Annotated in this window: 44 protein-coding genes; 22 read left to right on the forward strand and 22 right to left on the reverse strand. The window is 65.6% G+C overall.

Translation table 11 applies throughout. The features are described 5' to 3' along the window. Positions 1–293: 293 nt before the first annotated feature. From kduI to QP045_RS09775, 9 genes are all read left to right on the forward strand, one after another. A complete protein-coding gene (gene kduI / locus QP045_RS09735; protein ID WP_422514786.1) occupies positions 294–1,136 on the forward strand; it encodes a 5-dehydro-4-deoxy-D-glucuronate isomerase in 843 nt (280 codons plus the stop codon). 136 nt (positions 1,137–1,272) lie between these two features. Next, positions 1,273–2,028 (forward strand): 2-dehydro-3-deoxy-D-gluconate 5-dehydrogenase KduD, encoded by a 756-nt coding sequence (gene kduD, locus QP045_RS09740; RefSeq protein ID WP_422514787.1) that lies wholly within the window; start codon positions 1,273–1,275, stop codon positions 2,026–2,028. Beyond that, positions 2,028–3,041 (forward strand): PfkB family carbohydrate kinase, encoded by a 1,014-nt coding sequence (locus QP045_RS09745; RefSeq protein WP_422514788.1) that lies wholly within the window; start codon positions 2,028–2,030, stop codon positions 3,039–3,041. Before kduD ends, QP045_RS09745 begins: the two co-directional genes overlap by 1 nt. Beyond that, complete coding sequence (locus tag QP045_RS09750) at positions 3,028–4,602, forward strand: carboxylesterase/lipase family protein (protein WP_422514789.1); 1,575 nt, start codon at positions 3,028–3,030, stop codon at positions 4,600–4,602. Before QP045_RS09745 ends, QP045_RS09750 begins: the two co-directional genes overlap by 14 nt. A gap of 226 nt (positions 4,603–4,828) precedes the next feature. After that, on the forward strand, positions 4,829–7,816 hold the full coding sequence (locus QP045_RS09755; RefSeq protein ID WP_422514790.1) for a TonB-dependent receptor: 2,988 nt from the start codon (positions 4,829–4,831) through the stop codon (positions 7,814–7,816). 101 nt (positions 7,817–7,917) lie between these two features. Further along, a complete protein-coding gene (locus QP045_RS09760) occupies positions 7,918–8,868 on the forward strand; it encodes an alpha/beta hydrolase (RefSeq protein ID WP_422514791.1) in 951 nt (316 codons plus the stop codon). A 52-nt stretch (positions 8,869–8,920) separates the two neighbouring features. Beyond that, positions 8,921–9,727, forward strand: a complete 807-nt coding sequence (locus QP045_RS09765; RefSeq protein WP_422514792.1) for a 2-keto-4-pentenoate hydratase — start codon at positions 8,921–8,923, stop codon at positions 9,725–9,727. A gap of 224 nt (positions 9,728–9,951) precedes the next feature. Next, on the forward strand, positions 9,952–13,800 hold the full coding sequence (locus QP045_RS09770) for a LamG-like jellyroll fold domain-containing protein (RefSeq protein ID WP_422514793.1): 3,849 nt from the start codon (positions 9,952–9,954) through the stop codon (positions 13,798–13,800). Beyond that, positions 13,797–14,990 (forward strand): DUF885 family protein, encoded by a 1,194-nt coding sequence (locus QP045_RS09775; protein ID WP_422514794.1) that lies wholly within the window; start codon positions 13,797–13,799, stop codon positions 14,988–14,990. The genes QP045_RS09770 and QP045_RS09775 overlap by 4 nt, the downstream gene beginning before the upstream one ends. Positions 14,991–15,112: 122 nt before the next feature. On the opposite strand, the gene QP045_RS09780 is transcribed toward QP045_RS09775, so the two are convergent. The 3 genes from QP045_RS09780 to QP045_RS09790 all read right to left on the reverse strand — a co-directional run bounded on the left by QP045_RS09780 (position 15,113) and on the right by QP045_RS09790 (position 18,894). Further along, the gene (locus QP045_RS09780) at positions 15,113–16,720 is read right to left on the reverse strand and encodes a family 43 glycosylhydrolase (RefSeq protein WP_422514795.1); all 1,608 of its coding nucleotides are present in this window, start codon (positions 16,718–16,720) and stop codon (positions 15,113–15,115) included. A 61-nt stretch (positions 16,721–16,781) separates the two neighbouring features. After that, positions 16,782–18,068 carry an MFS transporter gene (locus QP045_RS09785; protein WP_422514796.1) on the reverse strand — a complete coding sequence of 429 codons (1,287 nt, stop codon included), beginning with the start codon at positions 18,066–18,068 and terminating at the stop codon, positions 16,782–16,784. 25 nt (positions 18,069–18,093) lie between these two features. Beyond that, positions 18,094–18,894, reverse strand: a complete 801-nt coding sequence (locus QP045_RS09790) for a 2-keto-4-pentenoate hydratase (RefSeq protein WP_422514797.1) — start codon at positions 18,892–18,894, stop codon at positions 18,094–18,096. A gap of 197 nt (positions 18,895–19,091) precedes the next feature. Here QP045_RS09790 and QP045_RS09795 point away from each other — a divergent pair, with 197 nt between their 5' ends. Beyond that, complete coding sequence (locus tag QP045_RS09795) at positions 19,092–20,060, forward strand: crotonase/enoyl-CoA hydratase family protein (protein ID WP_422514798.1); 969 nt, start codon at positions 19,092–19,094, stop codon at positions 20,058–20,060. On the opposite strand, the gene QP045_RS09800 is transcribed toward QP045_RS09795, so the two are convergent. The 4 genes from QP045_RS09800 to QP045_RS09815 all read right to left on the reverse strand — a co-directional run bounded on the left by QP045_RS09800 (position 20,057) and on the right by QP045_RS09815 (position 25,080). Beyond that, entirely contained in the window at positions 20,057–21,955 is a 1,899-nt protein-coding gene (locus QP045_RS09800) for a putative bifunctional diguanylate cyclase/phosphodiesterase (protein WP_422514799.1), read from the reverse strand. The two genes, QP045_RS09795 and QP045_RS09800, sit on opposite strands and share 4 nt — an antisense overlap. A gap of 192 nt (positions 21,956–22,147) precedes the next feature. After that, entirely contained in the window at positions 22,148–23,755 is a 1,608-nt protein-coding gene (locus QP045_RS09805) for an ABC transporter permease (protein WP_422514800.1), read from the reverse strand. Continuing rightward, a complete protein-coding gene (locus QP045_RS09810) occupies positions 23,752–24,618 on the reverse strand; it encodes an ABC transporter ATP-binding protein (RefSeq protein WP_422514801.1) in 867 nt (288 codons plus the stop codon). The genes QP045_RS09805 and QP045_RS09810 overlap by 4 nt, the downstream gene beginning before the upstream one ends. A gap of 21 nt (positions 24,619–24,639) precedes the next feature. After that, entirely contained in the window at positions 24,640–25,080 is a 441-nt protein-coding gene (locus tag QP045_RS09815) for a DUF3617 domain-containing protein (RefSeq protein ID WP_422514802.1), read from the reverse strand. Between the two features lie 191 nt (positions 25,081–25,271). On the opposite strand from QP045_RS09815, the gene QP045_RS09820 reads away from it, so the two are divergent. Further along, a complete protein-coding gene (locus QP045_RS09820; protein WP_422514803.1) occupies positions 25,272–25,955 on the forward strand; it encodes a TlpA disulfide reductase family protein in 684 nt (227 codons plus the stop codon). A gap of 221 nt (positions 25,956–26,176) precedes the next feature. On the opposite strand, the gene QP045_RS09825 is transcribed toward QP045_RS09820, so the two are convergent. The 9 genes from QP045_RS09825 to QP045_RS09865 all read right to left on the reverse strand — a co-directional run bounded on the left by QP045_RS09825 (position 26,177) and on the right by QP045_RS09865 (position 38,480). Continuing rightward, positions 26,177–27,349: an acetyl-CoA C-acyltransferase gene (locus QP045_RS09825; protein ID WP_422514804.1), complete on the reverse strand. Its 1,173-nt coding sequence runs from the start codon at positions 27,347–27,349 to the stop codon at positions 26,177–26,179. Continuing rightward, on the reverse strand, positions 27,349–28,242 hold the full coding sequence (locus QP045_RS09830; RefSeq protein ID WP_422514805.1) for an SDR family NAD(P)-dependent oxidoreductase: 894 nt from the start codon (positions 28,240–28,242) through the stop codon (positions 27,349–27,351). The genes QP045_RS09825 and QP045_RS09830 overlap by 1 nt, the downstream gene beginning before the upstream one ends. A 100-nt stretch (positions 28,243–28,342) precedes the next feature. Then, positions 28,343–29,911, reverse strand: a complete 1,569-nt coding sequence (locus QP045_RS09835; protein WP_422514806.1) for a long-chain-fatty-acid--CoA ligase — start codon at positions 29,909–29,911, stop codon at positions 28,343–28,345. 11 nt (positions 29,912–29,922) lie between these two features. Beyond that, positions 29,923–31,557 carry a carboxylesterase/lipase family protein gene (locus tag QP045_RS09840; RefSeq protein WP_422514807.1) on the reverse strand — a complete coding sequence of 545 codons (1,635 nt, stop codon included), beginning with the start codon at positions 31,555–31,557 and terminating at the stop codon, positions 29,923–29,925. Continuing rightward, the gene (locus QP045_RS09845; protein ID WP_422514808.1) at positions 31,557–32,897 is read right to left on the reverse strand and encodes a spinster family MFS transporter; all 1,341 of its coding nucleotides are present in this window, start codon (positions 32,895–32,897) and stop codon (positions 31,557–31,559) included. The genes QP045_RS09840 and QP045_RS09845 overlap by 1 nt, the downstream gene beginning before the upstream one ends. A gap of 3 nt (positions 32,898–32,900) precedes the next feature. After that, entirely contained in the window at positions 32,901–35,162 is a 2,262-nt protein-coding gene (locus QP045_RS09850) for a TonB-dependent receptor (protein WP_422514809.1), read from the reverse strand. 244 nt (positions 35,163–35,406) lie between these two features. Next, positions 35,407–36,063, reverse strand: a complete 657-nt coding sequence (locus QP045_RS09855; protein WP_422514810.1) for a TetR/AcrR family transcriptional regulator — start codon at positions 36,061–36,063, stop codon at positions 35,407–35,409. A gap of 216 nt (positions 36,064–36,279) precedes the next feature. Beyond that, entirely contained in the window at positions 36,280–37,710 is a 1,431-nt protein-coding gene (cls, locus tag QP045_RS09860; protein ID WP_422514811.1) for a cardiolipin synthase, read from the reverse strand. A 95-nt stretch (positions 37,711–37,805) separates the two neighbouring features. Next, a complete protein-coding gene (locus QP045_RS09865) occupies positions 37,806–38,480 on the reverse strand; it encodes a type 1 glutamine amidotransferase domain-containing protein (RefSeq protein ID WP_422514812.1) in 675 nt (224 codons plus the stop codon). 233 nt (positions 38,481–38,713) lie between these two features. Between QP045_RS09865 and QP045_RS09870 the strand changes: the two genes are divergently transcribed. Further along, complete coding sequence (locus QP045_RS09870) at positions 38,714–39,475, forward strand: 3-keto-disaccharide hydrolase (protein WP_422514813.1); 762 nt, start codon at positions 38,714–38,716, stop codon at positions 39,473–39,475. 42 nt (positions 39,476–39,517) lie between these two features. Here the strand turns inward: QP045_RS09870 and QP045_RS09875 are convergent, their stop codons facing one another. Then, positions 39,518–39,988 (reverse strand): Lrp/AsnC family transcriptional regulator, encoded by a 471-nt coding sequence (locus tag QP045_RS09875; RefSeq protein WP_422514814.1) that lies wholly within the window; start codon positions 39,986–39,988, stop codon positions 39,518–39,520. Positions 39,989–40,082: 94 nt separating this feature from the next. Between QP045_RS09875 and phhA the strand changes: the two genes are divergently transcribed. Genes phhA through maiA form a run of 5 tightly spaced genes read left to right on the forward strand, consistent with a single transcriptional unit; the run spans position 40,083 to position 45,333 of the window. Next, positions 40,083–40,946, forward strand: coding sequence for a phenylalanine 4-monooxygenase (gene phhA / locus QP045_RS09880; RefSeq protein ID WP_422514815.1), 864 nt, complete (start codon positions 40,083–40,085; stop codon positions 40,944–40,946). Between the two features lie 45 nt (positions 40,947–40,991). Next, the gene (gene hppD / locus QP045_RS09885) at positions 40,992–42,050 is read left to right on the forward strand and encodes a 4-hydroxyphenylpyruvate dioxygenase (RefSeq protein WP_422514816.1); all 1,059 of its coding nucleotides are present in this window, start codon (positions 40,992–40,994) and stop codon (positions 42,048–42,050) included. An 18-nt stretch (positions 42,051–42,068) separates the two neighbouring features. Continuing rightward, complete coding sequence (hmgA, locus tag QP045_RS09890) at positions 42,069–43,388, forward strand: homogentisate 1,2-dioxygenase (protein WP_422514817.1); 1,320 nt, start codon at positions 42,069–42,071, stop codon at positions 43,386–43,388. Further along, the gene (gene fahA / locus QP045_RS09895; protein ID WP_422514818.1) at positions 43,385–44,695 is read left to right on the forward strand and encodes a fumarylacetoacetase; all 1,311 of its coding nucleotides are present in this window, start codon (positions 43,385–43,387) and stop codon (positions 44,693–44,695) included. The genes hmgA and fahA overlap by 4 nt, the downstream gene beginning before the upstream one ends. After that, positions 44,692–45,333 carry a maleylacetoacetate isomerase gene (maiA, locus tag QP045_RS09900; protein WP_422514819.1) on the forward strand — a complete coding sequence of 214 codons (642 nt, stop codon included), beginning with the start codon at positions 44,692–44,694 and terminating at the stop codon, positions 45,331–45,333. The genes fahA and maiA overlap by 4 nt, the downstream gene beginning before the upstream one ends. A 135-nt stretch (positions 45,334–45,468) precedes the next feature. On the opposite strand, the gene mntR is transcribed toward maiA, so the two are convergent. Beyond that, positions 45,469–45,909, reverse strand: coding sequence for a manganese-binding transcriptional regulator MntR (gene mntR, locus QP045_RS09905; RefSeq protein ID WP_422514820.1), 441 nt, complete (start codon positions 45,907–45,909; stop codon positions 45,469–45,471). 341 nt (positions 45,910–46,250) lie between these two features. On the opposite strand from mntR, the gene QP045_RS09910 reads away from it, so the two are divergent. Both QP045_RS09910 and QP045_RS09915 read left to right on the forward strand, forming a co-directional pair. Then, complete coding sequence (locus QP045_RS09910; protein WP_422514821.1) at positions 46,251–48,302, forward strand: TonB-dependent receptor plug domain-containing protein; 2,052 nt, start codon at positions 46,251–46,253, stop codon at positions 48,300–48,302. Beyond that, entirely contained in the window at positions 48,289–48,762 is a 474-nt protein-coding gene (locus QP045_RS09915; protein ID WP_422514822.1) for a thioredoxin-like domain-containing protein, read from the forward strand. Before QP045_RS09910 ends, QP045_RS09915 begins: the two co-directional genes overlap by 14 nt. Positions 48,763–48,790: 28 nt before the next feature. Here the strand turns inward: QP045_RS09915 and QP045_RS09920 are convergent, their stop codons facing one another. Both QP045_RS09920 and QP045_RS09925 read right to left on the reverse strand, forming a co-directional pair. After that, positions 48,791–49,975 carry an alginate export family protein gene (locus QP045_RS09920; RefSeq protein ID WP_422514917.1) on the reverse strand — a complete coding sequence of 395 codons (1,185 nt, stop codon included), beginning with the start codon at positions 49,973–49,975 and terminating at the stop codon, positions 48,791–48,793. Positions 49,976–50,400: 425 nt separating this feature from the next. Further along, positions 50,401–50,982 carry a TetR/AcrR family transcriptional regulator gene (locus QP045_RS09925; RefSeq protein WP_422514823.1) on the reverse strand — a complete coding sequence of 194 codons (582 nt, stop codon included), beginning with the start codon at positions 50,980–50,982 and terminating at the stop codon, positions 50,401–50,403. A gap of 159 nt (positions 50,983–51,141) precedes the next feature. Between QP045_RS09925 and QP045_RS09930 the strand changes: the two genes are divergently transcribed. From QP045_RS09930 to QP045_RS09940, 3 genes are all read left to right on the forward strand, one after another. Then, entirely contained in the window at positions 51,142–51,732 is a 591-nt protein-coding gene (locus QP045_RS09930) for a DUF308 domain-containing protein (protein WP_422514824.1), read from the forward strand. Between the two features lie 88 nt (positions 51,733–51,820). Beyond that, complete coding sequence (locus tag QP045_RS09935; RefSeq protein WP_422514825.1) at positions 51,821–53,197, forward strand: FAD-containing oxidoreductase; 1,377 nt, start codon at positions 51,821–51,823, stop codon at positions 53,195–53,197. 66 nt (positions 53,198–53,263) lie between these two features. Continuing rightward, positions 53,264–54,910 carry an alpha/beta hydrolase gene (locus QP045_RS09940; protein ID WP_422514826.1) on the forward strand — a complete coding sequence of 549 codons (1,647 nt, stop codon included), beginning with the start codon at positions 53,264–53,266 and terminating at the stop codon, positions 54,908–54,910. On the opposite strand, the gene QP045_RS09945 is transcribed toward QP045_RS09940, so the two are convergent. Then, on the reverse strand, positions 54,897–55,943 hold the full coding sequence (locus QP045_RS09945; protein ID WP_422514827.1) for a glycosyltransferase family 2 protein: 1,047 nt from the start codon (positions 55,941–55,943) through the stop codon (positions 54,897–54,899). The genes QP045_RS09940 and QP045_RS09945 overlap by 14 nt on opposite strands. Positions 55,944–56,024: 81 nt before the next feature. Next, positions 56,025–57,524, reverse strand: a complete 1,500-nt coding sequence (locus QP045_RS09950; RefSeq protein WP_422514828.1) for an ArnT family glycosyltransferase — start codon at positions 57,522–57,524, stop codon at positions 56,025–56,027. Between the last annotated feature and the right edge of the window lie 147 nt (positions 57,525–57,671).

A 57,671-nucleotide genomic window follows, 5' to 3' on the forward strand; every position in this document is an offset into this window, starting at 1 on the left:
CTTCCTGCTGATCCTCGTTTCACCCGCCCCGCCCCCGGACCCGCTCCACCTTGCGCCCGCAGCTGACACCGCTTACCAAGCGGTGATTGCCCGCGAAGAGGCGAAAGGAGGAAGGGTGCGTTGGTCAGCCACAATGGTTTGTAATCGTCGGACGCATCCCAGCCGACTGCTGCTCGGTCGCAGCCCCGTTGCAGCGCTGCCGCGCCCGGGATACCCCTGTTCCTGTACATCGCGGGCGCCGTCCCACCTTCCCGTCGCGCATAGCGCGGCCTGACGTTCCAAGAGGAGCCACCATGTTCGAACGCACCTATTACGCCACTCACCCTGACATGATGGAGTGCGTCTCCAATGAGGAACTGCGCGACCGCTATCTGATCCAGGGCCTGTTCCGCGAGGGCGAATGCGTGCTCAACTACACCCATGCCGACCGCTTCGTGATCGGCGGCGTGGCCCCGGGTGCCCAGCCGGTGAAGCTTCCGGACCAGGTCGAGCCCGCGTCCGCCGCCGGCCATCCCTTCCTGGAACGCCGCGAACTGGCGATCGTCAACATCGGCAAGACGGAAGGCACCGTCACCGTGGATGGCGAAACCTTCACGCTCGGCAACAAAGACTGCCTCTATGTTACTATGGGCGCTAAGGAAGTCGTCTTCGCCGGCCAGGGCGCGCGCTATTATCTCGCGTCGTGCCCCGCGCACAAGGAGTTCAAGACCCGCAAGCTCGGCATTGCCGATGCCAAGGCGCTGGAGCGCGGCAGCCTGGAGGAATCCAACGAGCGTACCATCTACCAGCTCGTCATCCCCGGCGTGTGCGACAGTGCGCAGCTGGTAATGGGCCTGACGGTGCTCAAGCCCGGCAGCGTGTGGAACACCATGCCCCCGCACATCCATGAGCGCCGCAGCGAGATCTACTGCTACTTCGAGCTCGACAATCCCGACAGCGATCGCGTCATGCACTTCATGGGCGAGGGTGAAGCGATGCGGCACATCGTCGCCGCCAACGAGGAAGTCGTGATCTCCCCGCCGTGGTCGATCCACATGGGTGCCGGCACCAAGGCCTATGCCTTCATCTGGGCGATGGCGGGTGAGAACCAGGATTATACCGACATGAACGTGCTGGACATCTGCCAGCTGGCATAACGCCGACTGCCCCTTCCAATCGGAAAGGGGCCTTGGGCGGGTGGCGGTTCGCAAGCGCCAGCCCGCCCCACGTCAGAACGCGGGCCTATGGCTTCCGCCCCCATTCTCCCTCCGCCACGGAGAAGAGGACTCGAGCATGACCAATCCCTTCGATCTTTCCGGCAAGGTGGCAGTCGTCACCGGCGCCAACACCGGCATCGGCCAGGCGATCGCCCTCGCCCTTGCTGCCGCCGGCGCGGACATCGCCGCTGTCGGCCGCACGCCCGCCGAAGAGACGGTCGCCAAGGCGCGCGCACTCGGCCGAAAGGCAGAGATCGTGTCGGCAGACCTCTCGACCATCGAGCCTGTCGCCCGCGTGGTGGAGGAAACGGTGGCGAAGCTCGGCGGGCTCGACATCCTCGTCAACAATGCCGGCATCATCCGCCGTGCCGACGCAGTCGACTTTACCGAGGAAGACTGGGACGCGGTGGTCGACACCAATCTCAAGTCGGTGTTCTTCCTCTGCCAGGCGGCCGGGCGCCACATGATCGCCAACGGCGGCGGCAAGATCATCAACATCGCCTCGATGCTGACCTTCCAGGGCGGCATCCGCGTGCCCAGCTACACCGCATCCAAGTCGGGCATCGGCGGCCTCACCAAGCTGCTCGCCAACGAGTGGGCGACGAAGGGCGTCAACGTGAACGCGATCGCACCTGGCTATATCGCCACCAACAACACCGCAGCCCTGCAGGCCGACGAGGTCCGCAACAAATCGATCGTCGATCGCATTCCGGCGGGCCGCTGGGGCGATCCTTCGGACCTGGGCGGCGCTGCCGTGTTCCTCGCCAGCCGGGCCGCCGACTATGTCCAGGGCCACATCCTCGCCGTCGACGGCGGATGGCTGGCGCGCTGATGGCCACGCAACGCCTGCTCGCCTTTGGCGAAATCATGTACCGCATGTCCCCCCCGGGGCGTGAACTGCTTCTCCAGACGCCCAAGCTCGACCTTTGGGTCGCGGGTGCCGAGGCCAATGTGGCCACCGCACTTGCTCGCCTTGGCCACGATGTCGCCTTTGCGAGCCGCCTGCCGGACAACGACCTGGGCCGCGCCGCGATCAGCACCCTGCGCGGGCACGGCGTCGACACACGCGGCATTCAGCTCGGCGGCGACCGCATGGGGTTGTATTTCGTGACCTCTGGCGCGGGCATGCGTGCCACCGAAGTCATCTACGATCGCGCCCATTCCGCCTTTGCGGAGGCACCGGCCGACGCCTGGGACTGGGACACGCTGCTCGACGGCGTCGACCGTCTTCACCTGTCGGGCATCACGCCCGCGCTTGGGCCGGTCCCCGCCGAGAGTGCGCTGGCCGCCGTCCGCGCTGCTACCGCCCGCAACGTAGCGGTCTCGTTCGACGGCAATTATCGCGCGAAGCTCTGGGAACGCTGGGATTCCGACCCGCGCTCCATCCTCACAGAGCTGGTTTCCCATGCGGATCTGATGTTCGGCAACCACCTCGACATCGCGCTGCTGCTCGACCGCACCTTCTCCAGCAATGCCGAGGAACGCAGGCGCGAGGCTGCCGAGGCCGCCTTTGCCGCCTTCCCCAAGCTCCAGATGATCGCCTCCACTGCCCGCCACGTCGAGCATGTCGATCTTCACCGGCTGTCGGCGCGTATCGACGCCCGCGACCGCGCTGCCCAGACGGAAGAGATGGAGCTCGCCGGGATCGTCGACCGGATCGGCGGCGGTGACGCCTTTGCCGCGGGCGTGCTCCACGCGCTCCGGCGCGGGGAGGATCTCGACGCGGCTGCGCACACGGGCCTTGCGCTGACGGCGCTCAAGCACTCGCTGCCGGGGGACGCCAGCATCTTCCGCCAGGCAGACCTCGACGCCTATCTGGCTGGCGGACTCGATGTCCGCCGCTGAGGGCTGGACGCGCCGAAGCACCCTTCAAGGCGTTGCAGCAAGCGGTGCCGCCTTATGGGCGGCGAGCGCGGCAGATGCGGCTCCTGCCGGCATAGTTCGCGCGCCCGCCGGTGACTTCATCGGCACGCGCGAGGGCGGCGTCCACGCCTTCCGCGGCATCCGCTACGGTCGCGCCGAGCGGTTCCGTGCAGCCGTGCCCGTCGCCCAGCCCGGCACCCGCATCGCCGCGCAGCAATTTGGCCCGATCTGCCCGCAGAAGGCGGAGGGAGACGAGCCACGATCCGAAGACTGCCTGTTCCTGAACGTCTGGACCGCAGAGCCGCGTGCGACCGCCAGAAAGCCGGTGATGCTCTACATCCACGGCGGCGCCTATTCGAACGGCAGCGTCACCGACCCGTTGACTGACGGCCAGCGTCTTGCTGCACGCGGCGACGTGGTGGTGGTGACCGTCAACCATCGCTTGAACGCCTTTGGCTATCTCTATCTGGCGCGCCTCGACCCGCGCTTCGCCGACAGCGGCAACCTCGGTCAGCTCGACCTGATCCTCGCCCTGCAATGGGTGCGCGACAACATCGCTGCGTTTGGAGGCGATCCGAACTGCGTCATGGTGTTCGGTCAATCCGGCGGCGGCGCGAAGATCGCGACCATGATGGCAATGCCAGCAGCCAAGGGCCTGTTCCACCGGGCCGCGACGATGAGCGGTCAGCAGGTCACCGCGTCAGGCCCGCTCAACGCCACGGCTCGGACGCGCGCCTATTTGCAGCGGCTCGGCGTCGGTGAGGGCGAGCTCGACACGCTGCTGACGTTGCCGACGGAACGGCTCGTCGCGGCGCTCGATGCGACCGACCCGATCTTGGGCGGCGGTGTCTATTTCGGCCCCGTGCTCGACATGAAGTGGCTGACGCGTCATCCGTTCTGGCCGGACGCCCATCCCCAGGGGCTCGCCATTCCGATGCTGCTCGGCAATACCCACGACGAGACGCGCGCCTTCCTGAGCCCCGACAGCCCCAAGGTGCAGGGGCTCACTTGGGACAATGTCGCCGATCGCATCGCACCCGAGTTGCGCATCGACATCCTGCCAGAGTGGGTCGTCGCCCAATATCGCGAGCGTTTCCCGGACTGGACGCCCACTCAGGTCTTCTACGACGCCACCACCTGCGGGCGCAGCTGGCGCGGCCAGGTGATCGAAGCCGAGGAGCGCGCGCGCGCCGGTGCCCCGGGCTGGGTCTACCAGCTCGACTTCGGCTCGCGCACCGATCCTCGACGGGGCGCCTTTCACACCATGGACATTCCGCTGGTGTTCGGTACGCTCGATGCCAGGGGCTCGCAGACCGGCAATGGCGCAGACGCCCGCGCGGCGTCGGCGGCGATGCAGGACAGCTTCGCCGCCTTCACCAGAACCGGCGATCCCAACCATGCAGGACTGCCACAATGGCCCCGCTACGAACTTGCCACCCGCAGTACGATGATCTTCGACACGCGCCCGCGTGTTGAGAACGATCCCCGCCGCTGGCAGCGGGAGCTCTTTGCACGCGTTCCGTACATCCAGCCCGGTACTTGAAATACCGCATGTGACGAGTTGTTGACACCGGTTCCGATCGGCCTCATGCATATGACACCGGTTACTAGAACAGAACAGGCCGGTTGAACGACGCGGTAACGGAGCGTCGGATCGAGAGGATGTCGGACTGCGGGCGTGTCGCCCGCCCTCCCGATTCGTGCGACGTGCAGCGCGTCAGGAAATCGTTGTCGGCGCCGTGCGTCGGCCGTGAGGGGAGAGATTTCGCATGACCACGTCTCGTCGTTCGTGCCGCGGATCGTTGCGCCTGGCTGGCGCTTCGCTCGGCGCGATGTCCGCTGCGCTGCTGTTGCCGGCAGCTGCATTCGCGCAGGCTGCCGAGGTGCCCGGGGCGGTGGCACCTGGAACGCCAGCGCAGCAGGATCCCTCCCCCGCTCAGACGGCGGTTGTGCCGGCCGATGAGCTCACACCCGACGCATCGGCCCAGGTCGCGCCTCCCGAAGCCGACGCCGGTGGTGACATCGTGGTTACGGGCTTTCGCCAGTCGCTGGGCGCCGCAATCGCGCTGAAGCGCAACACCGTCTCTTCGGTCGACGCGATCGTTGCCGAGGACATCGCCAAATTCCCCGACCAGAACCTCGCGGAATCTCTGCAGCGCATTCCCGGCATCTCGATCCAGCGCGACGCCGGCGAAGGCCGCGCGATCACCGTCCGCGGACTAGGGGCGCAGTTCACGCGCGTCCGGGTAAACGGGCTAGAGACGGTTGCGACCTCGACCGATGGTGCCAGTTCCAACCGCGATCGCGCCTTCGACTTCAACGTGTTCGCGTCGGAGCTGTTCAATTCGATCGTCGTCCACAAGACGGCAGAGGCTTCGCTCGACGAAGGTTCGCTCGGCGCCGTGGTGGACCTCAACACGGGCAATCCGCTGGCCGGCAAGAGCGGGGTGACCTTCGTCGCCTCCGGCCAGGCCTCGTACAACGACCTGTCCAAGAACTGGGGCCCGCGCCTCGCGGGCCTGCTCTCGTACAAGAACGATGCCGGCACCTTTGGCGTCGCCGTGTCGGGCGCGTACCAGAGCACCAACAACTTCGAACTCGGCAACAACACCGTGCGCTGGGCGCAGGGCGTATTCGACTCCGTCGACGGAACCGCCTGTTTCTCGCAGCCCAATCGCGGCGGGACCTATGTCGGGACCCCGGGTGGGGTTTGCGACCAGGTTGCGCTCGCCTTCCACCCGCGCATTCCACGCTACGGCTCGGTCCGCCACGACCGCGAGCGCCTGGGCCTGACCGGCAGCGTCCAGTGGGCGCCCACCGACGCCACCAAGGTGTCGATCGATGCGCTCTATTCGCGCTTCAAGGAGACGCGGGAGGAGAAGTGGGGCGAGGTGCTGCTACGCTCCAACGAGCGGCAGATGAATGTTCGCGACTATACGATCGACGGCAACAACAACCTGATCGCCGCCACGATCGACGATGCCTGGGTGCGCACCGAGCATTACATCCGTGATTCCCAGACCGAGTTCTACCAGATCGGCGGCAGCTGGGATCAGGACGTAAGCGACAGTTTCCGCTTCACCCTGCTGGGCGGCTATTCCAAGTCGAACGCCACTATTCCGGTCGAAACCACCTTCGTGTTCGACGATCGCGATGCGCAGGGCTTCCGCTACGACTATACCAACATGAAGCGGCCGGTGATCAGCTTCGGCACCAGTGTTACCGATGCGGCCAATTTCCAGCTCGCCGAAGTCCGCGACCGTCCGTCCAAGACCGTCAACGATTTCCGCACCGCCCAGCTGAGGACCGAATGGGATGTCGCCGACGGGCTGAAGATCAAGTCCGGCGCCATGTACCGCCGCTTCTCGTTCGACACGCAGGGGTTCTCGCGTGACGCGGTGGTCTGCCCGAATGCAGGTGGCCGCGACGTGGTGCTCGGCACCCTCACCTGCACGCCCAACACGAACATCGGCCCGACCGCAGTCTACGGCTTCCCTGCGGGCAACCTCGGCGAGATATTCAACCTGGGCAAGGCCGGGCAGCCTGGCGGCACCACGACCCAGTTCCTGATCCCCAACATCGCCGCGGCGGCGGACTTCACAGGCCTCTACGGACGTACGGCCAGCGTGCTGGTCGGCGATACCCGCAGCGTGTCGGAAGAAGTGACGGGCGGCTATGTCGAGTTTGACATGGAGGGCGACCTGTTCGGCCTGCGGTACGCGGCAAACGCCGGCATGCGCTATGCCCACACTGCCCAGAAGTCGACCGGTCTGACTTCGGCCACCGTCTCGGGCGTCACCACCAACACGCCTGTCACCGTCGAACGCAGCTATGACGACTGGCTGCCGGCGGTGAACGTGGCGCTGTTCCCGATGGAGGACCTTGTGCTGCGCGGTGCCGTGTCGAAGGTCATCACCCGGCCGTCGCTGGGCAGCCTGACGCCAGGCGGGTCGGTCGACGGGTTCAACTATCGGGTCAATTTCGGCAATCCGCAGCTCGATCCGTTCCGCGCAACCTCGTTCGACCTCGCTGCAGAATGGTATTTCGCGCCGCAATCGCTGTTCTCGGTCGCGCTGTTCAAGAAGAACATCGCCAGCTTCCCGGTCTCCGGCACCCGCAGCGGCACGTTCGCGTCCACCGGCCTGCCGCTGGGGGTGATCCCGGCAAGCTCGCCGGCCGCCCAAGCTCCGGAGGGACAGCTGTGGCAGATCAGCGGCCCGGTGAACGGCGAGGGCGCGTCCCTGAAGGGCATGGAAATCTCGCTGCAGGCAAGCTTCACCTTCCTGCCGGGCTTCCTCAAGAACTTCGGCTTCCTCGCCAACGCCACCTTTGTCGACTCCAGCGCCAGCTATTCGCAGGGCGGGCCGGCTACAACGGTGGTGCGCCCGGGCGGAACGCTCGGTGCCCTGCCGAACACTGTCCGCGATGCAACGCTCTACGGCCTGTCGAAGCGCGCCTACAACGGCACGCTCTACTATGAAGATGCCAAATTCTCGGCACGTGGCTCGATCAGCTATCGCAGCCCGTACATCGATGGCGCCTCGGCGACTGGCAACTTGTTCGAGGGCTATGACGAGACGATCAACGTCGACGCATCGTTGCGCTACAAGCTGACCGATAACTTCGAACTGTCGCTGGAGGGTACGAACCTTACCGACGAATATCGGGATCGCTGGGTCGATATCGATGCTCGCCGCAACTATGAGTCCAACCACTTCGGGCGGACGTTCCTCATCGGCGGCCGCTTCAAGATGTAGACCGTCGCGGGCGCCCCGCCCCTCACCGCGGGGCGCCTCCTTCTTCTTCCCGGGAATTCTCCTTGATTGATCGGCGACAGACACTGGCGGCTCTTGGTTCGGTGGTAGCCGCGGCCGCCGCAGGTTCCGCGCGGGGCCAGGCACCATCCCCACCGGCGCGGGGAACACTACCCGACCCCACCGAGATCATCGAACTATGGCCAAATGGCGCGCCCGGCGCCCCCACGTCGCTCCCGGTCGAGCGGATTGAGGAACGCAGCAAGGATCCGGGTCGTTCGGATCGCGCGGTCAGCGGCACCCACCGCCCCCGCCTGGTCGTGTTCCGCCCGCGCGAGCCAAATGGATCTGCCCTCCTGGTTGCGGCGGGCGGGGGATATGTCCGCGTCGTCCTCGACAAGGAGGGGTTCGAGATCGGCCGCTGGCTCGCGGAGCGGGGGTGGACCGTGTTCGTCCTCTTCTACCGCCTCCCAGGCGACGGTTGGGCTGCCGGCCCCGACACTCCGCTCCAGGACAGCCAACGGGCCATGCGCCTCATCCGCTCGCACGCGCAGCGCTACGGCATCCGCCCTGATCGCGTCGCCGCGATGGGTTTTTCCGCCGGCGGCCATGTCTGCGGCGATCTCGCCACGCGCTACGATGCGCGCGTCTACACGCCCGTGGATGCGGCGGATCAGCTGAGCGCCCGCCCCGACATTGCTGCCCCCATTTACCCCGTACAGTCGATGCGCCTGCCCGTCGCCCATGGCGGCTCGCGCAAGCAGCTGTTGGGTTCCAACCCCACGCCTGAGCTGGAGGCCGCGCACAGTCCCGAGGACAATGTGCGCGCCTCCACCCCGCCGTGCTTTCTGGTCCACGCCGAGGACGACGCGACGGTGCCGGTGGAAAACAGCCTCGCCCTGCGAGCCGCGCTGAAGCGGGCCGGGGTGCCTGTCGAGACCCACTTGTTTGCCGAGGGCGGCCACGGCTTCGGCATTCGCGGCGCGGCTGGCAAGCCTGCGGCGATCTGGCCCGAATTATTCGCGCGCTGGGCAAAGACCCACGGCTTCGGCTGACCGCGAGCCGGTGTCGCTGACACCGTTATCAACTGTTTGAATGGAGTAGCGTTTGGTGCCGACCCCCTTGCAGCAGAACGTGGATCATATCGCAGAGACCTTCGTCCGCGCGCGCCGCGAGGGAACGGCGATCGTCGACTATCCCGGCACGATCCCCGTTACGCTGGCCGAAGCCTATGCCGTGCAGGATCGTGCCCTCGCGATCGATGGCCGCCGCGTCGCGGGGTGGAAGGTCGGCAAGATCGACCCGCAGATCGAGGGGGTGAACCGCCTCGCCGGTCCGATCTTTGGCGACCAGATTGTCACAGCGTCCGATGCATCCATCGACAATCCCGTCGCCATGCCGGTGTTTCGCGGCGGATTTGCTGCGGCCGAGGCCGAATTCCTGCTGCGCGTCGGCACCGCACCTGATCCCGCTAAGCGCAAGTACACGATGGAGGAGGCGATCGAGCTGATCGATGCCGTCCACGCCAGCATCGAGATTGCGAGTTCGCCCTTCGCCGGCATCAACGCGCTCGGCCCCACCGTCACCATTTCCGATTATGGCAACAATAGCGGCCTGGTGATCGGCCCCGCGATCGAAGACTGGCGCGATGCCGCCATCACGGACTGGCCGGTCGAACTCACCATCGATGGCGCCGCGATTGGTTCTGCCACCGCCGCCACCATGCTCGACGGCCCCTTTGGCGCCGCCCGGTTCCTGTTCGAACTGCTGGCGGACCGCGGCATCGCGCTCCAGCCCGGCGACTGGATCTCGTCCGGCGCAGTCACCGGCGTCCACGAGGTCTCGATCGGCGCCAGTGTCGACGTCCGCTTCGACAACCGCCTCACCACCGCCTGCACCATCGTGGCGCGGTGAGGACCTCCACGCCGCCCGTCGAGAGCCGGTGCCACGGTGCGGTGCAGGGCCGGTTCTCGCCCGTTTCCCGTAGACCGTCCCTACTGGACCGCGAGCGGCGCCGGGGTACAAGTCCCGCTGCGACCTCCCGCCTCCTGATCTGACCTTCGACCGCACACGCAAATGCCCGCCACCGGCGACACAGACGGGGAAAACCCGCACCTCCGGCGGCCCGAGGAGAGAGAATGACCCGTTCCGCCGTTTCCGCGTTGGCCGTCGCCGTCGCCCTCCTCGCCGCTCCGGCCGCAGCCCAGCCCCTGGCGCCGACCACCACCGCAGCCGCCGACCAGAGCCTGATCTTCCACGCCACGCTCGATTCCGGCTTCACCGCCGAGCACGCTGCCGGGGATCCCGTCCCTAATTTCCGCAGCGGCATGAGCACCGTCGCCGATGGCGCGATCGGCGGTGCGGCGCGCTGGTCGGACGCGGGCTATGTCGCGTGGAAAGCCCCCGGCAACATGCGTGCCCAACGCGGCACGCTCGGCTTCTGGTGGCGCGCCCGCGATCCCCTGAACGACGTGCCCTTCGTAATCTTCCGCACGGGCTTTGCCGATCATAGCAGCTGGGACATGGCGTTCCTGCGCATCGACTGGAACGGTCACGGTTTCGACGCCTTTGTGACCGACGCCAATCTCGCGCGGATCCGGGTCTCCTACGCCATCCCGCGCATTCCCGATCCCGACGCCTGGCACCACCTCGCCTTTGCCTGGGACGAGACGGTTGGCGTCCGCCTCTATGTTGACGGGCGCGAAGTCGCGGCGAAGCGACAGGTCGCGGATCTCGATTCCGGCCTCGACCAGTTCGGCCTCGCCGGGCGCGTGATCTCGCCCCATCAGGTGCAAAGCCGCTATAACTTCATGCGCGGGTCCGACGTCGACGATCTGCGCGTCTATGACCGGATGCTCGCGCCCACCGGCGTGACGGCGCTCGCCGCCAAGCAGGAGCCCACCGCACCCCCGGCTGACGATACCGCCGCACGCCGCGCCGCGTGGCTCCACCGCTATGGCTGGGACCGGCAGAGCCCGCCCGTCCTCAGCGACGCCACCACCACCATCCGCAAGGTCGAGTTCGCAGACGCGAAGGACCTGAAGCAATGGATGTGGAAGGGCGTCGACGGCATCCCGGAGACGACCTGGCCCGGCGTCTACAACCGTTCGAAGCTTCCTGGCCGCGACGACTATTTCCAGCTCCCCGACTGGAACGTCTATGTCGAGGGCGGCAAGAGCTATGACCTGGCCGTTCCCGCCGGTGAGCGCTTCAACCACGTCGCCATCCGCGGTGCGGCTTATGGCACGCTCACTTATGCGCCCGAGGGCGGCGACTTTGGGACGCTGAGCAAGCGGCCACAGGGCGCTGTCCGCACCAGCGACAGCTTCGCTACCAAGACAGGCGGCCGTCTGCGCTTCACCAACATCATGCAGGAACAGCCGATCCAGGAGATCTGGGCCTACAACGTCGCTGCAGGATCGCCGCCGAAGGGCTTGTTCAGCCTCGATTATGTTGTCGATGCGAAGGCATCGTCGCTGCTCCCCGCCCTCTCAGCTCTCAACGCCTATGTGGCTGGCCGCTATGCGCCGGACGAGCAAGCCACCGCCGTCGCCATGCCTGCCAGCGGCGTAAAAACGGCAGTAGGCGCCGGTAGCTCTGCCGAAACCGGTGCCGCTGTCCGCCGGCCCGACGCCCGGCCGATCGTTCACTTGCTCGTGCCCTCCAACTTCGGCGACGCCTTCCCCGACAAGCCGCTGGCACGCGCCTGGGACTATGGCTGGCAGAATCTCCACGCCGGCCTTGATGGCATCGCCATCGACTTGCCCGCGATGCAGCTGAAGCCGGACGCAAAGGGGCTGATCCCGCTCAGCATCGTCGTCCACGATCCCATCTGGCCCGACCGCCAGATGATCGACGTCCAGGTCTCGGTCCGCCCTGGCGAGGCGCGAACGCTGTGGCTCGACCTGCGTGATCGCATCCTGACCAACGACAGCCTCTTCCTGACGATCGCGTCCGCCGCGCCGGACTTCACCGCCGATGCGCTCAACGGAGCGAAGCTGCGCCTCATCTTCAAGGACCGCGCGGAGGCCGCGAAGGAGCATGTCGCCGATCGCTTCAACCAGGTGAAGGACAATTGGGGCTTCCTGGTCGAGGAGCATACCGCCTCCAAGAACGCTGGCCTTTATCGCCGCGTCTTCGCCGACATTTCAGACCTGCTGCGCGTCGATCCGGACCATGAAGAGGCGCGGCGCTATTGGGCGGACATCAACTATCGGCCCGAAAACATGCCCGCCTTCACGCAGCCACAGCCGCCCGCCGGCGTGCCGCTATGGGCATTCCGCCAGCTTGAGGACCTGAAGCTCGCCCGGCACTTCGTGAACTGGTGGATCGACGAGCGCCAAGTGCCCTATGGCGACTTCGGCGGCGGCATCTCCGACGACACCGACCTGACCCAGCAATGGCCGGGCCTGGCGCTGATGGGTGTCGACCCGGACAAGATCAACGCATCCCTGCGCGCCTTGGATGAGGCCGTGTACAGGAACGGCATGATGGAGAACGGTCTGGGCGTTCTCACCACGGACGAACTCCACGCCTATGAGGAGGGGATGAACGCAGACGCCGAACGGCTCTACCTCAACTGGGGAGAGCCGCGGACGGTCGAGCGGATCATGGCCACGACCAAGGCCCTGGGCAGCATCATCACCCGCAACCCGGCCGGGCACCTGCATTTCTCGTCCAACTGGTACGGGGCCCGCAAGGTGTACCGCGAGGGCGCGTTCGAGTGGCAAAAGCCCTATGCCTTCACCGTCCTTCATGGACCGATCCTGCTGGGCCTCTACAACGCCAGCCCAGCCGCGCGCGGGGTGGTGACCGGCGTGGTGGACGGGTTGATGGCGCACGGGACCCAGGCTGCCGATGGCAGCTGGAGCTATCCCAACGAGATCAACTGGCGCACCGATGCGGTTCGCGTCGGCGACGGCGGCGGCGCCACCGTGCCGCTCCAGTCCGCCTGGGCCTCCTGGCGCTTCACCGGCGACGCCAAGTACCTTCGCCCCATCGAAACCCGCGTGGCCAAGGCCGGGCTCGCGGCGCTTGCAGAGTTCAACGAAAACGCCTTTCACGCGCTCCCCATGGGTGGGCAGCTCCTGCAGACCGCGCCTGCCAAAGCCGAGGCGTCTGGCGATCCGTTCGCGCTTTACAGCGCCTGGGCCGCAACCGGCGACCGCAGCTGGCTCGAGCGGCTCCACGCCGATGCGATCGCCGACAAGGCGCAGCACATGTACATGTACACCGAAGGGCATTGGTGGTCCGACCGGGTCGATCAACCCAATGAGATTCTCCAGCGCGAACGCCTGGGCGGCATTGCGCTTCGACGCAACCAGACTTGGCCGGGCAACACCGTCAGCTGGCGCTTCGAACAGCCAGAGGCCGCCACCCAGGTGGCGATCCTCGTACCGAACCCCCGGCCCGACGCATTCCGGGTCATCGCCTACAACACGACGAACGTGGCCCAACGCGCGACCATGACCGGGTGGACGGTCACGGCGGGCACTTGGACGATGAAGGCCGCCACAAGTACCGACGGTGGCGCCACCCTCACCGCGACCGATAGCCGAGAGCTGACGCTGGAGCGAAGCGCGTCGACGGAGGTCACCTTCGCGCCTGGCACTACCACCGTGCTCGACTTCGCCCTCGACCGCGCGAGCAGTCCGGTCGAGCAGCGCCCCGACCTGGGCATCGGCACCGACGACGTGGTCGTACAGGGACGCCGCGTTTCGGTGACCGTCCACAGCCTCGGGTCCGGGCCTGCTGCGGGCGGCGTGGCGACACTGGTTGACGCGAGCGGCAAAGAGATCGCCCGCGCCGCCGTACCCGCCCTCGCCGCTCCCACCGACCTGACGCCTAAGACCGCCACGGTGCGCATGACCATCCCCGCGAGCATCGACCCCGCCACCCTCTCGGTCCGGGTCGCCCTCGCCGGTGACGCTCCAGAGGTCACCCGCCTCAACAACCAGGTTCCGCTCGCCGGGCTGGTTCGGCGATGAAGGCGACGCGCCGTGCCGTGCTGGCGGGGCTCGGCGCGCTCGCCTCCCCGGCGCTTGCACGCAGAAGCGGGGATGACCTGCGCGCCGCGCTCGATGCAGCCGAGCGGGACGGTGACCCGAAGCACCTCGCCCGCTTTGACGCCCGAGCGCTTCCACCCGGCCAGCGCCTCGACCTGCTCTCTGCCCGTGCCGGCCTCGCGATCGATGTGAAGCTCGCGCGCCTTGCTCCCGGTCAGAGCTCCGAACAGTTTGCCCTCCTCCTTCAGCAGCGCAGCGGCACCAACGTCACGCCTGACCGTGCTCGGCGTCGGCTGACGCGCGAGCTCGATCGTCTCACCGCCCGTGCGGATCGGCTATTCCGCTGCTTGGGCCGCACGCAAGGCTCCGTGGGCGAGCGCTACCGCGCCCTTTTCTCAGATCCGCAGTGGCATTATTCCGACAGCGAGGCCGGTCGCGACCACGCCGTCGCCGACATGAACCGGGCGCTCGCCGCCACCCGCGGGCGCGTCTCCGCCCTGCTCGGGCCCGTTCCGCCCTTCTGCCTCGATGTGGCCACCCGCAAGCTCTCGGCCGCCGAACTTGCCGCCGGCCGTAGCGGCTATCGTGAGTTGCCGACGCAGGGAAAGTCCGGCGCCTATGTCGTCGACATCAAGGACATCGCCCGACGTCCCAAATGGAGCCTGATCAGCGCCGTCCATCACGAAATGCTCCCGGGCCACATGACGCAGATGCCGATGGAGGTGCTCGCCGCCCCGCACCCGCTCCGCCTGCGCTACGCCCCCTCCTATGCAGAGGCGTGGGGAATCTATGCCGAACAACTCGCCGCCGCCGACGGCGTCTACAACAACGACCCACTGGGCGAACTCGGCCACATCCACTGGCTACTATTCCGCGTGACCCGCGGCCTCGCCGACCTCGGCATCCACCTCGACGGATGGAGCATCGACCAGACCCGCACCCAGATCATTGCGTGGCAGGGCGAACCCGGCTATTTCGCACCGTTTGAGGTCGATCTCCCGCGTATCGCGAAGGAACCGGCGACCCGCACCGCCGAAGCGGTAGCCTGGCTTGACCTCGCTGACACCGCCGCCGGCGTCCCTGCCGGAGAGCGGGTACGCTTCCACCAAGCGATGCTCTGCTTCGGCCGCATGCGCACCGAAGCCTATGCCGATTGGCGCCGCATCATATAGGTTGGGAGCCATGAACGGCGGCAGTCGACAGGGCCGGTCGCCGCAACTTTGCGAGCAAGCGTTCGCTCCTGAGGTCGGGATTAGTAAGCCCGACGGGGTGGGCAGCGACGGAGGACGACTTCCTACAACGCTCGATACCGGAAATCCCGGAACCGCGCTTCGCCGGTGCCGGCCGAATACAGTCCCGGCCGCAACATCAGGAAGCCACCTCGTACGTTGTGATGGTATCCCGAGACCTCCATGCCGCGGTCGAAGCGCTTCCACGTGCGGCCGTCGTCACCACTGAGATGGATGGCGACGATATGCTCCTTGTTCGCGATCCGCATCCTGAGCCTTCTCCCATAGGGGTTCGCCGGCCGCCCACGCTCTATGCCATATTGATGGGTCACGAACCGCGTCTCGTCGAAACCCAGCCCGCAATAAAGCCTGTCGTCGTAGAACAACACCAGCCCTGCGGTCCCGCCCGGTTCGATCTCGATTGAGCATTCGAACTGGTACGCTCGATCGCCCGCGATCAGCATCAGCGGCGAAGAGTCGCCCGGCGCCTTGCCGGTGCCTTTCAGGACCAGCGCGCCGTTCTCCACCCGAGCCCGCTCGCGCTCCTGGGGCCCGGGTTGGAAGAAGTTCCACTTCGCGCCCAGCTGCAGCGTGCGGAAATCGTCCGACAGCGGCTGCCCGTGGGGCAGCGCGACACCGCCTCTGGGCTTAGCAATCGGCTGCGACAGGTCCCCGCCCTTCATCCGGAACCAGCCATCGGCGGTCCACTCGATCGGATCGAGCAGTGCCTGCCGCCCCAGCGTCCAGAACCCGTTTTCGAAGCCGTGGTACACAGACCACCAGCTCCCATCGGGCGCCTCGACCAAGCTCGCATGCCCGCGCGACCACCAGCGCTCCGCCATGTCCTCTGTACGGACCAGCGGGTTGGCGGGATCATTTTCCCAGGGACCGTGCAGCGAGCGCGAGCGCGCCACGATCACCATGTGACCGGTAGGCGGCCCGGCCGTCCCGCCGACCGCGGTGATCTGGTAATACCAGCCGCCGTGCCGCAGGATCTTGGGGCCCTCTGGCGAGAAGCTCTCGACGTCCCACTCGTCGGGATAGCGCCAGGGATCATAAACATGCTCGACCTCGCCCACGGTCGAGAGGCCGTCCTCGGACAGGCGGATGCGATCGCCGCCTGACAGGAACAGCCAGCGCGATCCATCCTCGGCCACGGCATGGCACGGGTCGATATGCGCGTGCAGCCCCAGCGATTTTGGGTCCGACCACGGCCCGTCGATATGATCGGCCCAGCTAACGTAGATGTCGTTCGGCGCCGCCTTCACCGGGATGTAGAGGAAGTAGCGCCCCTTGTGCTTCTCCAGGCTCACGGCCCACACCGATCCGATGTTGCGGGTAAGCGCCGCCTTGCGCGGCTGCCAGTTCACCAGGTCACGGCTGTGCCAGATCGTCAGCCCGGGATAGCTGTCGAAGCTGGAGAAGGTCATGTAATAATCCCGTCCATCCTTCAGGATGGCAGGATCCGGATGGTCCCCCGCGAGCAGCGGGTTCAGGAAACGCCCGTCGCCGAGGTCGGCGATCCGCTGATTGTCGAAGCCCCGCTTCCAGTCGGCGGGCGGAGACGACGTACACCCCTCAGGCGCCGCCGCCCGCGCGGACGTACCGCCCAGCATTGCCGCTGCACCGCCGGCAAACGCCGTCCCCAGCGCGTCGCGCCTGCTCAGTCCCATCGCTATTCTCCGGCTTGGGGTGCGACAGCGGGCGGCGAACATGCGCCGCCCGCGCCGGCCTTCAGACTTCCTGCGCGCGGGCCAGTTTCGGCGACAGCAGGTGGACACACAGCAACGCCAGGAAATAGGCGGAGCCCGCGACCGCGAAGAGCGGCACATAGCTGCCGATGCTGTCGAGGACATAGCCCGCGTACTTGGCCATCAGCATGCCGCCGACCGCGCCGACAGTGCCGCCGATGCCGACCACCGAACCCACCGCCGCGCGGGGGAACAGGTCCGACGGCAGCGTGTAGAGGTTGGCCGAGAACGCCTGGTGCGCCGCGGTTGCGATCCCGATCACCAGGACCGCCAGCCACAGATTGTCGATCGACTGGGCGAAGAACACCGGCACCACCGCGCAGGCGCAGATGAACATGGTCATCTTGCGCGCATAGTTGATGCTCTTGCCTGCGTTGATGAACCGACCCGATAGCCAGCCCCCTGCCACGCTGCCGACATCGGACAGCAGGTAGATCGCGACCAGCGGCGGTCCGAAGCTCAACAGGTCCAGGTCGTAGCGATCGCCAAGATAGCCCGGCAGCCAGAACAGGAAGAACCACCAGATCGGGTCGATGAAGAACTTGCCCAGCGCGTATGCCCAGGTCTCGCGCACGCGGATCAGGCGCTTCCACGGGATCGATGTGGCCGGATCCGCCGGATCCTGCTCGATCCAGGCGCGCTCCTCCTTGGTGACCTTGGGGTGCTGGCTCGGACTGCGGTACATGATCAGCCAGGGGATCAGCCAGAGCATGCTGACGGCGCCCGTGATGACGAAGGCCGCGCGCCAACCATAGGCGACCGTGATCAGCGGCACGATCAGCGGCGTCAGGATCGCGCCGACGTTCGCACCGGCATTGAACACGCCGATCGCAAACGCCCGTTCCCGTGCCGGGAACCACTCGGTCACCGCCTTGATGCTCGCGGGGAAGTTGCCGGACTCGCCCAGGCCCAGGCCAAAGCGGGCCATGGCGAACTGGGTGACGCTATACGCGCCGCCGTGCGCGATATGGGCGATCTGCCAGATCACGAAGGCGATGGCATAGCCGAAGCGCGCGCCGATCACGTCCATGATCCGCCCGAAGCCGAGGTATCCGATCGCATAGGCGAGCTGGAAAAAGAAGATGACGTCGGCGAAGTCGGTTTCGCTCCAGCCAAGGTCCGCCGACAGCGTCGGCTTGAGGACGCCGATCATCTGCCGATCGACATAGTTGATCACCGTCGCCGTAAACAGGAGCGCGACGATCCCCCAACGATAGCGACCCGCCCGCGCAATCGCGCCTGCTACCGGGTCAGCCCGTCCGTTCTCCATGCTTCCTCTCCACCGACATGCTCTCCTACCGGGCGGCGGCGTCTACCGTGCCGCTCACCCGAAGGTCTCCAAACCGTGCTTCCACGCGCGCGCCGACGGCCACCGGATGCACGCCGGTTACCGCGCCAGACGAGACCCACTGCCCCGGCTCCAGCGTCCGCCCGCGTGCGCCCAGGCTTTCGACCAGGAACGCGACCGCGCCGAACGGGCCGTCGAGCATCGTGCGTGCGCTCGCCTCGCCGACGCAGGTGCCGTCGACAAAGGTCGCAACGTTCCAGTCCTCAAATGCCCGGTTCGACCATTCCGCCACCGGCGCCCCGATCAGCAGCGCATTATGATTACCGAAGTCGCTGATCGTGACCAGCGGCCCGTCCGCATTGATCCCCGCATAGGGTGAGCTCGCGATCTCGAACCCGACATGCACCGCGTCCACCAGCTCGACGGCCTCGTCCAGCGAGATACGCCGCGAGCCCGGGCGCGGCGAACGGCCGATACGCAACAGATACTCCGCTTCCACGGCACCAAAGCCACCGGGGATCACCGGCAGAGCGCCCGCATCGGCCTTTCCGTCACTGCCGGCGCTTCGGATCTGGTCCGCGAAAATCGGCCCGGCGAGTCGCGGCACCCCCAGTGCGCCACTGTACGGCGCCGGAACCCGGCCGACCTTCCAACCCGCGATCACACCGCCGCGCAGCGAAATCGCTCGATCCTGAATGCGGTACGCGTCCGCAAGCGTGGTCGGCGGCGTACCCGGATAAGCCGCGAGCGGCATGCCCGCACGCCGTGCCTCAACAAAGGCCCGCGCGACCGCCTCGTCCCCGCTCATCGACAAAAGCCCTTCTGCATCTCGACGCCATGGCTATTGGAAACCGGTGTCAGGGGCAAGGCTGTTTTGCGCGGTCGCCTTGGCCTGAGTTCATTCTGGTGGAGAAACCGCAGCGTAATAACTGCCGAATAAATGTGAAGGGGTGAGGATTTACCTTCGTCGCGCAGCGCAGTGCTGCGCACCGAAGGAGAATACACATGACCGTAGCCTATCCCTCGATCCTGCCGGGAAACGTCGGACTTACGAACGCACCGGCCGGAAGCCTGGAACGTAGTTTCGTTCCAGGAATGCCCGATGCGGACGCGAACCGCAGGCTGTTCGACCAGCAGCAACTCGCGTCCAGCTTCGACCCCGCGCACGAGGCGCTGTGGACCTACATGACCCCGGCACGACGTCCGAGCTTCAATCCCGGGCTTCTGGCGGACTTCGGCCAATGGCAGGCCGATATCGAGCAGGCCTGCGTAACCGGCACACTGCCCATCCGCTATGTGGTGCTGGGGTCCCATTTCCCGGGGGTGTTCTCCCTGGGCGGTGATCTCGATCTTTTCGCGAGCCACATCAACGAAGGCAATCGCGAAGCGCTTGTCCGATACGGGCGGGCGTGCGTCCAGATCCTGCACCGGAACATGCTGGGCCTCAATCTCCCGATCGTCACCATCGGCCTGGTACAGGGCGACGCCTTGGGCGGCGGTTTCGAGGCACTGCTGTCGTTCAACGTGGTCATCGCAGAGCGGGGAAGCAGTTTCGGCCTGCCCGAGACGGTGTTCGGGCTTTTCCCCGGCATGGGGGCGCATTGCTTCCTGTCGCGGCGCCTCGGTGCCGCCCGGGCCGAGCAGATGATCCTCAGCGGCCGGAATTACTCTGCCGAGGAGATGTACGATCTCGGCATCGTGCACGCCCTGGCAGAACCCGGCGAGGGTCGAAAGGTGGCCGAGGACTATATCCGGCAGAACCGCCGGCGCCACAGCGGGCACTGCGCCATCTATGAGGCGTCTCGAGCCGTGAACCCGCTGACGCTAGCGGAGCTCGAGGCCGTAGTGGACCTGTGGGCCGATGCGGCGTTGCGCCTGAGTGACGCGGACCTGAAGCTGATGCGGCGACTGGTCGCCGCGCAAACCCGCCTGCTGGAGAAGGCCCAGTCGCGGCATCAGCCCGCCGGCACCTAAGCCCGTTGCCGCGCCGCATTGCCGGCAAGCATGGATGCCACCACGCTTGCCGGCATCGGCCGTCCGAGCAGAAAGCCCTGCCCCGCCGTGCACCGCGTACGGCGCAGTTGCTCAAGCTGTTCCGGAGTCTCGATGCCTTCCGCCACCGTATGCATTCCAAGCGTGGTCGCGAGCTCGACAACCGTCTGCACAATGGCTGCGTGCGCCGGGTGCTCATCGAGATCGACGATGAAGGAGCGATCGATCTTGAGCTTCTGGAATGGGAATTTGGTGAGGTAGCTCAAAGACGAATAGCCGGTGCCGAAATCGTCCAGGGTCGTCGCCACGTTCATGCGGTTGATGGCGTTCAACACGGCCAGCGACGCCTCGATATCATACAGCAGCACGGACTCCGTCACCTCGAGCTCGAGCCGCTCCGCAGGGAGGCCGCTCTCGCTAAGGGCGGTCATGATGACGGTCAGCAGATTGGCGGATTGCAGCTGGATCGGGGAGAGGTTCACGGCCACTCGGACGTGCGGTGGCCAAGCACTGGCGATCCGACACGCCTCTCGCAGCACCCAGCCGCCGATCTCGACGATCAGCCCGCTTTCTTCCGCGATGTGGATGAACTCCGCGGGGGAAACAGTCCCAAGCCGCCTGTTCTCCCAGCGAAGCAGGGCTTCGCACGACAGGATCTCGTCCGTCTCTAGATCGAAGATCGGCTGGAAGTGGAGGCTGAACTCACGCCGCGCCAGGGCGCCGTGCAGCTCTGCACCCACTTGGCGCTGGCGCTCGAGCTTCTCGTCCATCTCAGGCGCATAGACGCGATAGGTATTCCGGCCATCTTCCTTTGCGCGATAGAGGGCGAGGTCCGCGTTCTTCAGCAGCGTGTCCGCATCGGCCTCTCCGGGAGGTGCGACCGCGACCCCGACGGAGGCGCTGACGTGGAGCCGTCTTCCCCGGAACTCAACAGGTTGTGCGACGAGGCTCAAAATCCGTTGCGCAATCGGCTCCGCGTCCGCCTCTACATCCACTGCCCGAACGATGGCGAACTCATCGCCGCCCAGGCGGGCAACGATGCCCTCCGCGCCGAACTCGGCCATGAGCCGCGAAGCCACCTCTACGAGCAGGGCGTTGCCGGCGAGATGCCCCAGGGAGTCATTGACCTCCTTGAAGCGATCAAGGTCCAGCCAGTGAAGGGAGAGAAGCCGGCCCCGGCCCTCGGAACCCGCCAGCTGCCGTTCGAACTTCTCGAGGAAGGCCGTGCGGTTGGAGACGCCGGTCAGGTCATCCCGCCGTGCGATCTCCGCGTTGCGTTCAGCGAGCGCGGCCTTTTCTTCGGCAGAGACCGTGGCTTTCAAGATCATCTCATAGGTCTGGAGGGTGATGTCCATCATCGCCAGCACGAACAGCATGATGACGACGCCCATCGCCGCCTTGAGCGGATCGGCCTCCAGGAACAGCCCGACAGAGAGCGGTAATGCCGCGAGACAGAGTTGCGACAGGGCGATCATCGGCCGGCCCGCGTTCCGCCCGGCAATGCCGGCGGCATAGCCGATCGCGGTGGTGACGGAGAGGAGCTGCAGCACGCCGTCTTCCGTGCGGGAAAGCGTCAGCAGACCGAACAGCCCGAGCAATCCCGCATAGAAGAACGCCCCGAGACGGTAATACACCTCCCACCGACCCGCCCCCGGGCGTTCGGGGCGTTCGACCTTTACCGCGGCGGGCCGTAGCACCCCCACGATCCGGGCCACCGCCACCCCGGCGATCAATGCGGCACAGACGATGAGCCATGGATCGCCGCTCGCGGCCGCTACGATCACGGCGATGCCGCCGCTGGTTATCGCACCGATCACCAGCGATTCCGGAGAAGCGTAGAGAGAGGTGACGAGCACGGCCCGGACGTGGTCGGGCATTGCCTCATCGGAACGCCGAATCTGCCGCAGTCGAGAGAGGATGCTTCTCATGATCCCCTTACTAGGAGGGCACGTGCCGAAAGAACGTTAACGGTCGTTATCATCTGCGAGCCAAATCGGGAATGACGGGTTGCTCCGGGTCCAGGGACGACGTCCATCGGACTATTCGGTACCCGATAGGCGCGCCTGCATCTAGGCATTGGCGCGACGGAACGCCCAAGTTCCCGAACCGCGTTCCCGGCAGGCGACTACGATCATCACCGCGGCGACGCTTCCCCATCCCAGCCTGTACCACCCTACTGCGTGCGCGCCGCTGAGCGCTGGCGGGAGCGGCGCCCCGGGGTAGCTGCCGTACCGGTAGAGCGGATCGTCCCAGCCGAGCTTCGTGAGCGCGAGCGAGCCGATGAGGTAGAAGACCATGTATCCCCACCCAGCGAGTTTGTTCGGGGCAAGGGATTGGAGGAAGAACGCCAGGACGCCGACCAGCAGCCAATCATAGGTCTTGGGGAATAAGTACCACGCCAGATAGTTCGCCAGCGCGGGCCGCTGTCCGGTCGCGACCTCGGTGGCCGCGCCGGCGGCCGCGCTCGCCAGCGCCAGCAGCAGGAGGACCAGCCCCAGAGCGAGGAGCTTTGGCAACAGCAGCACGGCCCGGCCCGCTGGCGTGGCGGCGACAAGGGACGCGACATTCTGCTCGCGCTCGGCCCAGTATAACTCGCCGGCAAAGAACAGCGCGACCACCACCGGCACCAGCTGAAACGACTGCGCCAGCGCCGCTATCGTCGCCGCCGTCCCGGTGACGCGGCTCGCAGCGGCCGCAGCGGCGGCCAGTCCCATCAACAGCAGCACCGCAAAGACGGGCGTCAGGATCACCTGCCGCGCTTCGAACAGGGTCCGCACCTGCATCTGGGCGGCAACGATCAACCATCCGGAGCGGACTTGCCGCGGCACTGGCGTCTGCCGTTCCTCGGCAGGTTGCGCGGGATCGACGTGGTCGCCTGCGCCTTCTGGCGTCGCGCGTGCGGCCGCGCGCCGCCGGCTGTCGCCTCCGGCATACCAGGTTCCGACCGCGATCAGGCCCGCCGCTATCATGAGCCACAGCAACCGGTTTGCGAGCAACGCGCCGCCGAGTGGCGGCACGGTCATGTCTTGCTGTGCCACGCTCCACCCGCGCGTGACCGCGGCCAGGGCGGCGAAGCCGAACGGTTCGACCACGCCTGACCAGCCGCCGTCGTGACTGCCGCCCAGCCCATAGATCGTGAGCAATCCCGCCGCTCCGAGCAGGCAGCCCGTCATGGACCGGGTGACCGACGCGAGCGCGAAGAACAGGGCCGAGGCAAGGAGGAGATTGGGGCACGCCAGCACGAAGAACGCGAACAGGTGCGCGGTTGCCGGCCCGGCGCCCGCCCCCAGCACCGCGCCAGCGCTCGCCATCGCGGCGGGCACGGAGAGGAAGCACAGGAGCACCGCCCCCAAGGCGCCCAGGAACCGTCCTAGCGCGTAATCCCGGGGGTCCGCCGGGCTTGCCCGGACGATGCCGGCAAAGCCCGTCACATCGTCCCGCACAGCGGCCTCGCCGACGAATGCGGCGGCGGTGAACAGGAAGAACAGCGTCCAGACGAGGTGCATCCGGGCGATCGCAGCGACGCCGGTGCGCGCGCCCTCCTCGGCGAGCCCCACACGCAACTCGTCGATCGCCATCGCCCCCGCGACCATCAGCACCGAGACCGCGAACACGATCCAGAACACGCGCCCACCCAGTTGCTGACGAAGCTCGTGGAAGGCGAGGCGCGCAATCACGCCCGCGATGGCCCCGCTTGCCCGATCACCGCAAAATACGCGTCTTCCAGCGTAGCTGTGACAGGTTCGAACTGCGGCCCGGGCTGCGCATCGGCGAGGACCCGCACGGATAGTCGTCCGGCCGACAGCCGCCGCGACAGGATTGTCCCGCCCGCGGCATCGGCCTCGGCCGGCCCGCGCCAAACCCTCCCATCCAGCGCCGCAGCAAGCCGGGCCGGGGCGTCATGGGCCAGCACCCGGCCACCTGCGAGCACGGCGACGTCCCCACAAAGGTCGGCCACATCGTCCACGATGTGCGTGGAAACGATCACGACCGCCGCCTCACCAAGGCTGAACAGCAATTCGTGGAAGCGATTGCGTTCCGCGGGGTCCAGTCCGGCGGTCGGCTCATCGAGGATGAGCAGGTCCGGGTCGCCGATCAGCGCCTGCGCCACCCCCCAACGCTGGCGCATTCCTCCGGAAAAGCTCGACACCGACCGATCGCGCACGTCCCACAGGTTCACCAGCCGGAGCAGCCGCTCGGCCAGGTCCTGGCGCTCGCCGCGCTGGGTGATGCCTTTCAGCACCGCGATCTGGTCGAATAACGCCTGGGCCGACACCCCGGGATAAACGCCGAAATCCTGCGGCAGATAGCCTAGCCGAAGCCGAAGCGCCCGGGGATGTGCAAGCGCATCAATCCCGTCGAACCGAACGCACCCCTCCGTCGGCCTCTGCAGCGTTGCGGCGACCCGCATCAACGACGACTTGCCTGCTCCGTTCGGTCCCAGAAGCCCGAACAGCCCGCGCCGAACGGACAAAGTTACGCCATCGAGCGCCCGGGTACCGTCGGGATAGAGGTGCGAAACCCCCTCGATCTCCAGCATGCGCTCCGGTCCGTGCGCCGGCTAGTCGCCCGCGCGTGCGGCGCGCTGGTCCATCACGATCCGAAGCGGACCCTTGGCGGTATTCCCGCTAACCGTTGCCCGTCCTACAAACCCGTTGGTGTCATAGGTGCCCGACCGAACGACCCGCATCGGCTCGCCCTCCTTCTGCGGGCAAAGGAGGGTCTGGTCGTACTTGCCACTCGCGACGTGCTGGACATCGACGCGGCAGCGCGCCTTTGGATCCGGCGCGAGAAGGGCCTCGACCCCCTGCCCCGCGGAGATGCGCTTGCGCTCCTTCTTGGACTTGCCCTTCATCATCCGCGCCACGAACCCCGGCAACCCCGGAACCGAAAGCTCAACGGTGGTAGAAGTGACGTCCCAGTTCCCAGGCGCTAGCGCGGGGTCCGCGGCGAAGCTGGCATAAGGAAGCAAGACGAGCGCGACGGCAAGGGATTTAAACATGATCTAGCTGTACCGCGTTCGACTTCGCACAACCAGCCGTTTCGGAGGAATGCCTAGGTGAACCCGCGGCAATATTCATCCCAGTCTCGCTATGGACATCGGTCGTTAAAACAGCTTCCTTGGCGACGCGGGCCGGGCGACACGAAACGTGAGAGATGCGGCACGCTGCAGAAATGCGATGGGGAGTTAGCATGCGCAAAGTTGTTTTCTACATGATGCTTGCCGGTTCCTGCGCCTGCCTCTCGGCTTGCGATCGCCAAGCCGAGCCAACCGTCGATGAACACGCTGCGAAGGCCAAGGAAGCGATCAATCAGGACCCGGAGTTGGCCAAAAAGGTCGCCGAGATGGAGGCAAAACTCGCAAAGCTCACGCCAGCAGAAAAGGCGAAACTCGCCGCAGAATCGAAAAAGATGGCGAGCACGCTCCCGATGCCACTCACCGAAATCGGGCCGATCAAGGTCCGGCCGGCAGGCAAGGCAGAGACGTCGCTCGCAACGATAGCGCCCGTCGGGACGCCCACCGTTATTGCCGCATGGGCGAGCTGGTGCATTCCGTGCAAGATCGAAGCGCGTGAGCTGGCAGGGCTGAGCACGGAATATGGGAGCAAACTCAACATCGTGTACCTGAACATCGGCACTCCCGAGGTTGAGCGCGTCAAAGGACCCGAATTCCTCCGCGAAACCGGCGCCGAACAGCTTGGTTTGACGATGCTGGCCGCGGAAGACTTTTTGAAGCTAACCCGGTTGGACCAGCTAGCCGTACCACGCGTTCTCGTCTTCGACCGCACCGGCAAGCCGATCGAGGTTATTGTCGGCGCCAGTGCCAGCGGCCGGGATCCCCGTCTGACCAAAGCCATCGAGAAGGTCTTGCTCTAGGATAAGGTGGCGATCGATCCGGTCGACACGCCACCCCCAGAACCAAAGCGAAGGCTCTCTGCAGCCCCCTTCGCTGCCAGATGAGCGGCGAAGGGGGAGCAGTCTGCGGCGATCCCTTCGCGTCAGTTGCACGAAGATGGCTGCTTTCGCACGCAAACCAGCGCGATCGTCCTGCAAGTGAAGCGACGTCGTCGGTCCATCGACTTGGATGACACTCCGACCTAGTAGACCTCAAACAGCCCTGCTGCGCCCATGCCTCCCCCGACGCACATCGTGACCACCACATAGCGGGCGCCACGCCGCTTTCCTTCGATCAGCGCGTGCCCAACCATGCGTGCGCCCGACATTCCATAGGGATGGCCGATCGAAATCGCGCCGCCGTTGACGTTGAGCAACTCGTCGGGGATTCCCAGGCGATCGCGGCAATAGAGCACCTGCACCGCGAATGCCTCATTGAGTTCCCATAGGCCGATGTCGGCCATGGTGAGCCCGAACTTCTCGAGCAGCCGCGGCACGGCGAAGACCGGGCCGATCCCCATCTCGTCCGGCTTCGTGCCCGCGACCGCCATGCCGACATAGCGGCCCAGCGGCTGCAGGCCGCGGCGCTCTGCCAGCTTCGCTTCCATCACGACGCACGCCGACGCGCCGTCGGAAAGCTGGCTGGCGTTGCCTGCGGTTACGGTGCCGCCTGCCACGACCGTCTTCAAGGCGGCCAGACCCTCAAGGCTTGTCTCAGGGCGATTGCCTTCGTCGCGATCCAAGAGGGCTTCGCGAAAGCTCGGCTCCTCGCCGCCCTTGGGCGACAATTTGGCGATCACCCGGATCGGCACGATCTCCGCGTCGAAACGGCCCGCCGCCTGGGCGGCGGCGGTGCGCTGCTGCGACTGGAGGGCATAGCCGTCGCACGCTTCCCGCGAGATGCCGTAGCGGGTGGCGACGGTCTCCGCAGTGTCCAGCATCGCCATGTACATGTCGGGATGCATCGCGCGGAGGACGGAATCCTGGTCGATCCGCAAATCCGCGGTCTGGACGAGCGAGATCGACTCCACGCCGCCAGCGACGATAACGTCCATTTGATCGACGATCACCTGCTTCGCAGCGGTAGCGATCGTCATCAACCCGGAGGAGCATTGCCGGTCGAGCGTCATGCCCGCCACCGTGACGGGCAGGCCCGCGCGCAGCGCGGCCGTGCGCCCGATGGTCTGCTGATAACCCTGCGGCAACGAACAGCCGATCAGGCAATCCTCGACCGCACCGGGGTCCACCCGCGCGCGCTCTACAGCGGCGCGGATTGCGTGCGCCGCAAGCGCTGTCGACGGCGTGTTGTTGAGTGTGCCCCGATAGGCCCGGCCGATGGGGGACCGCGCCGTGGAAACGATGACCGCCTCACGCATCACAACAGCTCCACCGCAACCGTGGAAGCAGCCTGGGCGCAGGCGACCTCGCGCTCCGCCTGAAAAAAGCCATAGGGCGGGATCATCTCGTCCGCGCGGTCGACCACCTCCGCCCAACGCTGGATCAGGATTTCGCCGGCGTCGGGGCCGCTCCCGACCTGGATGCCCTGCGTCAGCGTGACATGGGCGGCAGCAAAATGCCCTGCCCCGGCGCAGACGATGGCACGGGTCGGCGCCTCCTCTCCTACCAGCGGGAGCAGGGCGGGGCTGACCAGCGCCGGGTTCAGCACGTCGAGACTGTCGTCGGAGAGCACTCCCTTGGTCATTTGCGTTGCCGCCGTCGGGGCCAGCGCGTTCACACGGATTCCGTACTTCGCCCCCTCGATCGCCAACGTCTGCATCAGTCCGACCAGCGCCATCTTGGCAGCACCGTAATTGGCTTGGCCGAAGTTACCGTAGAGGCCGGAGGAGGAGGTCGTCATGACGATGCGCCCGTATTGCTGCTCCCGCATGGTCTCCCACACGGCCTTGGAGCAGATCGCGGCACCGAACAGATGGACGTCCACCACCAGCCGGAAATCAGCCATGGTCATCTTGGCGAAGCTTTTGTCCCGCAGGATGCCGGCATTGTTCACCAGGATGTCGATGCGTCCCCAGTCTTGCTTGACAGCAGCGACCATCCGCTCGACCGCGGCTTCATCCGTGACCGACCCGGCGATCGCCATGGACTCTCCGCCCGCGGCCTCGATCTCGGCCGCGACTGCGGACGCGCTGTCGAGCGAAACGTCGTTCACGGCGACCCGTGCTCCCTGCCGGGCGAGGTACAACGCGTGCTCCCGTCCCAGCCCACCCCCGGCACCAGTTACGATTGCGGTCCTACCGGTCAGTTCCATTGCTTGCTCCTATCGCCGGGCAGGCTTCCGCTCTGCCAGGAGTGTTCACTGTCGCGTTAGTTAGTGTCTTGGACGGGCCACTGTCTTCCTGCGCGGTTGGTTACCCGTGTTGGCGCCTCAGCTGGACCTTGTCGATCTTGCCGGTCGCCGCGAGCGGCATGGTGGGCAGACGGATCACGGCGTCCGGGATCCACCAGGAGGCCACCCGCCCGCGCAGCGCCCCCAGCAGCGCTTCGTCGCTGATGCTTTCCTTCTCGCGCAATTCGACAAGGAGGATCGGCCGCTCGCCCCATTTGGCGTCCGGGCGCCCGATCACGGCAGCTTGCGAAATCTGGGGAAGCGCACCGATGCACGCCTCGATCTCTGCCGGGTTGATCCACTCCCCGCCCGACTTGATGAGGTCTTTGGCTCGCCCAGTGATAAAGAGATTGCCGCGCTCGTCGATGCGCGCGAGATCCCCGGTCGGGAACCATCCGGACGCATCCGTCGCGTCCGTTTCCTGTCCGAAATAGCGGGACACCACCGCTGCCCCGCGGACGCGCAAATGCCCTTCGACGCCGCGTTGCTCGGGAAGGGGCGTCCCGTTGGCATCCGTCAGCAGCAGGTCGACGCCGATCGCCGGCTTTCCAGAGGCAGCAGGCGAGCGATCGGGATCCTCCGGCACCGCGACGGTGCCGGATGGTGACAATTCAGTCATGCCCCAGCTGGTCTGCACCGTGACGCCGAGCCGGGCCTCCAGCCGCTCCATCAGAGCGGGCGCCATCGGCGCGCCGCCGACGATGATCCGCCGGAGGGTCGGGAGATCGCCGCCGATCGCCTCCAGATGCTCGACCAGCCCGAGCCAGACAGTCGGAACGCCGACCGCGACCGTCACCCCCTCCGACAGGATCAACCGCGCGAGGCTGGCGCCGTCGTTGGATCGTCCCGGCAGGACCAGCTTCGCGCCGGACGCCGGTGCCGCAAAGGGCAGGCCCCAGGCATTCGCATGAAACATGGGCACCGCAACGAGCACCGAATCGCGGCCGGAGATCGCCATTACATCGGTATGAAGCGTGCGCAGCGTGTGAAGAAAGCTGGAGCGGTGGGTGTAGGTGACGCCCTTGGGTGGTCCGGTCGTGCCTGAAGTGAAGCAGAGCCCGGCGGGGGTGCGCTCGTCGAAGCCGCCCCAGGGTGCGTCCTCGGCCTCGCTTTCCGCCACAAGGGCGTCGAGCGCATCGACGCGTGGCGTCGCGATCGCTTCTTCGGGAAGCGCTCCGTCGATCACCAGCACGCGCGGGACGATGCCGGTCCGACCCGCGACCGCGAGCGCCAAGGGGAGCAGGTCGCCACAGACGATCAGGATGCGCGCCTGCGACTGGTCCAGCATCCCCGCGAGTTGCTCAGCCGTCAGGCGGGGATTGAGGGTGTGGCACACCGCACCCATGCCCATGATCGCGTACCACGCCTCGACATGCGCCTGGGTGTTCCACGCGAGTGTCGCCACCCGGTCACCAAAACGCACTCCAGCATCCGCGAGTACGCCGGAGATGCGGACGGCACGCTCGCGAAGTCCGGCATAGCCCACGCGATCCACCCCGCCGTCCCCGCGCGCCGTCACGACCTCGGCCTGCGGATGCCATTTCGCGGCATGGTCGAGGAACCGGTCCAGCGTCAGGGGAAAGTCCTGCATGGTTCCGTCGATCATCGGCACGCCGCAGCCTTCGCAAGTACCGGAGAGACGATGCCGGTGTTCCAGTTCCACGGCTGGTCCCCGGCCGCGCGCCTGCGGCACATCGCCGCTTCGTGGAGCGCGTACATGTTGGGCAGCAAATAGGTGCCGGGACGCGGCTTGTTCCCGAACGCCATGTAGTGGGCCCCGTCGCCATAGGCAGGCCAAGCCGGCTGACCTTCCGCAACCGGCGTGCCCGAGCGCGCGAAGGACGTCCAATACTGCATCATTGCGCGCGAGAAGCGCCGTTCGGCCGCAGTATCGGGGATCTTCGGCCAGGCAGGCGGCGTATCTGCGGCAGTCCCGAAGACATAGGGGATCTCTGCCGCATGGAAGCCGTGAAGACCGTTTTCCTGGGCGGCTGGATAGCCGTGGTCGAAGTAATAGAGATACGCGGGCTGGCGCACCGCCGTCTGCTTGATCATCAGCCGGGTTGCCGTCCAGCCATAGAGCGCATCCCGCGTCGTCGCGAGCATGCTCTCCGCCACGTTACTCGAGGGATAGAGCTGCAGGAACGCATCGCTCAGGTCGCCGTAGCGGCTGCGGATCGTCTTCTCATAGTCTGCCGCGCTGGCGGGCGCGGGCGGCAGCAGGAAGCGCAAGGATCGGATCTCGCCGCTGTTAAAGCCGGCGAGAAGCGGAACCGGCGCCTGCTCCCCGCGGTCGAAGGTCTCGACCAACTGGCGCGGCAGCAGCTTGCCGTCGATCGTCCCCCACGGCGCATAGCCCGCGGCCGTCGCCTTTTCGAGGACGTCCTCAGCCGGTATCGCACGCAGCGCGGCAATGTCGGGCGCGCCGAGCGCCGCCATCACCCGTGCGCCCTCCGCCTCAGCCGACGGGGCGCCGTGGCGGGCGCTGCGCAGCTCCGGGGTGGAGATCATATAGGCGCTCTGGGCGATCGCCTTGTGAAACAGGCCGCGTGCGGGCGGCGCCGCCATCAGGTACATGACGCTGAGTGCGCCCGCGGATTCGCCCGCGATGGTCACATTGTCCGGATCGCCACCAAAGGCGCCGATGTTGCGCTGAACCCAGCGCAAGGCCGCGATCTGATCGAGAAGGCCGTAATTACCGGACGTTCCCTCGGGCGTCTCGGCGCTCAGGCTCTCGTGGGCGAGATAGCCGAGGACGCCGAGGCGGTAGTTGATCGTGATAACCACCACGCCCCCCTGCTCGGCCATCCGGGCACCCTCGACATAGCGTTCATGCCCATAGCCGCCGGAGAGAGCGCCGCCGTGGATCCACACGACCACCGGCAGCTTGCGCGCGTTGCGGGGCGCCCAGACGTTGAGGACCAGGCAGTCCTCGCTCATCCGCTCGGGCGGATTGGCATAGATGCTGGCAACCTTGGGCCGCGGCTGCACACAGGCGTCGCCGAACCGCTCCGCCTTGCGGACGCCCTGCCAGTCGGGAAAGGCCGCCGGTGCCTTCCACCGCAACGGGCCGACCGGCGGCGCCGCGAAGGGGATGCCGCGAAAAACGTCGGTCTTGCCCGAACGGCTGCCCTCGACTGCCCCGGCCGGGGCGCGAACGATCGGTCCCGCCGTCGCTGCGGAGATGGTGGGCAGCGCCGCGCATGCGAGCGCACCCAGGCGCAACAGAATCCGCATCAACGTTCCCCGGCAAGTTGTTGCGCGCGCTTGATCGCGCGCGCCAGCGCCATGAACAGCAGCACTGCCACGGCATAGAATGGGACCAAGGTGTAAAAGGCCGCCTGCAGCGGGTGTTCATAGCCCGCGGATTTGAACCAGTCGCTCGCCGCACCGAGATAAGTCGGCCCAAGGCCCAGACCGATCAGGTTCATGACCAGCAGCAGCAGGGCGCCCGCCATGACACGCTCGTTCGGCCGCACCTCTTCCTGCACCAGCGCAACGGCGGGCGAGAGGTAGAAGTAGTTGAGCCCCATCGGCAGGATCAGGAACAGCATCGACATCTGCCAGCCCGGGGCCGCGACGAAGGCGACGAAGAGCGGCGCCGCCACGACCAGGCCGATCGCGGGGATCAGGGCATAGGCGCGCTTGTCCCGCCCCACGAAGCGATCGACGAGCCGGCCCGCCAGGAAGATGCCTCCGCCCATCGAGACCAGAACCAGCAGCGCATACCAGATCGCCACCTGCTCCAGCGTCATCCCCTTCTCCTCCATCAGGAGGAGAGTGGTGAAATTCGCTGTCGCATAGGTAATGAACTGATTGGCGCCGGTGGCGAGCGCCACCAGCAACAGCACCGGGCGAGAAAAGAACATGCGGCAGGTCGCCAGGAACGGCGCTTTTGCCGCAGCAACGGTATGGACGGGCTGAGGCTCTGCGACATCCAGCCCACCGCGGACCGGCTCGCGAACGGTGAAATAAACGAAGATGGCAGTGACGACGCCCACCGCGCCCAGCACGAAAAAGGCGTCGCGCCAGCTATAGGCTGCGGCGATCGAGGCGCCGAAGGCGACGCCCAGCGCGTTCCCGATCGGCGGCCCCAGATTGTAGAGCCCGAGCGCCGTGCCACGGGTACCGGGCCGGAAATAGTCGGAGATGATCGCGTAGGACGGCGGCACGCCACCCGCTTCGCCCACGCCCACCGTCATGCGGGCGCCGGCTAGCTGGCCATAGTTCGCCGCGAACCCGCAAGCGACCGTTGCCGCGCTCCAGAGCGCGCAGGCGAAGGACACGACCCGCACCCGGTTCGCGCGATCGGCGAACCAGGCAACGGGGATCGAGATGACGCAGTAGAACAGCGCGAAATAGAGGCCGCTGATCAGGCCAATCTGCCCGTGCGTCAGCCCCAATTCGTCCCGGATCGGCTTCGCCAGGATCGACAGAAGCTGCCGGTCGAGAAAGTTCAGCACATAGACGAAGCACAGCACCGCCAGCACGAACCAGGCGCGCCGGGTGGCAGGGGCGCCGGCCGGAGCCGCCATCGCCCCAGTCACACCCGAAGCCTGAGAAGAGACCTTCGCCATCGATCAGATGCCGTAGCCGATCCGCAGGCCCACCGTGCGGGGCCGCAGGGTGCCGAAGCGGCTCGCGAAGAACGCCTCCGGATGGATATACGTGATGGAGTGGTTGTCGGTGAGGTTCTCGACGTAGAGCTGCCCGGTCCACGACCCACGGCTGACGCCCGCGGTGAGGTTGACGTTCACATACTCGTCCGTCTCGCCAAACGTCGGCAGGCGTTGCCCCGGACTTCCCGCGACATTGGGGAAGGAGCTGTTGTACGAACCGACATATTGCGCGTTGACCGCGAGGTTGGCGGTGGTGTCGGCCCCCAACGCGAAGCCGTAGGAGACGTAGGTCGAACCCTGGAGGCGCGGTGCGGACAGGCGATGACCGAGCACCGCGCCCGAGATCGCCGCCTCTTCCGGGGTCAGTTGGGTGATCTTGGCATCATTGTACGCCGCGTTGAGACCGATGTTGAAGCCGGTTGCCGGGATGATCGCCATCTCGACTTCGAACCCGCGGCTGCGCGCCGCGCCAACGTTGGTCGCGAACTGCACGGAGTCCGAGATGCGGTTAGCTTGGACCTGAATATTGCTCCAGTCGATCCAATAGGCGGCGGCGTTGATCGTCACCCGCCCGTCGAGCCAACGACCCTTCGCCCCCACCTCGTAGCTCTTCAGGTCGTCCGACGACGCGCCATACGGGATGACGATGTCGTTGGGATTGACCGTGCTTCCCCGGCCGGCGAACGCGTTCACGACGGGGCCGCGATAGCCGGTAGCGAAGGTTGCGTAGGTCGTGATGGCTTCAGTGGGCTTGTAGCTGGCGCTCGCCTTCCATGAAGGCTTCGAGCCCTTGGCCTTTACGCCTGTCTCGGCCGCATACGGCACCAGGGTGAGGGGGCCGCGGCGGCCTGAAAGCGCAGCGACGAAATAGTCGCTGTTGTAGCCGCCCTCTTCGGTGAAGCCCTGGGCGGTGATCTGGCCGTAGCGCACGCCGCCGGTCAGCCAAAAGCGGTCGGAGAACCGGTAGGTGACCTCACCGAAGCCGGCGAGCTCGGTCGATTTCTGGTGCGTATACTGCTTCTGGTAATATTGGTCGGGAAGGCCGGTGATGCCGGCCGTCTCGAGAAAGGGGAGCGACGAACGGTAGAAATAGTCAACGTCGCGCCTGCGGTTCAGGTAAAAGCCGCCGACCACGAACTGGAGCGGTCCGTCGAAGCTGGAGGCGAGGCGTGCCTCCTCCACGAACACCTTGTCATAGGCGTTTGCATCCAGACCAAAGGCGATGGCGCCGCCAAAGGTGTTGGCGAGATCTGCCCAGAACCGCTGGTCGAAATCCGAATAGGTGCTGGAGCTGGTGAACTTCGCAAAACCCAGATCATAGTCGATCGTGGCGTTCAGGATGGTCTGCTTACCCGTGAACCGGTCCGGCTGATCGGAGATGCGGTTTTCGCGACCGAGCGACGGACTGGTCAGCGAGGAGTCCTTGGGATCGCTGTTTTCGTACGAGCCGAGCAGGCGGATCGAAAGCCGATCGTTGGGCTTCCACAGAGCGATGACGCGCCCCCCATAGTCGACGAGCGTGTTCGAGTTGTGGACGCCGGTGCCGACGTTGTCGAGATAGCCCTCCTCATGCCGGTAGAAGCCGGCGGCGCGGATCGCGAGCTTGTCGTCGATGATCGGCACGTTGACCATCGCGTTATAGCGCTGACGCAGGGAGTCCGACCCGGTAAGGCCGATATCCACCAACGCCGACCGATCGAAATGGCCGAGGTCGGGGCTCTTGGTGAGGATGCGCATTGCGCCCGAGAGGGAGCCGGAACCGAACAGGGTACCCTGGGGACCGCGCAGGAACTCTACCCGCTCGACGTCGAACAGGTTGGGATCGACAACCGTCGTGTTGCCAATGGTCGAGACGGGAAGCTCGTCCAGATAGACCGCAACCGTACTCTGCAGGTTGGCACCATAGCCATTCGTGGCGATGCCGCGGACGGTGAAGTTGTTGAAGTTCTGCGTCGGACGATTGAGGACCACGCCGGGGGTTTCGCGCGCCACGCCCTCGAAGCCGACGATGCCCTTGCGCGTCAATTCGCCCTGCTGGAAAGCGGTCACGCTGATCGGGACGTCCTGGATGCGCTCTTCGCGCCGGGTAGCGGTCACCAGGATCTCGCCCCCTTCCGCCATGTCCTGCCGCTCCGCACGGTCGACCTGGCTGGCCGGATCGGAAGCCTCTTCCTGGGTTGATGGCTGCACCGGGTTGGTCGCGGCGCTCTGCGAATGGGCCACTGCCGGCGCTAGGACATTCAAGAACGCACTCGCGCATACCGATGCGCACAACAATCCCCGCATGCTCTCTCTCCTAATGAGGCGGACTTTTGCGTCCGCTCCCACGGCCTTGGTGCCATCCCGAGCAACGCCATGTCAACATTAACTCACGCGAGCGTGAGTTTCTTGCGGAGCAAACGCTGCTCCTCGCCCACAAATGAACCGGGGGGTTCGGTACCGCCCTTAGGGTTGTGAGAAGCCGCCCCTAGATCGCGAGGTCGGGAAACGGAGCATGGGGCCCCTTTTTCCCGTCGCAGATTGCGCGGAATCCGGCTGCCATGAACTGCGCCATGCGCTGCTTGACCGCGACGAAGTCCTCGGAGCGGCAAAGCCCCCCCGACAGCTTGTCAATACGCCCGGTCCTCGCGAGCGTGAGCATCAGCGCGCCGGTGACGAAGTGATAGCCCCAAAAGATGTCCTCGGGGCTGCAATCCGGCATCGCGCGCCGAAGGATGTCGATCAGGCGGAGAACCACGGGATCGAAATAGCCGTCCATCAGGTCGGCGCCCCATTCGGGAGTGTTGGCAACCTGCGCCCCGAGCGCGGCATAGTTCTTCCAGCCGTCCCCGCCCTGAATGTAGAGATCGAGGTCGGTGTCGAGGAAGGCGTGCAGCGCGCCTTCCACCGTGGGCGTCCCGCCGCAGGCCGCTTCATACTCGTCGAGCGCGCGCATGCGGGTTTCGCTCGTGACCACGGCACGGCGCGCGAAGACGGCGTCAAACAGTGCTTTTTTGTCGGTGAAATAGTAATTGAGAAGCGTTCGGTGCACGCCAATCTTGAGCGCAACGTCGTTGAGCGTAACGCCGTACAACCCATGCCGAGAGAATAGTTCCTCCGCGGCATCCAGGATCTGCTCGATCATCTCAGCGCGCTGCTCGGCCTTTCGGCCAGCACGCTTGCGTTTCGCTTGTTCAGTCACGCATTTTCTTCTGCCGGGGGAAACCTTCGGCGGTCAAGCACCAGTAACAGATGCATTTCATGCTGTTACGCACGTTGACGCGCCTCGAACTACAAGGTGTCGCATATCATTTGCGGACGCTTAGGGCCCTCCGGTGCTGCGCAACGCTGACCGCCCACGTCAGAACAAAGGTGCCGCGGTCGTCAGGAGGTTGTCGACGAACCGCCGGGGCAGCGAGCGCGCTGCGACACCGCCGTGGTCGATCTCCGTCGAAGCTGCAAGCCAGCGACGCTGATGCGCGCTGACCTCAAGGGCAAGCGCGCGGGATTCAAACAAGATGTTGTTCTCAAAGTTGAGGTCGAGGCTGCGGCGGTCCATGTTCGCGGAACCGACGAGCGCCAATGTGTCGTCCACCAACAAGGTCTTGGCGTGCAGCAAGCCGCCGCGAAACTCGTAGATACGGACGCCGGCCTTGGCCAACACAGGATAATAAGCGCGGCTGATTGCCCCGGTGATCCAGCTGTCGTTCCGGTTGGGGAAGACGATGCTGAGCTCCACTCCGCGGCGCGCGGCGGCGATGATGCTGTCGAGCAACGGCGGGTCCGGGGCAAAATAGGGGGTCGTGATCACCGCTCGTGTCTGGGCCGCAGCCAGAACCGCGACGAAGATGTTGGTCATCGTTGAATGATGCGACAACGGACCCGTCCCGACCGCGATCGCCGCAAACCCGCCCGCCAGAGGAGCCGGCGGATCGGCGGATAGCACGGGACGCATGTCTTCGCCGGTTTCGGTCATCCAGGCCGAAGCGAAAATCAGCTCTGCCTGGCGCGCGACCGGCCCCTCGTACCGGATGAGGATGTCGACCCAGGGCGCGTATCGACGCTTGGGCAGGAACGCCGGGTCGGCACAGTTCTGGCTGCCACACCAGGTGATCCCGCCATCGACCACCACGATCTTGCGATGGTTGCGCAGGTCGGTGCGGTGGCCAGCGAGGAAGCCGAGCCCGAGCGGAACCGGCAGCGATGCGCACAGATGCGCACCGGCTTCCTCCATCCGTGCCCAATGGGGGGAGCGGATGAGAGCACGGGACCCGATCGCATCGGCGACGATGCGGCAGAGCACCCCGCGCCTTGCCGCGCGGCATACGGCATCGAGGACCTTCAGTCCGTTATGGTCGCTCAGCCAGATGTAGAAGGAGAGATGAACGGTGCGCGTCGCCGCGTCGATGTCCGCGACGACCGCGTCGATTGCGGCGTCCGGTCCAGGCGCGACATGCGCCATGTTGCCGGTAGCGAGCCCCCATCGGCTTGCCGCTTCGCAGGTGCGGAACGCGTTTCTCGCCCATTCGGGCGGCTGGCTCGCCGAGGTGGACGGCGCGTAGGGCAACAGCGCTGCATAGGCCTCCCGCCCGCGCCTGCGAAACGATGGCGAGACCCAGGGCTCGCCGAATAACAGGTAGAGCACGGTGCCGATGCCGGGCAGCGCGATGAGGAGGAGAAGCCACGCCGCGCGCGCATAGGGCTCGCGCCGCTCCAGCAGCATCGCGCGGAGCAGGACCGCGAGGTACACGGTGCCCAGTGCCAGCCATATCGCCGTGTCGAGATCGACCATCCGTCACCTCGCAGCACCTGTGCAGCGACATCATGGGGCGTGCCCGACCCCGAACGCCTGATGGGCACGCCACGCCCCTTCGTCGGCGCAGGGCCTCAGAGTGCGTCGAGCAGCGTTCTCGCGGTCTGCGCGGACGACTGTGGATTCTGCCCGGTGATCAGCAGGCCGTCCTGGACCACATACGAGGCCCAGTCAGCGCCCTTCGAATAGATCCCGCCCTTCGCCTTCAGCTCGTCCTCGACAAGGAACGGCACCACATGGGTCAGGCCAACCGCCTCCTCTTCGGAATTGGCGAAGCCGGTTACCTTCTTGCCTTGGACGAGGGGACGGCCCTCTGCGGTTTGGACATGGCGCAGCACGCCTGGGGCGTGACAGACGAGCGCGACCGGCTTGCCCGCTGCCAGGAACCCCTCGATGAGCGCGACCGACTGGCGATCTTCGGCAAGGTCCCACAAGGGTCCGTGGCCGCCGGGATAAAATACGGTGTCGAAGTCGTCCTGCTTGACGTCCGCCAGACGAACGGTGCTGGACAGGGCTGCCATCGCCTCCGGGTCACCCTCGAAGCGGCGCGTCTCGTCCGTCCGGGAATCCGGTTCGTTGCTCTTCGGGTCGAGCGGCGGCTGCCCGCCCTTGGGCGATGCCAGGGTGACCTCGGCGCCCGCGTCCTTGAACGCGTAATAGGGGGCGGCGAGCTCCTCCAGCCAGAACCCCGTCTTGCGGCCCGTGTCACCGAGCGTGTCATGCGAGGTCAGTACCATCAACACGTTCATCGTCGCTTCCTTCCATGCCGCCGACCGATCGAAGCCGTTCGGCTTATGTCAAAGCGTTGAACCAGCCCGCCGCCTCGAAGTTTCGTTGTCGGCCCGAGCGACATGGAAAGGATGTCGCACCGGAGGGAGACGACGAGGTTGGGCATCCGTGCGGCGGGACGATGGGGTTGACCTCCGCGAGATCGTGCTATCGAAAGCCGAAGCTCGGCAAACGAGCCGTTGGGAGAGGCTGAATGCGGATCTGGAAAACCCTTGCCGTAGGACTGTTGGCAGCGGCAACCGTTGCCCCCGGGGTGGTCGCACAGGAGCCCAAGCACAACATCCTTACCGCGCAGGAGCGGTCGAATGGCTGGGAACTGCTGTTCAACGGTCGGGATCTTTCCGGCTGGGAGTCCTTTGGCGGGGGTGCGCCGGCACCGACCTGGAAAGTGAAGGACGGGACGCTCGAACTCACCAAGGCCGATGGCAAGATGAGCGGCACGGACCTGGTGACGAAAGACAGCTACGGCGCCTTTGAGCTTACGCTGGACTGGAAGGTCGCGCCCGGCGGCAACAGCGGAGTCCTCTACCTGGCGCGCTCCGTTCCCGGCGCCACACAGCTGTATGAAAGCGGCCTCGAGATGCAGGTCCTCGACGACGCGGGCCATTCGGACGGCAAAATCCCCACCCATCGTGCCGGGTCGCTGTACGACATGACGGTTCCGCCCGCGGGCGCTTCCCGCCCTGCAGGAAGCTGGAACCACGCGCGGCTTCTGGTCGAACCCGGCCGCATTCGTCAGTGGCTCAATGGCACCCCAACCGCGGATGTCTCGTACGGCGATGACGCCTGGCGCAAGCGTGTCACCGGATCGAAATTTGCCACGATGTCGTCGTTTGGCGTGTTCCCGAGCGGCGTCATCGGCCTGCAGGATCACGGCGAACCGGTGTCCTTCCGCAACATCAAAATTCGCAAACTAGGCGCCACAGCGATTGCGGGCGACAACGCTTCCGACTGAGGCAGAACCAGTGGTCGCCGGGCGGCGCGCTGAACGTGTGAATCACACTGGCAGCGCGGTGGTGTACTTCGTCGTCGCGAGCACGAAGTGCGAGGACGCCCCGGCGACCGACGGGTGGCCAAGCATCGTCTGCATCAGGAACTGGTTGTAGTCGAGCACGTCGGCCACGACGATGCGCAGGAGATAATCCCACTCGCCGGACATGGAGAAACACTCCACCACCTCCGGCCGGGTTTGCACGAAAGCCTCGAAGCTTTGCCGCGCGTCCGCCGCGTGACTGCGCATGCGGACGTTGCACATCACGTTGACGCCTCGCCCTACCGCCTCGGGATCGACCAGGCGGACCGCGCGACCCAGGATACCTGCGGCTTCCAGTGCCTTCACGCGCCGCCAGCAGGAGGCGGCGGAGGCGCCGACCTGTTCGGCCAGATCTGCGTTGCTGAGGGTTGCGTCCTCCTGCAGCAGGCGGACGATTCGGCGGTCGATCGGGTCCATTACGCGATCCTGTTTCATCGATGCACCATTACGCGTAATCTCATTTCGCAAACATTGATAAACCCGCTTCTATTGACGAGCAATCTTCACGTGGCGGTGAGATGCTGCTGCCATGAGCGATGACCTAGGAAAGCCTCCTCCAGGAGCCGCCGCAGACTGGACCGTTCCGCAGCGGTGGGAATCCTACACGCCGGAGGATCACGCCACCTGGGATCGTCTTTTCGACCGCCAGGCGCAGCTCTTACCCGGGCGAGTGACCCCATTGTTCCTGCAGGGGCTCGACCTTCTGCGCTTGTCGAAGCCCGGCATTCCCGACTTCGAGGAACTGTCCGAACGGCTGATGAAGGCGACCGGCTGGCAGGTAGTGGCAGTGCCTGGGCTGGTGCCGGACAGCGTGTTCTTCGATCATCTCGCGAACCGTCGTTTCGTTGCCGGCAACTTCATCCGGCGACCCGATCAGCTCGATTATCTGCAGGAACCCGACATCTTCCATGATGTCTTCGGGCATGTGCCACTGCTCGCGAACCCGGTGTTTGCCGACTACATGCAGGCCTATGGTCGTGGCGGTCAGCGTGCTGCGGCTGCCGGCGCCATCGACCGCCTGGCGAGGCTTTACTGGTATACGGTCGAGTTCGGCCTGATCCGCGCGGGCAGCGGCCTGCAGCTCTATGGCGCCGGGATCGTCTCCTCTTTCTCGGAGTCCCGCTTCGCGTTGGAGGACCCCTCGCCCAACCGGATCGGCTTCGACCTGAAGCGCGTGATGCGAACCCGCTACCGCATCGACGACTTCCAGCAGACCTATTTCGTCATCGACAGCTTCGAGGACCTGCTCGACCAGACGCTGAACAACGATTTCGGCCCGATCTACGCCCAACTGTCCGAGGCGGCCGACATCGGCACCGAAGAGGTCCTCGCCACCGACCACGTCTACCACCGCGGCACGCAGGATTATGCGCGGGCAAAACTTGCGACATGAGCGCGTCGGCACCGCCCCCCCTTCCCATCTTCTGAAAGGATTCCCATGACACAGGCAAACCCGCTCGGCCTTGCTGGCTTTGAATTCTGCGAATTCACCTCGCCCGACCCGGAGCAGCTTGGCCGTCAGTTCGAGCAGATGGGCTTCGTGCAGGCGCACCGGCACCCGACGAAAAACGTCATCCGCTACAAGCAGGGCCGCATCAACCTGTTGCTGAACGCTGAGCCCGAAGGCCAGGCCGCCGAATTCCGCGCTGCCCATGGTCCCTCCGCAAGCGGAATGGCCTTCCGCGTCGCCGATCCAAAGGCCGCGCTCGACTATGCGATTTCTCAGGGCGCGGTTGCGGTCGATGCCGCACGCGGAACACTCGGCCCCGATGCCGCTGTGATCGAGGGCATCGGCGGGTCCTACCTCTACTTGGTCAAGAGCGGCGCCGATCTCTACGCCAACTGGGAAGAGGTGCCTGGGTGGCAGGAAGCCGAGGCACGCAACTCCGTCGGGCTCGATATCCTGGACCACCTCACCCACAATGTGCGCCGGGGCGAGATGCGGTCTTGGTCGAGCTTCTATGGACGGCTGTTCGGGTTCGAAGAGCAGAAGTTCTTCGACATCAAGGGTCAGGCCACCGGCCTGTTCAGCCAGGCGATGATCGCCCCCGACGGTGCGATCCGCATCCCGCTCAACGAGAGCCAGGACGAGAACAGCCAGATCGAGGAATTCATCCGCGAATACAACGGCGAGGGGATCCAGCACCTGGCCCTCACCACCGACAACATCTACGAAACGGTCGAGAAGCTGCGCGAGCGCGGTGTCCGGCTGCAGGACACGATCGAGACCTATTACGAGCTCGTCGACAAGCGGGTCCCGGGGCATGGCGAGGACCTGGAGCGGCTGCGGCGCAACCGTATCCTGATCGACGGCTCGGTCGAGACCGGGGAGGGTATCCTGCTCCAGATTTTTACCGAGAACATGGTCGGCCCGATCTTCTTCGAGATCATCCAGCGCAAGGGTAACCAGGGCTTCGGGAACGGCAATTTCCAGGCATTGTTCGAATCGATCGAACTCGACCAAATCCGCCGCGGCGTTATCTCTGTCGATGCGTGATCGGCTGAGAGGAAGGGCATGAGCATGGAGACCGCGGCCGCGACAGGGACACGGGGCGCTTACCTGCCCGGCTTCGGCAACCATTTCGCGACCGAGGCGGTACCAGGCGGGCTGCCGGTCGGGCGCAACAGCCCGCAGCACGTGCCGTTCGGCCTCTATGCCGAGCAACTGTCGGGTACCGCCTTCACGGCGCCTCGGGCGGAGAACCGACGGTCATGGTTGTATCGTCTCCGCCCTGCAGCGCAGCACCCGCCGTTCGTGCGGTCCGGGGCGGCACCGAACCTGCGTTCGGGGCCGTTCGCGGAGGTGCCGCCGTCGCCCAACCGGATGCGGTGGGACCCCCTGCCCTGGCCCGAAGCGGCAACCGACTGGCTCGACGGGCTTGTCACCTATGGCGGCAACGGCAGCCCGGCCGCACAGGAAGGCGTCGGCATCCACCTTTATGCCGCGACCGCGGACATGGCGCGCGCTTTCTTCTCGGCCGATGGCGAGCTGCTGATCGTCCCGCAGGAGGGTTCGCTCTCGATCACGACCGAGCTTGGCCGGATCGACCTCGCGCCACTTCAAGTGGCGCTGATCCCGCGGGGAGTGCGATTCCGCGTCACCCTGCCGGACGGGCGTGCACGCGGCTATGTGCTCGAGAATTATGGCGCCCTGTTCCGGCTCCCCGACCTGGGGCCGATCGGGGCCAACGGCCTTGCCAATCCGCGCGATTTCGAGACGCCGGTCGCATGGTTCGAGGATGTCGACGCCCCTTGCACGCTCGTCCAGAAATTCCAGGGGAGCCTGTGGGAGACCACGCTAGGCCACTCGCCGTTTGACGTGGTGGCCTGGCACGGTAATCTCGCGCCTTGTCGCTATGACCTCTCCCGCTTCAACACCATCAACACGGTGAGCTTTGACCATCCGGACCCGTCGATCTTCACGGTCCTGACCAGTTCCAGCGACACGCCCGGCACCGCGAATTGCGACTTCGTGATCTTCCCGCCCCGCTGGATGGTCGCCGAAGACACCTTCCGCCCGCCCTGGTTCCACCGCAACGTGATGAGCGAGTTCATGGGCCTCGTGACCGGAGCCTATGATGCCAAGCAAGGCGGCTTCGCGCCCGGCGGCGCGAGCCTCCACAACCAGATGAACGGGCACGGCCCGGACCGCGCGAGCTATGAAAAGGCAGTCGCGGCCGAGCTCGTGCCGCACCGGATCGAGGATACGATGGCCTTCATGTTCGAAACACGCCACGCCGTCGCGGTGACCCGCTGGGCGGCCGAAGCGCCGACGATGCAGCTCGACTATGACGACGTCTGGTCTGATTTCGCGAAGGCGGAGTTGCCGCGGTGAACCACATCATTGACGAGACACATGATCCCGCACACACCAGCTGGGTTCCGGGCGCCGACGACCACGCGGAGTTCCCGATCCAGAACCTGCCGCTCGGCATCTTTTCCAACGGAGCAGACCCGCGCGGCGGGATCGCAATCGGTGACCAGATCCTCGACCTCGCCGCGCTTGCCCAAAGCGGCCTCTTGGAAGGGTCCGCGCTGGAGGCGGCTGTCGCGGCCTCGGGTCCGACGCTGAACCCGCTGCTGGCGCTGGGCCCGGAACCGCGCCGGGCGCTCCGGCGCGCGGTCTCGACGCTGCTCAGCGATCCGGGGGAGCAGGATGTCGTCTCCCACTGCGTGCATCCGGCGGCAGCGTGCACGCTCCACCTTCCGGCCACTGTCGGCGATTACACCGACTTCTATGTCGGCATCCATCACGCGACCAACGTCGGCAAGGTCTTCCGCCCGGACAACCCGCTTCTGCCCAACTATAAATATGTGCCGATCGGCTACCATGGTCGCGCCTCATCGGTTCGCGTATCGGGCACCCCGCTCGTCCGGCCGCTCGGGCAGCTGAAAGCCCCTGACGCAGAGACGCCGGTGCGCGCGCCTACCCGGCGGCTCGATTTCGAGCTGGAGATGGGCGTGTGGATCGGCACCGGCAACGCGCTGGGCGAGACGATCCCGATTGCCGGCGCGGCGGACCATGTCGCGGGGCTCTCCCTCCTCAACGACTGGTCGGCGCGAGACATCCAGGCGTGGGAGTATCAGCCGCTGGGCCCGTTCCTCGCAAAGAACTTCCTGACCACCGTATCGCCCTGGATCGTCACCGCCGAGGCACTCGCCCCCTTCCGTACCGCGCAACCCGGGCGCCCGGAGGGTGACCCCGCGCCGCTCCCCTATCTGCTCGATGCTGACGATCAGGCAAGCGGTGCATTCGCGATCACGCTAGAGGTGAGCCTGTCGTCCGAGGCGATGCGCGCGGCGGGCATGGCCCCGGTCCGGCTGAGCCGCAGCGCCGCGACCCACATGTACTGGACGATCGCGCAGATGGTCACCCACCATGCCTCCAACGGATGCGATCTGCGTCCGGGGGACCTGCTGGGCACCGGCACCATCTCGGCACCAGCGCGCGACGGGTTTGGAAGCCTGCTCGAGCTGACACGGGCGGGCGCAGAACCGATCACGCTACCGACTGGCGAGCTTCGCAGCTTCCTGGAGGACGGTGACGAGCTGACGCTCGCCGGTCGCGCGGAGGCGACGGGCTATCGCTCGATCGGCTTTGGCCCGTGCACCGGCGTCGTGCTGCCCGCAACGTCGGCATGATCTGCCTTCACGGCTATTGGCGATCGAGCGCGGCCTATCGGGTCCGCATCGCGCTCAACCTAAAGGGGGTCGGGTATCGGCAAGTGACCCACGACCTGCGCACCGGGGCGCAGCGCCAGAACGGCTATGCCATGCTGAACCCCCAACGCCTGGTGCCGGCGCTCGAGACCGACCACGGGGTCCTGACGCAGAGCCTGGCGATCCTGGAATGGCTGGAGGAGGCGCACCCCCAGCCGGCGCTGCTCCCCACCTCCCCGCGAGATCGCGCGACCGTCCGGGCGATGGCCGACCTGGTCGCCTGTGACATCCACCCGCTCAACAACCTGCGCGTGCTCAGCGCGCTGCGTGGTGAGCTCGGCGCCAACGAAGCGCAGGTGTCCGGCTGGATCGCCCACTGGATCGCCGAGGGTTTCGGGGCGCTGGAAACGCTGGTCGAGCGGCATGGCGGACGCCATGCGTTCGGGGACGCTCCGACATTCGCCGACTGCTGCATCGTCCCCCAAGTCTATTCGGCTGAGCGCTTCGAGGTCGATCTCGCGCCGTTCCCGCGCATCCGCAGCGTCGCCCAAGCCGCGAGGGCGCTCACCGCCGTCGCGGCCGCGCATCCTGATCGGCAGCCCGACGCGGATCCCGCCTGAACGACGGCAGCCGCATCTCGTCGCATACGGCAGCATCCGATATAATTTGCTCGATCCCTAGAAGCAGCCTCGATCCGCGGACCATCCGCTCTCCCAATCTCCCGATTTCGATCGCGCTATTGCCGGGTCAGACTGTCAGACGGAGCAATCCTTTCGCCCCAGCAGCTCTGATGTAAGTGCGGCCAAGGCGGTCAGCGTAGCCTCGCTGACGTGATGCTCGATCCCTTCCGAATCCGCGTCGGCCGTGGCTTCATCGATGCCGAGGGCGCGCAGGAACTCCAGCACGATCCGGTGCCGGCGCCGCGCCTCTTCGGCCATCGCTCGACCGCTCTCGGTGAGAAAAATCGACCTGTATGGGCGGTTCTCCACCAAGCCCTCACGCTTGAGGCGCGTGACGATCTTGGAAGCGGTTGCCTGTGCCACGGCCATGTTATCGGCGATGTCGGTCAGTCGCGCTTCGCCGAACTCGGCGGTCAGGTCCGCGATGAGCTCGACATAATCTTCCGCAACCTCAGTGAGGTGCGCTTCACGCGTCTTGCGAAATGCGGCCGCCCGTCGCGCGGTGTTGCCGCTCATCCCGTCCTCACCTGTTCGATGCTGCATCAGTCAGACTAGCTCCCCGCTTTGGCTGAAAAACGGGTGATCCTCAAGCCGAGACCGCGGGACACTCCATGCCAATGACGTCGCCTACCTCCCGCAGATATTGCCCCTCGCCTCCGAACCACGCTTCCGCTACACGGTGTAGCCATAGCTAACTTTGGGGTGCGGAGATGGCGTTCAGAGCTCTCGTACTGTCGGCGTGCCTGCCTATGGCAACACCGGCGCAGGCTCAGGACGGCACCCTGTCGCCAACGGCGAGCGGCGCGATGCCAGTCACAGCTGACGTGGGCGGAGAGACATCCGGTTCCGGAGCGCCCGTGGCCAACAGTGGCCAATCTGAACCGGATGATCTCGTCGTGACCGGCACGCGCACGGCCCGCACTCGGCGTGACACGCCGATCCGCACAGACGTAATCGGCTCCGCGCTGCTCAGTCGCGCCGCGCCGCGCAACCTGGGCGATGCGATCGACTTTCTTCCCGGCGCTAGGGCCGAGAACAACTGCCAGAACTGTAACACGACCGAGATCCAGCTTCTCGGCCTGCCGGGCAGCTACAACCAGATCCTGCTCGACGGCCTCCCGCTCGTGACCGGTGTCGCTGCGGTCTATGGCGTGGAACAGGTGCCAGCCGTGCTGGTCGAGCGGATCGAGGTCGTAAAAGGCGGTGGCTCCGCGCTCTATGGTCCTGGCGCGGTTGCCGGCGTCGTCAACGTGATCCCGCTGCGTCCGGAACGCGACGGTTTTCGCAGCACGCTTGATCTGCAGCTGCCGGGCGGCGAGCGGGCAGTTTCTTCCTCGATCGTCGGTAGCAAGGTGCTGGCGGACGGTCGCGGCTTTGTGAACGCCTATGCGCAGGCCGAACATTCGCCGGCGATAGACCTCAACGACGACGGCTATAGCGAACTCGCGCGACGCCGCCTTGCGACCACTGGCGCACGCGGGGAATGGAAGCCCGGCGAGGCCACCACGGTTGCACTCGACTATCAGTACACGCGCGAACGACGCCGTGGCGGCAATCGGCTCGATCAGCCCTGGTTCCTCGCCAATATCACCGAGGCGATCGACAGTGACGTTCATCGCGGCAGCGCCAGCGTTGCTCAACAACTGGGCGAACAGACGAAGGTGGCCGGCGTGTTCGCTTTTTCCGACCTAGCGCGGAAGGCGTTCTACGGCGGGCTGGGTGATGTGGTCGCCGACCCTGCAGATCCGGGCTTCGACCAAGCCCTCTTCGATGCGGCCGTTGCGGTGAGCCGCACCCAGTATAGCCGCACGCGCGACCGCTTTCGCTTCGGCGAGGTTCGCCTGGAGTCCGTGCAGGGTCGCCATGCGCTGCTCGGCGGGATTCAATACCGCTGGGAAGGCGTGCGGGATCGCAATACCGACGTGGACGATCGGGTGCTGGGCACGATCGTAGAGGACGATTTTTCCACGCTCGGCGGCTTCGTGCAGGACGAGTGGACGTTGAACGAGGGGTTGCGGCTCGTGCTAGGCGGGCGGATCGACAAGAGTTCCGAGCTCGACGATGTGGTCGTTTCGCCGCGTATCGGGCTTTGGGCTTCGCCCACATCGTCCCTGGTGCTGCGCGCCAACTATTCGACCGGCTACCGCGCGCCCGAGGTGTTCAGTGAGGACATTCACATCGACGTGCTGGGGGCCGATCCGATCCGGGTGCGCAATGCCGACGGTTTGCGGGAGGAACATGCCGACAGCTATGCGTTGGGCTTCGACTGGCGACCGGCGTGGAACGACGGAGCGTTCACCCTTGACGGGCAAGCCTATCTGACCCGGCTGTCCGATACCTTCTTCCTTGGCCCGATCGAGGAGGCGACGGACGGCACCTTGTTTCGCACCCGTTCGAATACCGGGGGCAGCCGCGTGATGGGCGCTGAGATCAGCACGTCGTACCGCCTGACGTCCTCCCTGCGGCTGCTGGCGAGCGGCGTGTACTTGGACGCGCGATACGATGACCGGCAGACCGTCTTCGAGGAAGAGGACGAGGGTATCGTGCTGACCACCCGGCGTTATCTCAAGAGCCCGCAATGGTCTGGCGTCGGGCAGATCCTGTGGGATGCGACGCCCAATCTCGATGTGTTCGTCGGCCTGCGCTACATCGGGCGCATGGACGTGCTGAACAATCGAGCCGCCGAAATCCGGCGCGTCGGTGACTTCCTCATGGCAGACCTCACGGCAACCCGGCATTTCGCATTGAATGCGGACGGGTCGCGTGAGGTGGACCTGACGCTTGGGGTGAAGAACGCCACCAACGTGCGTCAGCGCGACCTGGAGGTCGGAGCCAGCCGCGACAGCACCTATGTCTATGGCCCGCGCCTGCCGCGCACCTTCTTCGTCCGGCTCAGTGCCCATTATTAGGCGCCTTGCGATCACGGCCGCGGCGCTTCTGTGCATCGCTGCATCTCCGCTGAAGGGCGACTATCATCGCCTCGACCGGGGTGCTCCCAGGCCAGCCACGACGCCGACCGGGCCGGTACTGGTCTACTATGGTGCAAGTTGGTGCGGGCCCTGTCGCGCCTTCATCCCGGAGCTGATCGCCGCCTACCCCCGACTTCGCCAGCAAGGCGTGGAGATACTGTTCGTTGCGGACGAGAGCTGTGCGGCCGCACTGGACTATGCGCGCACCGTGCGGATGCCGTGGCTGCTGCTACCGTGCGATCCCGCCCGCACCGCGCGGCTCCGGCGACTTGGCGGATCGGCACTTCCAGGATTGGTGCTGCTGGATGCGACGGGCAACGTCTCGGCGTCGAGTTGGCACGCAAACGGCACGAGTGGTCCGCGAGCGACATTGGCCCGCATCTTGTCCGAATGGCCGTGACCCGGGCACTGATCACGCAGGCCGTTCGTCAGTAGACCCAATCCAGCTGAACCCACGTCTTGTCTGTATCGGTCGCGAACGTGTCGGCTCGATAGCGGGCGTGGCGGAGCGACACGAGCGTCCGGCGCAGCTTCACACTGGCGAGGAGATCAATCTCCTTCCCATAATGCTCGCCGAGTCGATCGCTGCGAAAGCGGTGCCAGGTTCCGGCGAGCGTGATCGCGTCCGCGCCCAGTACGTCCTTCCACCCATAGCCGCCGCCCAGGTATAGATCGCGCACGCCGTTGGGCGGGGTCGTCAGGAATTTGTCGGCCCAGCCCTGGAACTTGAAGTTCGTGCCCAGCGGGGTCTGAAAGCTCGTGAACGGCACACCGCGGTCCGCGCCCAGCACTTCGTACCCCCCGTTGAGCGACAAACCCCCGAGGGAGAGCGTGGCATCGGCGAGATAGTAGTTCGCGTGGTAGCGGTTGGGGTTGCGATGCCAGTCACTCTGACGCGCGTAGCTTAGTTGCCAGGCCAGCTTCGTGCTCGGCGAAAAGGCGCGCGACCCGGCCAGCCGCGCGCCATAGCTCTGGCTGGAGAGCCGATACTCCTGCAGGGCAGCTTCATCCTGATCGACGAGATAAGCGAAACCCGTGAGAGTGCCGATCGGTGTGGCATAAGAGAGGTTGGCGAACACATTGTCGCCGCCCACCGCCTGCGGGCGCGCACCGCGGCCATCGATCCCCCAGATCGTCCGGACGCTCCACGCATAGGCTACGTCCAGCTTGAGCTTCGGGAGCGGCATCAGTTCGGCGCGGACGGCGTCGAAAGTCTGTGCATTGTCGCGGAATCCGACGTTGCCGACGAAGCGCTCATCGTCGAGGGCAATGCGTTGCCGCCCCGCGGTCAGGGCGAACGCCTTGCTCTGGTACCGGACCTGTGCCCGATAGAGCGCGATGTTCTGCGGATCCGCGACCAGCGGGCGCGACGCGTCGCCGGTCAGGCCGTCGAAGTAATGGTCGACTGCGGCAAGCGTGCCCTGCGCCTCGACCAGCGCGCTCCATCCGTCCAGCGTCGCCTCGATGCCGCTGCGGACCCGGATCGTAAGCGCGTCGGCGTCGCGAGCCAGCCCGTCCTGCTCGACATGTTCGTAGCGCACGCGCGCGTCGACGAGCGGTTTGACCTCTATGTCCTGCGCGTAGGCAGGCTCTGCGAGCGCCAGTGCGGTCATCGACAAGAAGAAGTGCTTCACGACGAACTCCTCAGCCGGCAGAGCCAATGAGCCGAACCGCGCTCGCGCGCGTGCCGGCCAGTCCCACTTCTAGGCGCGCACCTCGTTGCTCCAGCAGTGACGCTCGAGGCCTGCGCTGCCACCTTCGGGACAATGCTGGAATACGTAGGATCACGCCCCGTCCTGCCCCCAGGGTACTGACCGCGCGGAAGCGGCGTGAAGCTCAGAGAGCAAAAGGGGTGCGGTTGATTACGGCTGTTCGCATGGCGTCGGCGCGATGAAGCGTTGTTTGCGGGTTCTCCCGCCCCGCCCCCGCGCCGAGCCTGCAAAAGTCAGGCTAGCGGGTGCCATCCCGATGGGTGATTGCCGCACGACGTCCGAAGTTGTTCAACAAGGGGCGCCAGCATCGCGTCTACTTCTGCCGCTCAGACGCGAATGCGGTCGATCTGCGAGTCCACGATAGTCTTGAACCGGCCCGGGTCCTCCAACGCGCGGGCGACGAGCATGGCACCGTACACGGCTGCCATAAAGTTCTCGGCCTCCAACTTCGGCGACGTCTCCAGGCTCATCGTTCCTTGACGGACGCCCAGTGCCAGAACGCCGTCCAACCAAGCGGCGAGGTCAGCGAAATGCCCGCGCACTGCGGCCGCGATCGGCTCCGGAAGGGCGGGTAGTTCAGCGGCCAACACCGCTGCCAGGCAGAAGGGCGCGCTCTGGTCCTGTATGCAGCGCTCCCAATAGCCGGTGTACATCAGCAGCTGGTCCATGGCAGCCGGCGCGTTCTCCCTAAGAAAGGCAATCTGCGCCCGGATACGTGCGCGCCCTTCCTCCACAACCCGGATGACGAGGTCGACCTTGGAGGGGAAGTGGTGATGGATGCTCGGCTTTCGAATGCCGAAACGCTCCGCGAGATCGGCGTAGCTGAAACCATTGTACCCACCGCGCATGATGAGCTGCGCAGCCCCGTCGACCAGCTTCTCCGCAGTATTTCCTAGTGCCGCAGCCACGCTACCTACCTCCTGATAGGGCCGATATATGCCGTTCTCGCTGTGGTGCAAACTCGCATCCTTGTCGTGCTTGTCGCGGTTTCTTCGGAACCAATTCCCCGCGAGACGGTTGACCCGGCCTCGCCTACCTACTAGTCGGTTTGTGTCTGGAGAAATGTCATGGCCTCTCATCCCATCGAAAATCGTGCGCCCTCTTCCCCATCCAGCTGGCTTCGTAGCTATTATTTCACCCGGTTCGCCTTCTCGGCGCTGTGGGTTGCCGCCGCCTTTACCCTTGCACAACACGCCCCGGCCCTCGCAGCCCTGATGTTGGTTGCCTATCCGGCGTGGGACGCGATTGCCAATTACGTCGACGCCCGCCGCAGCGGCGGCATCGCCCGTAACAAGAGCCAGATGCTCAACTTCGTCGTCAGCGTGGCGACGGCCATCGCGGTGGCCGTGGCGCTCGGGCTGAGCAACAACGCCGTTCTTCAGGTATTCGGCGTGTGGGCTGCTCTCGCTGGCCTGTTCCAGCTCGTCACCGCCGTCCGGCGATGGAGTTCCTGCGGCGCGCAATGGGCTATGATCCTCAGCGGCGCCCAGTCGATCCTTGCAGGCGGCTTCATGCTCAAGATGGCCGCAGGAACTGAACCCGTCGGCATCGCCAACATCGCGCCCTATGCCGCGTTCGGCGCCTTCTACTTCCTGGTGTCGGCCCTGTGGCTCACGGTTAGCGAAGCTCGGCGGGCCTCGAAGCGCGCCGCCATATAAACCGCCCAAGCGCCTGCACACTCGGTCTGCTTCATGTAGGCTCGGGTTGTGCGGACCGCCGGTGCTCAACCGAACAGAGGCTAACTCGATGCGCAACTTCGACGCGATCATCATCGGTGCCGGTCAAGCCGGCCCGCCACTAGCCGGACGGCTCGACGCCGCTGGTATGTCAGTGGCCATCATCGAACGCCACCTCGTCGGCGGGACTTGCGTTAACACCGGCTGTAAGCCGACCAAGACGCTGGTTGCCAGCGCCCATGCCATCCACACGGCGCAACGAGGCAGCGACTACGGCTTCTCCCTGGAGGGGCCAGTCTCTGTCGACATGAAGGCGGTGGCAGCGCGCGCGCGGAAAGTGATCGTAGACTCCCGGACTAGCAACGAGACTTGGCTCTCGGACCTCTCACGCGTCGAGCTGATCCGCGGCGAAGCACGCTTCGAGGGTCCGCACATCGTCACGGTGAACGGGGAACGCCTGACGGCGCCGCGCATCTTCATCAACGTCGGCGGCCGGGCGGTAATTCCCGACCTGCCCGGCGTCGGGGACGTGCCCCTCCTCACGAACAGCGACATGGTCGCGCTCGATAGCCTGCCGCGACACCTGGTGATCATCGGCGGCAGCTACATCGGACTGGAGTTCGCCCAGATGTACCGGCGCTTCGGCGCCGAGGTGACGATCGTCGAGCGTTCGGACCGCCTGATCTCGCGCGAGGATCCGGACGTGTCTGCGACGGTGCGTGAGATCCTGGAGGCAGAGGGCGTCACCGTCCGCACGGGCGCCACCTGCATCGGCTTCAAGCGGTGCGGCGATGCGGTAGCGGTGACGGTCGATTGCGCGGAGGATCCCCGCCCGGTGGTCGCCACCCATGTTCTGATGGCAGTCGGCCGGCGCCCCAATACCGACGACCTCGGCCTAGACGCGGCCGGCATCGCCGCCGACAGCCGCGGCTATATCACCGTCGACGACCATCTGCAGACCAACGTGCCCGGTGTCTGGGCGCTGGGCGATTGCAACGGTCGCGGTGCCTTCACCCACACCGCCTATAATGATTTCGAGATCGTGGCGGCGAACCTGCTCGACGGAGACGATCGCCGCTTAAGCCAGCGCCTGCCGGGCTATGCACTCTACATCGATCCACCGCTCGGCCGCGTCGGCATGACCGATGCCGAGGCTGCGAAGAGCGGCCGCCGACTGCTCCACGCCAAGCGCCCGATGACTCGCGTCGGACGCGCCGTCGAAAAGGGCGAGACCCAAGGCTTCATGAAGATCGTGGCCGACGCCGACACCCGCCGCATCCTGGGCGCGGCGATCCTCGGCACCGGCGGCGACGAGGCCATTCACGGCATCCTCGACATGATGAACGCCGATCAGCCGATCGAAGCGTTACGATGGGCGGTTCCGATCCATCCGACGGTTTCCGAATTGATCCCCACTGTCCTGCTCGATCTCAGAGCTGCCAAGTAGCCGACGGTTGGCGGGAGTCGAAGGCGCCCAAGCCGCGCGGCTCGGAGATGAACCTTAGGAACAGCGATGCGCCTCTTGCTAGCACCGATCTTTGCCTTTGCCCTTATTGGTACGACCACGCCCGAAACGCGGTTTTCCGTGACTCTTGCCCGCGACGATACCGGGCATGCTGGTGGTCGGCTGCTGCTGTTTGCCGAGGCGGCCACGGCGGAAAATGCGACATTTGACGCTGTCGATATCCGAGGCCCGGGCGACAGGATTGCGGTTGCAGCGCGCGACATCACAGACTTCGGCCCCGATCGTCGCGTCACTATCGACACGGAGGAAAGTGCGTTCTCCACGGGCTTCACAACGCTTCCTGCAGGTCCGTATCGGGTGCAAGTCGTGCTCGATCGGAACCGCGACTATGCCTACGGCGGCCGCGGGCCGGGCGATCTCGTGTCGAAAGTCGTAACTGTCCGCTTTCCGCTTACCTCCGTCCCTTCCATCGCACTGGAAGATGCCGTCTCCCCTGCGGCAGCCCAGTTCGACACCGCGGGGCTTCCGCCCCGGGCGGCGGAGCAAATCACCGCATCCCGCGCGCATCTGCACGAGGAACAGATCACGTCGAACGCACTGACGCGCTTCCGCGGCACAGAGCAAAAGATCCGCGCCTGGATACTGACGCCTCCCGGCTACGATTCAAAGGCGCGGGTAACCTATCCGACCGTCTATACGGCCGGGGGTTTCGGGACGACGCACAAGCTGGACGGGCAACAGCTCTCGCGGATCTGGCACCTCATGGAGGCGGGCGCCATACCGCCCATGATCTGGGTCGCGGTCGATTATGCGACCGCCACCGGCACCACTGAGTTCGCAGATAGCGTCAACAATGGCCCATGGGGCCTCGCGCTGGTCACTGAGGTGATCCCTACGCTGGAGGCAAGGTACCGGATGGATGCCAAGCCGTCCGGCCGGTTCCTGACGGGCCACAGCTCGGGAGGATGGTTCGCGCTCTGGACGATGGTGCGATATCCCGCATTCTTCGGGGGAAGCTGGGCGACTTCACCGGACCCGGTCGACTTTCACGATTTCCTGGGCGTCGACCTCTATGCACCCGATGCGAACATGTATCGCGACTCACGTGGTGCGCCCCGCCCTCTGGAGCGCGATCACGGCAAGATACTGGCGACCATCGAGCAGGCAGCAAAGCTCGAGGCCATCCTGGGGCGTGACGGCGGGCAATTCCGCTCCTTCGACTGCGCCTTCTCGCCGCGCGGCGCAGACGGGAGCGCCGCCTTCCTGTTCGATCGCCAGAGCGGCGCCATCGAACCGACGGTCGCGGCCTATTGGCGCGAAAACTACGACATCTCGCGCCGCATTGAGACCAACTGGGGACAGCTGAAGCCGTACCTGGAGGGCAAAGTACACGTGACGACCGGTGCTGCGGACTCGTTCTATTTGGAGCGTTCGGTTCGGCGTCTTGAAGGCACGTTCCGCAAAGTTGGCGCGCGCGCGGAGTTCACCTACGTCCCTAACGCCTCGCACGGGGTGTCGGAGGTCTATGCACGAGGGGAGGATCGCAGCGCGCTATGGAAGGAAATAGCGAGTGCAATGTATGCGGTCGCGCGCCCCGGACGTGCTGCGGCGAAGGACAGCCAACCAAGGGGACATAACAACCGCAATCAGCTGGAAGACAGGAGGATTACGCCTGCGCGGACTAGAGTGACTTGATTTTGAGCGCTCGTTCGTTCCAAAGTTTCGCCGGCGACGGGAGTGCATGACAGAACCAGCGTAATGCCTTCGGCGAGATCAGCGGCTGCCATAGCGATGCCCCGAGCAGCTCCCGGATCCCGGCGGCGCCGCCGCCCCCCCGGCACGCAAGCGCCCACACATACGCACAGGCGAGATCGAAGCTTGCGACGTCTAGTGCTCGCGACTGCTCATTGGCGGATTTCAAACGTGTCAGCCATGCGTGTGTCCACTCCAGGAAGTCACCGGGCAGTTCGACACCAGTGAGGTTTGCCTGGCCGAGCAAGGCATGACGCGCAGCTTCCTCCGCCGTCGGGTCGACCCCGATCGCGAGCAGCCGGGAACGGCACATGCGTGCCTTCGTCTCCCGTATCTGAACGTGATACTCCCGAACCATCTGGCCGCTGTGCAAGCGACGGTCGATTAACGTCTGCGGCAGGTTGGCGAGACGATGATCGCGGGACAGTCGCTGAAGGACATCGACGTCGCAGCAAACCGGAAACGCGCCATTGTATCGATAGCGTTGCAGAACATCGGCGCGGCCCGTCAACGACGACTGTTGAAATGCAGAGCGGAAGACAAGCCACGCGGAAATCAGTTCGTGATCAAGCGGCGGTAGCCGCCGACCCGGCTTGCGGCGACCATCTGCGCGGAGCTTGCCCGCAGCGGAGCCTACCATCGCGAGCTCCGCGTGCCGCTCCAGGTAAGCGACCTGGACCGCGAGCCGGCGCGGACGCGCCACGTCGTCGCTGTCCAGCCAGGCGATGTACTTGCCAGTAGCGGCATCGAGCCCGGTGTTTCGCGATGCCGCCTCGCCCATGTTGCTAGGATGGCGCAGATAGCCCACACGAGCGTCCCGCACCTCTGCGACCCTCTGCTGCGTATCATCGGTCGAGCCGTCATCGACCACGATGACCTCAACGTCCTGCATCGTCTGCGCCAGGATGCTGGAGATCGCATCGACAACAAAGTGTGATCGATTGTGCGTTGGGATAATGACTGAGACTAGCGGCATTGTAGCAGCGCCTTGATGTAGATGTGGTGAAACGCGTGGTGTTGCCCGCTAATGAGCGGCAGAAACCCCGCCGTGGATCAGCTATGCACGTCCCGGCGTCTTCGAATTCGCACTGACGGCTTGCGCCGAGATGCTTGGACGCTCGCGGAGCCTGTAGGTAGACACGCGCTTGCGCCCCAACTTCACTCGGCCTTCGAGACGGTAGCTTTGAGCCAACAGTTCCAGGGCCAAAGAGCGGATCTCAGGTCGCTCGCCATCGTAGGGTGGCCCCATGACCACCACTTCGGGCCTCGCCGAGAAGACGTGTCGAATTTCAGATGCCTGATCGACGCCGATAGCTCCCGCTTCCCGGGCTCGAGTAAGATGGCTCGGGAAGACGTAGCGGGAAACAGCGCATCGGCCAGTCGCTGGATACAGCATGCTGGAAGAAGAATAGACGTAAAGGCAGCCCGGACCCCGTCCAACGGAATCGACTAGGCGCGCGAACTCGTGGGGCGTGCCGCGCTGAGAGCGGTTGACCGCCAGGCTCACCTGACCCGCGATTGCACCTGCGAGCAGCAACGAGAAGGAGACCACCTTCCGGTCGGGACGACTGAAGGAGCCAGCAGCCAATGTGCAGGCGGGCAGCACGACGGGCAGCGTATAGTGGAACGTCCATGGCGGCAGAATGGCGAAGGCGAGGAGCGACACCGCCAGCCAGCCTCGTAGGAAACCGTGAACCCCAGTGCGCTCAGCGGCCTTTGGGGTGCCTCCAGCGAACGCCACCGTGACAAGGGGCGCCAGGATGAGACCCGCCTTGAGGATGTTGGCGACCTCCTCCTGTATCGGATCGCCATTCCGGGTGAGGATCGACTGAAAGTTTGCAAACACGAACTCCTGCAGATGCCCCGTTCCGGCGTAGACCATCGTCGCCACCACGGTGGGCATCAGCGCGGCCGCGGCCAGGATCGTGCCCCAACCTGCGGCCACGCTAAGGCGACCGGACTGGCGCCATTCGCGATGCACCAGCCACAGTCCAAAGAAGATCCCCTCGAACACGACCGAGTATTTGATCTGGAGCGCCAGACCCACCAAGCTCATCCCGATCAAGCCGTTGCGTCGCCGCTTCGGACCATCGGCATTGAGGATATAGAGGGCGGCGAGGGCCATCAGTGCGTTGTAGAAGATGGGCGACTGCCCCCCTTGGCCGCCCGCAAAGACGACCCACAGAGCATAGGCGGCACCGGCCATCGTGCTCCCGCGCTCCCAGCCGGCTTTCGCAGCGATCCTGGTAATCAGCCAGGCTGTCGACACGACGCATGCAAACGCCATGATCTGGTAGAACCAAATACCCAAGGGAAGTCCGAGCTTTCCGGGCACAGCGTAGATGAGGAACAGCCCGACAGGCTTGCGGTCCCAGACGTCAACAAACGGGACCGCGCCGTTGGCCATCGCTCCGCCGACAGCGAAGTAGAATTCCTCGTCAGTATAGAGAATAGGGGTGCCGAAGGCGGCCACTCGACTAACCACAGTCACAGCAAGCAGGATTATTAGCGAAAACCTTGCCGAGGAACCGGCTACGCTTGGCGACTTGTCAGTCATTGGGGATTCCGGAATCGGGAAGCGAGGCGCTACTGACGCCTGACGAGCGAATATCTACAGAGCCTATGAATATAGACCGGAGTCGATCGAGCTCGCCTGCGATGTGCCATGACGAACATCACGCTCCGTATGGTCTTCATAATGATG

Source organism: Sphingomonas sp. 3-13AW (genome assembly GCF_049311085.1).
Lineage (GTDB): Bacteria > Pseudomonadota > Alphaproteobacteria > Sphingomonadales > Sphingomonadaceae > Sphingomonas.

Coding starts and splice junctions, on each gene's coding strand:
- kduI (WP_422514786.1), top strand. CDS start 294: ATGTTCGAACGCACCTATTACGCCACTCACCCTGACATGATGGAGTGC.
- kduD (WP_422514787.1), top strand. CDS start 1,273: ATGACCAATCCCTTCGATCTTTCCGGCAAGGTGGCAGTCGTCACCGGC.
- QP045_RS09745 (WP_422514788.1), top strand. CDS start 2,028: ATGGCCACGCAACGCCTGCTCGCCTTTGGCGAAATCATGTACCGCATG.
- QP045_RS09750 (WP_422514789.1), top strand. CDS start 3,028: ATGTCCGCCGCTGAGGGCTGGACGCGCCGAAGCACCCTTCAAGGCGTT.
- QP045_RS09755 (WP_422514790.1), top strand. CDS start 4,829: ATGACCACGTCTCGTCGTTCGTGCCGCGGATCGTTGCGCCTGGCTGGC.
- QP045_RS09770 (WP_422514793.1), top strand. CDS start 9,952: ATGACCCGTTCCGCCGTTTCCGCGTTGGCCGTCGCCGTCGCCCTCCTC.
- QP045_RS09775 (WP_422514794.1), top strand. CDS start 13,797: ATGAAGGCGACGCGCCGTGCCGTGCTGGCGGGGCTCGGCGCGCTCGCC.
- QP045_RS09780 (WP_422514795.1), bottom strand. CDS start 16,720: ATGGGACTGAGCAGGCGCGACGCGCTGGGGACGGCGTTTGCCGGCGGT.
- QP045_RS09785 (WP_422514796.1), bottom strand. CDS start 18,068: ATGGAGAACGGACGGGCTGACCCGGTAGCAGGCGCGATTGCGCGGGCG.
- QP045_RS09790 (WP_422514797.1), bottom strand. CDS start 18,894: ATGAGCGGGGACGAGGCGGTCGCGCGGGCCTTTGTTGAGGCACGGCGT.
- QP045_RS09795 (WP_422514798.1), top strand. CDS start 19,092: ATGACCGTAGCCTATCCCTCGATCCTGCCGGGAAACGTCGGACTTACG.
- QP045_RS09800 (WP_422514799.1), bottom strand. CDS start 21,955: ATGCCCGACCACGTCCGGGCCGTGCTCGTCACCTCTCTCTACGCTTCT.
- QP045_RS09810 (WP_422514801.1), bottom strand. CDS start 24,618: ATGCTGGAGATCGAGGGGGTTTCGCACCTCTATCCCGACGGTACCCGG.
- QP045_RS09815 (WP_422514802.1), bottom strand. CDS start 25,080: ATGTTTAAATCCCTTGCCGTCGCGCTCGTCTTGCTTCCTTATGCCAGC.
- QP045_RS09820 (WP_422514803.1), top strand. CDS start 25,272: ATGCGCAAAGTTGTTTTCTACATGATGCTTGCCGGTTCCTGCGCCTGC.
- QP045_RS09825 (WP_422514804.1), bottom strand. CDS start 27,349: ATGCGTGAGGCGGTCATCGTTTCCACGGCGCGGTCCCCCATCGGCCGG.
- QP045_RS09830 (WP_422514805.1), bottom strand. CDS start 28,242: ATGGAACTGACCGGTAGGACCGCAATCGTAACTGGTGCCGGGGGTGGG.
- QP045_RS09835 (WP_422514806.1), bottom strand. CDS start 29,911: ATGCAGGACTTTCCCCTGACGCTGGACCGGTTCCTCGACCATGCCGCG.
- QP045_RS09840 (WP_422514807.1), bottom strand. CDS start 31,557: ATGCGGATTCTGTTGCGCCTGGGTGCGCTCGCATGCGCGGCGCTGCCC.
- QP045_RS09845 (WP_422514808.1), bottom strand. CDS start 32,897: ATGGCGAAGGTCTCTTCTCAGGCTTCGGGTGTGACTGGGGCGATGGCG.
- QP045_RS09855 (WP_422514810.1), bottom strand. CDS start 36,063: ATGATCGAGCAGATCCTGGATGCCGCGGAGGAACTATTCTCTCGGCAT.
- cls (WP_422514811.1), bottom strand. CDS start 37,710: ATGGTCGATCTCGACACGGCGATATGGCTGGCACTGGGCACCGTGTAC.
- QP045_RS09865 (WP_422514812.1), bottom strand. CDS start 38,480: ATGAACGTGTTGATGGTACTGACCTCGCATGACACGCTCGGTGACACG.
- QP045_RS09870 (WP_422514813.1), top strand. CDS start 38,714: ATGCGGATCTGGAAAACCCTTGCCGTAGGACTGTTGGCAGCGGCAACC.
- QP045_RS09875 (WP_422514814.1), bottom strand. CDS start 39,988: ATGAAACAGGATCGCGTAATGGACCCGATCGACCGCCGAATCGTCCGC.
- phhA (WP_422514815.1), top strand. CDS start 40,083: ATGAGCGATGACCTAGGAAAGCCTCCTCCAGGAGCCGCCGCAGACTGG.
- hppD (WP_422514816.1), top strand. CDS start 40,992: ATGACACAGGCAAACCCGCTCGGCCTTGCTGGCTTTGAATTCTGCGAA.
- hmgA (WP_422514817.1), top strand. CDS start 42,069: ATGAGCATGGAGACCGCGGCCGCGACAGGGACACGGGGCGCTTACCTG.
- maiA (WP_422514819.1), top strand. CDS start 44,692: ATGATCTGCCTTCACGGCTATTGGCGATCGAGCGCGGCCTATCGGGTC.
- mntR (WP_422514820.1), bottom strand. CDS start 45,909: ATGAGCGGCAACACCGCGCGACGGGCGGCCGCATTTCGCAAGACGCGT.
- QP045_RS09920 (WP_422514917.1), bottom strand. CDS start 49,975: ATGACCGCACTGGCGCTCGCAGAGCCTGCCTACGCGCAGGACATAGAG.
- QP045_RS09930 (WP_422514824.1), top strand. CDS start 51,142: ATGGCCTCTCATCCCATCGAAAATCGTGCGCCCTCTTCCCCATCCAGC.
- QP045_RS09935 (WP_422514825.1), top strand. CDS start 51,821: ATGCGCAACTTCGACGCGATCATCATCGGTGCCGGTCAAGCCGGCCCG.
- QP045_RS09940 (WP_422514826.1), top strand. CDS start 53,264: ATGCGCCTCTTGCTAGCACCGATCTTTGCCTTTGCCCTTATTGGTACG.
- QP045_RS09945 (WP_422514827.1), bottom strand. CDS start 55,943: ATGCCGCTAGTCTCAGTCATTATCCCAACGCACAATCGATCACACTTT.
- QP045_RS09950 (WP_422514828.1), bottom strand. CDS start 57,524: ATGACTGACAAGTCGCCAAGCGTAGCCGGTTCCTCGGCAAGGTTTTCG.